Origin of the sequence: Aquimarina megaterium XH134 (assembly GCF_000520975.1) — a bacterium.
Taxonomy (GTDB): Bacteria; Bacteroidota; Bacteroidia; order Flavobacteriales; family Flavobacteriaceae; genus Aquimarina; species Aquimarina megaterium.
Genome location: NZ_JACB01000033.1, coordinates 1 through 57,671, shown reverse-complemented (window position 1 = coordinate 57,671; position 57,671 = coordinate 1). Strand labels below are relative to the sequence as shown.

Sequence of the window (57,671 nt, the reverse complement as noted above, 5' to 3'; positions counted from 1 at the left end):
AAAACTTACAGAACTTTCTTAGCCGAGGTTGCTAGTTTATCTCTTGACTTAAGAAAACTTCCCTCTGATAACTCTATTAAACTCGCTCGAGAATTCAAAAAAATTGCCAATAATAAAAACTCTCTTTGGATCAAATTAAGCGAATACGAAAATCAAGAAGCTATAAAAAAATCAACACCTACCACAACTAAAAAAAACGGAGAAGAAATCTTAATTTTCAATTATAGAGGCGGGTTTATTCAATGTCTTAAAAACACAAGTGATAGTGATGACTTTAAAGATATTGTCTCTACTCTCGAGGAGGATGGTAATGTAAGTACATCATTAATCTCGCAAAGAATCTATTATATTCCTGATAAAGAGTTTTGTGCAATAGAAATAAAAAACTTTATAGCCTTTGATGTATACTACTCTATCTTAATGGTTATCGAAAAGGCGTTTAAGTAATTTTTACACTATTCTCAAAAAACTTAAACTTGAATCCGTTTTTTTTTAATAAAAATCGTTTTTAAAACCTTAATTTTATAGCCTTGTTAATTTATCATTTATAAAAATGAGGCTTTGAGTAATGAATAGAAAAGACGTACACCATATCCAATTACCAAAAGAAGCTATTCCTAATAGACAGCAGCAAGTTTCTACATTTACTACTTCAGAGGGAGTTGATATAAAATCTTTTTACGAAAAAGAAGACATTAAAGATCTAGATCATCTTGATTTTTCTGCCGGAATTCCTCCCTATTTACGGGGCCCATACTCAACAATGTATGTTCGTAGACCTTGGACAATACGGCAATATGCAGGGTTCTCTACAGCAGAAGAAAGTAATGCTTTTTATCGCAGAAACCTTGCTGCAGGACAAAAAGGACTATCTGTAGCTTTTGATCTGGCTACACATCGTGGATATGACAGTGATCATGAACGTGTTTTTGGTGATGTAGGTATGGCAGGTGTAGCGATCGACACAGTAGAGGACATGAAAGTTCTATTCGATCAGATTCCACTCGATAAAATGTCTGTTTCTATGACTATGAATGGAGCTGTTTTGCCTATTATGGCATTTTATATTGTAGCTGCAGAAGAACAAGGTGTAGATAAAAATTTACTCTCCGGAACCATCCAAAATGATATCTTAAAAGAGTTCATGGTACGTAATACTTATGTATACCCTCCTACTCCATCTATGCGAATTATTGGTGATATTTTTAAATATTGTTCTAAGAATATGCCAAAATTTAATCCTATAAGTATCTCTGGATACCATATGCAGGAAGCAGGCGCTACCTGTGATATCGAATTAGCTTACACATTAGCCGATGGATTGGAGTATATTAGAAAAGGAATCGAAGCTGGTATGGATGTCGATTCATTTGCACCGCGTCTTTCTTTCTTTTGGGCAATTGGCATGAATCATTTTATGGAAATTGCTAAAATGCGTGCTGCGCGTATGCTATGGGCCAAATTGATCAAGCAGTTTAATCCAAAAAACCCAAAATCTTTAATGCTCCGTACCCATTGTCAAACCAGTGGATGGAGTCTTACCGCACAAGATCCATTTAATAATGTGGCTCGTACATGCATAGAAGCAAGTGCTGCTGCTTTTGGTGGAACACAAAGTTTACATACCAATGCGCTCGATGAAGCCATTGCATTACCAACAGATTTTTCTGCAAGAATTGCCAGAAATACACAAATATATCTACAAGAAGAAACTCAAATTACCCGAACGGTTGATCCATGGGCAGGAAGTTATTATGTAGAATCTCTAACTAATGATATTGCTGAAAAAGCTTGGAAACTTATTGAAGAAGTAGAAGAACTAGGAGGAATGACCAAGGCTATTGAAGCAGGAATTCCAAAAATGAGAATAGAAGAAGCTGCCGCACGTAAACAAGCCAGAATCGATAGCGAACAAGATGTAATCATAGGAGTTAATAAATTTAAATTAGGAGAAGAAGAGGCTATTAGTACTTTAAAAGTAGATAATCAAGCGGTGCGAGCCCAGCAAATAGAAGGGCTTAACAAAGTAAAAGCTTCGAGAGACGAGCAGGCTGTACAAGATGCGTTGAAAAATTTAACTGTAGCAGCGACTAATGAACATCAAAATTTGTTAGCTTTAGCCGTAGAAGCAGCAAGACTGAGAGCTACTTTAGGAGAGATCAGTGATGCCTTAGAAAAAGAATTCGGGAGATATAAAGCAGAAATCAAATCATTTACAGGAGTGTATGCAAAAGAAATAAAAGATGATGCTTCTTTTAATAAAGCGAGAGAATTAGCAAATCAATATGCCAAATTAGAAGGAAGAAGACCAAGGATTATGATTGCCAAAATGGGACAAGATGGGCATGATCGTGGTGCAAAAGTGGTTGCAACCAGTTATGCAGATGTAGGTTTTGATGTAGATATTGGTCCGCTATTTCAAACCCCGGTTGAAGCCGCAAAACAAGCTGTAGAAAATGATGTACATATTGTAGGAGTATCTTCACTTGCAGGAGGACACAAAACTCTGGTTCCTCAAATCGTAGAAGAGCTTAAAAAATATGGAAGAGAAGATATAATGGTTATTGTTGGCGGTGTAATTCCACCAGATGATTATGATGTTCTCTTTGAAGCTGGAGCAGTTGCCATCTTTGGACCCGGAACAAAAATAAGTGATGCAGCAATTACCATCCTAGAGATTTTAATTTCTGTATTTAAGTAGCATAATTAATTGAAGTCGATATTTATCTAAATAGCGAACCAAACTTCAACAATTGCATTTTGTAATTATAACTATTAAGCTTGAATAGCTTTATATTACTTGTTTGATTTTCTCTTCCCCAATTCTTATAAACTGTTGCTTTTAAATATGTGGGAACATATTTTTTGTTCCCTAAATAAGTGATATTTATAAGCCACTCTCCCCTATTTAAATCATAAATAAAAAACTCATTCGAAGAATATCCTTTTAGTTTTCCATCTGAAATGCGATCACTATTCGTTGCCCAGGAATGTTCATAAACAAAAGAGTTTAATTGCGGATCAACAAATTCTAACAAAAATTCTGCCTCAGAGGTATTCCATTCAAAAACAACACGAATATCACTAGTTGCAGTTTCTTCTTCTCCCTCATTAATCTTAAAAGTTTCTCTAATTTTTGCTATCTCTTTTTTTTGTGTATACAAGTATTTCATTTCATTATAAACAACTTGCTCTATACCTTTTTCTTCTAATTTAAAACCTCTGCGTAAATATCTCATATACATATCCCATGCATTCTCATATTCCTCATTTTCAGAATAAGCATTCGCTAGATCACGAAATGATTGCGCATAAGATGGTCTTAAATAAATTATCTTATTATAGATACTCAAAGCTTTCGATTTCTCTCCTAGTTTCTGGTATGTGTATGCGAGGGCTTTAAGCGCTTCTGCATTTTTATTAAACATCTTTTCCATATCCGATAGCACTAACAAGGAAAGCTTATTACTTTCTTTTTCCTGTTTAAAGTAATTAGCTATATCAAGATAAAAACTTGGCGAATCCTGATATTCTTCAGATAAGGTTTTATAGGTATCATATAGTTTTTTTTCGCTTGTAATCGAATTTGATTTTTCTATAATAACATCTATAGCATTAGATTTCTTTTCTACATAAGGAAAGGCATTATTTTGATATTGATTTTCATTCGTTCCTAATTTTGTTTTAAGTGTTTTATGTACCATAGAACTCTTTGTTATAACAACAATAACTCCTCCAGCTCCTCTCGTTCCGTATTTTGTTCTTGCTCCTACAGATCTAAGCACGGCTACATATGCAATATCATTCAAATCAACATGAGGTGCTTCTTCATAAACAAAGCCGTCAACATCCCAAATTGCTAATCCGCTTCCTTCATTAAACATAGTATATACTCTGGGTAATATTCTCACTCTTTTTTTGCCATGCCCAACCGTTACACCTTCGTTACCAACAGGATCCGAACCTTGATAGGTAACACCATAAATTGGAATACGTCCTCTTATCGCTTCTATCAAATCAATAGCTCCTGTATTAAGATCTTCTCCTTTTACAATTTTAGAAGCAAATGGTGAACTTCTTAGATCAATTTCTCCATAAGCTGTTTTTAGTTTAGATAATTTGGTGTTATTCTTTACAGAGCGTTTCTCTTGACTATTAGTTTGAACCAATACCTCATCTAGTGTATTAACACCATCAATCATCTTTATATTAAGAAATTGGGTAACATCCTCTACAATAACTTCTACTGGTTTTTTTCCAACAAAAGAAAAGTGAATGACTTCTTTTTCTGATGCCTCTATATAGTAATATCCTTTTTCATCTGTAATCGTTCTCCTACTCTTTCCTTGTATTGAAACATTTACATTCTTTAACGGAATACTATTCGAAGTAACGTATCCGTAGATTTTATTAATATTCGATTTAGACTGAGCAAAAAGAAAGGAGGAATTTCCTATAGTAGTCATCATTAAAATGATCCAAAAAAACGAGTGATTTTTTATTGACATTATAAGTAGAATTAAATGAGAAAAACTAACCCTATCAAAGGTTATTATGAATTTGATTTTAATTCATTTTATAACTCCACAAAGATTTTGCCGTACTTATTGTTAGAGAAGACAATCAGTAATTTTTATGTTTTTATTAACTATTCGAGCAATTAATAGTCTGAATTGGATAGTTTTGAGTTCAATTTTAATAGTCCCATTTTATAATTCTGTCTTTTGAGTTTAAAAAGTTTAACCTCTTTAGTTTGATTGATCTTACCCCAGTTTCTATATACCGAAGCTTTTACATAAGAAGGTGTATTCTTTTTATTTCCAAAATATGTTATATTGATAAACCAATTCCCTTCGGTTAAATCGTAAAGGTAAAACTCATTAGAAGAATATCCTCTTTGCTTTTCATCCTTAATACGGTTACCATCCTTTTCCTGAGAATGCTCAAAATTAAATGCTCTAGATTGGGGATCAACAAATTCTATGGCAAACTCTGCTTCAGAAGTGTTCCATTCAAATACCAGACGAATATCGCTTTTCGAATTCTGCAAACCTAACCCTTTAATCTCTGCATTTTCTGTAATACCTGCTGCTCCCTTTTTTAGGGTATATAAATATGCCATCTCACTATATACTACTTTTTCAATCCCTTCTTCTAGTATATAATTACCTTTTCGTAAATATTGGAGATACATATTCCAGGCTTTTTTATATTGCTTATTCTCTGTATAAGCGTTTGCCAGATCCCTATATGACTGTGCATAAGATGGTCTCAATTCTACTAGTTTGGCATACACATCAACAGCTTTTGGATACAAACCACGTTCTTGATATGCATATGCGATAGCTTTCAATGCTTCTGGATCTTTCTTAAAAATATCTTGAGCATCAGATAGTACCTGTAATGATAGTGAATCATTATTTTTTACTGTTTTAAAATATTCAGAGACATCCAGGTAAAAGCTGGGAGCTTCTGAGTAATTAGAAGAAAGTCCCTGATAAGATTTATAGATTCTCTTATTACCAGAAACAGTATCAAGTATAGCCAGATAAGGAGTCTTAGATTCTACCGCAGTATAAGGTACAGCGCCATTACCATAGCTATTTTGCTTGCCTTTTTTCTTTCTTCCTTTTTTGCTTCTCTTTTGTTTTTTAGTCTTAGCACCTATGGTTCTTACAACAATTACACCTCCTGACCCTCGCATACCATATTTTGTAGTTCCGGATACTGATTTTATTACAGTAACTTTATCAATATCACCTACTGCCAGATTGGGAGGGTATTCATATACAGTACCATCGATATCCCAAATAGCTAAACTTTCTTCAGGGCTTGAAATAGACAAATTTGGTACGATTCTCACTCTGCCTTTTTCAATACTTAGATATTTTACAATACCACTTAATGTCTCAATTAAACTGGTTCCCTGAACAGTAAGTTCTTTTCCTCTAATCTTTTTTATTCTTCCATAAGAGACACTTTTTTTATTGATTTTCCCATAAGAAGTGGTTATTGTAGATTCTTCTTCTTCTCCATAACGATTCTTCTTTTTATTGGTCTTAACTACTACTTCTCCAAGTTCATTTAACTCATCTACCATAGTGATATCGAGACGTTTGGTTACGTCTTCAACAATAATCTCAACTGGTTTCATACCAACAGAAGAAAACTGTATAATTTCTTTCTCGGCAGCTTTAATTTTATAATATCCTTTTTTATTTGTAGTTGTTTTTACATCGGTATTTTTTACTACGACACTTACATTTTCTAGAGGAGAATCATTATAAGTTACATATCCCGAAATTTCCTTTGGATTTGATCTGGATTGCCCAAAAGCAGAAGTATAACTCCCTAGGATGGTGGTAAGAAATAAGAGGTTAAAAATTAAATGCTTTTTAAAAATAATTTTGTTATTAAAATCAACATTATACAATGCTGTTGTACATAGTAATACTTCTTTCACTTTTATAATCATAATTTCAATAATATATCCCATTTCCCATATCATACAGGCCAAAACAGTGGTAGTATTTTTATAAAAATACACAAAAATAATTAGGCCATATTGTCTAAGTATGATAAATGATTTTGTTACCTCCCTATAGATAATCACATAATTAGATAATTATTTTTTAATCTCCTACTACTTTAAGCATCATAATTAATAGTATTTTAGCTAAACATTAAAAAGAAAACAAAAATAAACTATGCATGCATAGTTTATAGTTATAACTTGTTATCTTAGCAGAATACTGATACATATTATGAATTATAAAGATAAAATGCTTCGTGATGGAGCGCTAAAAGGAAAAAATATTGTTGTTACCGGCGGAGGTAGTGGATTAGGGAAATCTATGACGAGATATTTCCTAGAACTTGGAGCCAATGTAGCCATTACTTCACGTAATTTAGAAAAATTGCAAAACACAGCCAAAGAATTAGAATCAGAAACAGGTGGTACCTGTCTACCGGTGCAATGTGATGTTAGAGAATACGATCAAGTAGAGGCAATGAGAGATCAGGTTCTTGAAGCTTTTGGTTCGGTAGATGTGTTACTTAATAATGCTGCTGGGAATTTTATTTCTCCTACAGAACGTTTATCACATCGTGCTTTTGATATAATTATTGATATTGTATTAAAAGGGACTAAAAACTGTACACTTGCTTTCGGAAAACACTGGATTGAAAACAAGTACAAAAATACCGTTGTTCTAAATATTGTAACAACATATGCCTGGACAGGTTCTGCATATGTGGTACCTAGTGCTACGGCAAAAGCAGGAGTTTTAGCAATGACCAGATCATTAGCTGTAGAATGGGCAAAATACGGGATGCGTTTTAATGCGATCGCTCCGGGTCCTTTTCCTACAAAAGGAGCATGGGATCGCCTTTTACCAGGAGATTTAAAAGATAAAATTGATATGGCAAAACAGGTACCTTTGGCTCGTGTAGGAGATCACCAGGAACTTGCTAATCTTGCAGCTTATCTGGTGTCAGACTTTTCTGCCTATGTTAATGGTGAAGTTGTTACACTAGATGGTGGTGAATGGCTAAAAGGAGCTGGGCAATTTAATCTTCTTGAACAAATCCCTGAAGAAATGTGGGATCAACTAGAAGCAATGATTAGAGCAAAAAAAAATAAATAAGTATTTATTAACAATAATAGAAGTACGTTAGACCATCCTTAAAGGGGGATGGTCTTTTTTATTTCCTACTGTTAACATTTTTCATTTTTATAATATATAATAAATTGTATTTTTATCGCTATAAATCCAAATCTCCCCTTATGGGTAAAATAATAGCAATTGCAAATCAAAAAGGTGGTGTAGGTAAAACAACCACCTCTGTAAACTTAGCGGCTTCTCTAGGTGTTTTAGAGAAAAAAGTACTCCTTATCGATGCAGATCCACAGGCCAATGCGACTTCTGGACTAGGACTAGATGTTGAAAGTATTGAAAAAGGGACGTATCAAATTCTGGAACATACTATAAATTCTGAAGATGCTATTTTAGAAACCAATTCTCCTAATGTGCATATTATCCCAGCACATATCGACTTGGTTGCAATAGAAATAGAGCTTGTTGATAAAGATCAACGTGAGTATATGATGAAAAAAGCAATTGAAGGGTTAAAGTCAAAATATGACTATATCCTTATTGATTGTGCACCTTCTCTCGGCTTGTTAACTCTAAATGCGTTAACCGCTGCTGATTCGGTAATGATTCCTATTCAATGTGAGTATTTTGCATTAGAAGGGCTCGGAAAACTTTTAAATACAGTAAAAAGCGTACAAAAAATCCATAATAAAAATTTGGATATCGAAGGATTATTACTAACGATGTATGATTCTAGATTAAGATTATCTAATCAGGTAGTAGAAGAAGTTCAAAAACACTTTAATGAAATGGTGTTTAAAACTATCATTCAGAGGAATATCCGTTTAAGTGAGGCGCCAAGTTACGGTGAAAGCATAATTAATTATGATGCTTCTAGTAAAGGTGCCAGTAATTACTTAAGTTTGGCACACGAAATTATTAAGAAAAATAGTTAAGGATTCATGGCGAAGGCAACCAAAAAGCAGGCATTAGGAAGAGGATTATCGGCACTATTAAAAGATCCCGAAAATGACATAAAATCGGTAGAAGATAAAAATGCCGATAAAGTAGTTGGTAATATCATAGAATTAGATCTGGATAGTATAGATGTAAATCCATTTCAACCCCGTACTAGTTTTAATGATGAAACACTACGAGAACTTGCAACTTCTATAAAAGAAGTTGGCGTTATACAACCTATCACGGTTCGTAAATTAGATTTTGACAATTATCAGTTAGTAAGTGGGGAACGTCGTTTTCGAGCTTCAAAATTAGCTGGATTAAAGAAAATACCTGCATATATTCGTATTGCCAATGATCAGGAGTCATTAACAATGGCATTGGTAGAGAATATTCAACGACAGGATTTAGACCCTATTGAAATTGCCTTATCGTATCAACGTCTTATCGATGAGATTAGTTTAACACAAGAGCAATTAAGTGATAGAGTAGGAAAAAAAAGATCTACCATAGCTAATTATCTAAGATTACTAAAACTAGATCCTATTGTACAAACAGGTATGCGTGATGGTTTTATATCTATGGGGCATGGTCGTGCTTTAATAAATATAGAAGATCAGCAACAACAACTGGATATATATGAAACTATTATAGGGAAATCATTATCTGTTCGTGATACCGAAAAAATAGTTAGATCTCTTAACGACAATACAGAAGATACTCCAAATACCAAGGCTTCTTCTACTAATAATCAGTTACCAAAACACATCGCCAAAGGGGTTAAAGAATTCTCAGATTATTTTGGCGCAAAAATTGATATAAAAGTTTCTGGTAAAGGAAGTGGAAAACTTATTATACCATTTTCTTCCGAAGAAGATTTTAAACGCTTAAAGAAACTTATAAATAGTGAAGATTAAATTCTTTTATATTATTTTTTTTGTACTACTTTCTATTCAAAATGTTCTTTCTCAAGAAAATGAAGAATTAAAAGTTATTACAGAAGAAGTTCCTGTAAAAAAGAAAAAAAGGGAAAGGAAAGTACGTCCTTATGAGCCTTTGGCTCCAGCCAGGGCGGCATTTTATTCTGCAGTTCTACCAGGATTAGGGCAAGCATACACCAAAAAATATTGGAAAGTACCTATCGTATATGCAGCTTTAGGGACAGGTATTTATTTTTATATAGACAATAACAAGAAGTATAATCGTGTACGAGACATATATAAATCTAGATTAGCAGGAGTAAATCCTGAAACACTTGAATTACCAGGTGCTACAAATGATCAATTAATATCATTACAAGAACGTTTTCGCCGGGAAAAAGAATTATCACTATTAATAACGGTAGGAGTTTATCTTCTAAATATTGTAGATGCAAATGTTACGGCTCACTTACTACAATATAATGTAACCGAAGACCTCTCGTTCAAACCAAAAATAAATTTTAACGAGTTTGATACCAGACCAAATTATGGTGTATCACTCAACTATAGTTTTTAAGCAATACTAATCCTTAAGAGCTTAGTGAATTAATATCAACCAAAATATGAAAATCGCACTACTAGGATATGGAAAAATGGGTAAAACCATAGAAAAGATTGCAATAGAAAGAGGCCATACCATAGTACTTAAAGTAGATAAAGATGATACCACATATGATCTTTCTGAAGCCAATGTAGCTATAGATTTTAGTATTCCTGGTGCAGCAGTAAATAATATTACCAATTGTTTTAATGCAAATGTTCCTGTAGTCTCTGGAACAACAGGGTGGCTAGATCATTATGATAATATTCTTAAGTTATGTAACGAAAAAAAGGGGAGTTTTATTTATGCTTCGAATTATAGTTTGGGCGTAAATTTATTTTTTGAACTTAATAAAAAACTTGCCAAGATGATGAATCCTTTAGAAGGGTATACTATAGCTATGGAAGAGATTCATCATACCGAAAAACTAGACGCCCCAAGTGGTACTGCAATAACACTAGCAGAAGGAGTTATTCAAAATACAGATAAAAAAGCATGGCAACTGGATGAAGGTGATGAAAATACCATCCCAATTGTTGCAAAAAGAATTGATAAAGTTCCCGGTACTCATACTATAACATACTCTTCTCTTGTCGATGATATAGAAATTAAACATACAGCACATAATCGTAATGGTTTTGCGTTGGGTGCTGTTGTAGCAGCCGAATGGTTAAAAGACAAAACCGGAGTTTATAGTATGAAAGATGTGTTAGGCTTATAAAAAAGTGTAACGCTTTACAAAGAAAAGGTACTTATATTAAAAATATATTTAAAGATGATACTTACAGAGTGGTTTATTTTTTTTCTGATACTACAGGTTATTCATTTTCTGGGAACCTGGAAATTATATGTTAAAGCGGGTAGAAAAGCATGGGAAGCTCTTATCCCCGTATATAATGCTGTAATTTTAATGAAAATTATAAATCGCCCATGGTGGTGGGTGATATTATTATTTATCCCTGTAATTAATGTTATTATGCTACCTGTTATTTGGGTAGAAACGATAAGAAGTTTTGGCAAAAACTCTACAACAGATACTATCCTAGTGATCGTTACTCTTGGGTTTTATATCTTTTATGTAAACTACATGCTCGATGTAACCTATATTGAAGATCGAGACCTAAAACCAAGAACTGCTACAGGAGAATGGGTTAGTTCGATTCTATTTGCTATCGTTGCTGCAACTATAGTACATACTTATTTTATGCAACCCTATACCATTCCTACTGGTTCTTTAGAAAGAACATTGCTGGTAGGGGATTTCTTATTTGTAAGTAAGTTTCATTATGGCGCTCGTACTCCTATGACAGCGGTATCTTTTCCTATGGTTCATGATACAATCCCTTTGGTACGAACCAAATCATATACCAACAAACCGCAATATCCATATTTTAGACTACCTGGTTTTCAAAAAATCAAACGTAATGATATTGTAGTGTTTAGCTGGCCAATAGATACTGTAAATGCTTTTCAGCAGTATGGTGATGGCAAATATCATTATAAACCTATAGATAAAAAATCTAATTATGTAAAACGTTGTGTAGGTATCCCTGGAGATTCTTTGGCTGTCGTAGATGGTTTTGTTCATATTGATGGAAAACAAACTAAATTACCAGAACGAGCACAATTACAGTTTTCATATTCTGGAACTACAAAAGGTAGTAGTTTCAACCTTCAAAATTTATACAATCGTTACAAAATAAAGAACAACGAATTTGGGTATAACAATTCGCAATTTAGTGCTGCAGGAATGACCGAGGAAGCTGCTTCTCGATTTAAAAATCATCAAAACGTAGCAAGTATACAGCGAAATGTAACTCCAAAAGGCTTAAAAGATCCTAAAATCTTTCCTAATAATGGTAAGGTGAACTGGAATTCGGATAATTTTGGCGCAATTTATATTCCTGAAGCTGGTAAAACTGTGAAAATGGACCTCAAAAGCTTTTCTCTTTATAGAAGAATTATAGAAGTTTATGAAGGTTCTGAAATGAGAATTGATAATAAATTATCTGTAAATGGTACACAAGTACTCCTTAATGGGCAACCTATAGATAGCTATACTTTTAAACAAGATTATTACTGGATGATGGGAGACAATCGTCATAATAGTGAGGATAGCCGTGTATGGGGCTATGTTCCTGCCAATCATATTGTAGGAAAGCCTGTTTTTGTATGGTTTAGCTGGGATTCTAATGCTAAAGGACTTTTTAATAAAATACGATGGGAACGTATGTTCACTACTGTTGGAGGAAGTGGAAAACCAGTGTCCTATTTTAAATATTTCCTTATTGTTTTAGCTGGTTGGATTATCTATAACCAATACCGTAAGAGGAAAAAAGGAGCTTAACACTCAGTAGTATAAAATTGAAAACATCTCTACTCCATCCTACGTATTTTGGATCTATATTACAATATGTAGCTATAGCCCAATCTGATGCTGTTGTTTTTGAAAATGAAGATAATTATCAAAAACAAACCTATCGTAATCGTACTTATGTCTATGGAGCAAATGGTAAACTTTTATTATCTATTCCTATTAAACATAGTCAAAAGCAAGAAAGGAAATTGTATAGAGATGTTCGTATAGAGAACGATTTTCAGTGGCAAACACTACATTGGAAGTCTCTTGAAACCGCTTACAGAACTTCACCGTTTTTCGAGTATTATGAAGATGAATTTGTTCATTTATTTGAAAAACCCAGAGAATTTCTTCTGGATTTTAATTATGAGTGTATACAAGTTGTATTAGATTGCCTCCAATTAGATATTTCTTTTTCTAAAACCACAACATATGATAAAGACCCCAAAGAAACTACTGATTTGCGAGGTCTGGTGAATGCAAAAAAAGAAAAATCAGACTCTCTTCAGCCATACATCCAGGTTTTTGAAGATAAACATGGTTTTATTCCTAACCTTTCTATTTTGGATTTGATATTTAACGAAGGGACCAATGCCCTAACCTACCTGGAGCATCAATCTGTTTTTCTATGATTCGCCCAATCTTACACTATGGATTTCATTTTATAATTCCTTTATTGATCGCAATACTCTTCTTCCCCAAACAGTGGAAAAAAGTTTATATTCTATTTATAGCTGCCATGTTAATCGATATCGATCATCTTTTAGCAGATCCAATTTTTGATTCCAATCGATGTAGTATTGGATATCATCCATTGCATAGCTACTATGCTATTGCAGTATACGGCATACTATCATTTTTCTCAAAGACAAGAATTATTGGTTTAGCTTTAATTTGGCATATACTTACTGATTGTCTTGATTGTCTGATGATGTAAATTATGGTCAATACGCTCTATTTCACAAAATAATGATTACATTTATTACAAAACTGGTACTAATAAGCTACTTCTAATTCATTTTTTATCTATGAACAAGTTTCTATTTTTTATCGTAATAATCACCTTATTTTCTTGTGGAAAACAAGCAAAAGATTCTAATAACAATACAGATCAAAAAGTAACAAAAGAGGATTCTACCATCAAAGTAGAGCTTAATAGATCTGATTCTATTTCATATGATCCTCAAATTGCCCGTAAGCTTTCCAACAAGGAGATCACATCCACTTTTACCAAAAGAGTAAGAAGGCAGTTAGACATTGAATATCCTATTCATCAGGCATATTCATATAAAGATGATTCAGGAGAAAACTATCTGTTATTATCAGAACGTTTCAAAGAAACCGATGAAAAAAATGACTCCCTGTATGATCAGATAAAAGTACTCAACGTGTCTTATAAAAGTAAGAAGTTTAAAAAAAGGTCTGCATTAAAAGATGACATAGACAAAGACTGGGAATCATCGATTGGATTTTGGAATACATACTCAGAAATATCCGACATAGACAAGGATGGCCTGGCAGATCTTATATTGGTTTATGGTACTATGGGTCAAGATGGGTATACAGATGGCAGAGTAAAGATTATTATCTATCATAACAAAAGAAGAGTAACCATTAGACATCAGAATAGTGATTATGATGGAAGGTTAACTAAAATCAGTCAAAAATTCTATGGATTGCCTCAGCAAATACAACAAGCCGTAAAAGAAAAAATGAGGTTAATGATGAAAAACAAACATGCCATTTTCTATAAAGATTGGGAAGCAAAAATGGAGAATTACTCAACCAGTATTGATGGTTTGTAGTATCAGATACTTAGATTTCTCTATGCTAAAACTTTATTTTTGATAGAATTGGATAATGATCTGAAAGTTCTAGATCAAAACTTTGAAACCCTAGTACTTCGAATTCTTCGGGCACTAAAATAAAATCAATTCTGGCCGGAAACAATTCGAACTTAAAAGTTTTACCAAATCCTTTTCCTGCTTTCTTAAAAGTATCCTGAAGATTTTCTGATCTAATTTTATCATACACATATGAATATGCCGTGTTATTAAAATCACCCATCACAATATTTCTATACGGAGAAGATTTCATATGCTCGATGAGCTGTTCTGTCTGAGTTTGTTGCCTTTTAAAAGATACTCCGATACGTTTTAATAATTTTTGAGAATCTGCTTTAGCCAGATCGTCTGTTTTAGAACTAATTCTATGGGATTGTAAATGAATATTATATATCCTAATCGTATCCTTAGGAAATGCCACATCTGCAAAAATCACATTGTTGGCCGTATTCTCAAAATTTAAAGATCCTTTATTAATAAATGGATATTTTGAAAAGATCACCAATGCCAACTCTCTACTATTGTGATTAAAATACTCATACTTATTTGGATATTGAGTAAAGTCGATATCTGGATTATTATAATATTCCTGAGCGCAAAACACATCTGGTTTTTGATCTTTCACCAATTTTGAAATATCCTGAGGGATGGTCTCCGAAGTTATCCAAAAAAAACGATTAAAGCTATGCACATTATAACTCATTAATGAAATACCATCCTCGATCTCATCAGCCGATTTTCCTCTTAATTTATATAATGAAGACACATGAGAAATACCAAGAATTAGCGCAACAAGAGAAAGTATTCCTTTTTTATTGAGTTGTACTGCCCAAAAAAACAGAAACAATACATTGATCACAATTAGTATGGGTACTGCCAAACTTAGAACCGATAATAGCGGAAACATTTTTGGAGAAACATAAGGTAATAAATAAGATAGCAATAAGGCAAAAGCTGCCATAGCGTTCATCAAAAAGACGATCTTGCTAACTATTTTCCTCATAACTACTCCTTCCCTGCTTTAAACAAAAAATCTTTCTCTTCTTTGGTTAAACTATCATAGCCGCTTTTACTAATTTTATCCAAAATAGCATCGATTTGTTTCTGATTAGGCGTTTTGGTTGCAGAAGTCACTGTTTTTTTAGGAGCTCTTTTATGAGTTTTTGATTTATGAACTGTCTTTAACGGACTTTTCTTTTTAGGAATAAACATAGCACTTAATCCATCCATCAGTTTTTCGAACCAGGAACCGATATCATTTCCTTTTTTAAGCTGAACTGCATATATATAACCAAAAAGTGCACCTCCCAAATGAGCGATCAATCCGCCTGCGTTACCAGAGGTCGGGATTTGAATTAGATCAGAAAGCACTACAAACACTCCTATCTGCCATAACTTAACATTAAAAACAAAGATTCGTACTTCAGAATTTGGTGTATACGCCGCAATAAAAATCATAATGGCACGAACGGCTGCCGAAGCACCAATTAAATAAGCTAATGTGTTATTTAAAACGGGAAACAGATTATATGCCAGCACAAATAATAATCCTCCGCAGATAGCACCCAATAAGTAAATCGTGAGAAATCTTTTTTCGGTAAATAAGTTTAAAACATATTGCCCAAACCAGTATAGCACCAGCATATTCCAGAAAATATGCCAAAAATCAAAATGCAGAAAACTATACGTGAGCATGCTCCAGGGCTGTAGTATTAGCGATCCTGGATCAACAGGTAAAACAAACCACTCCATCAAAGCGCCTGGACTTGTTTTAAAAATCCAGGATCCTAGTGTAGCGAATAAAAATAAGGCTACATTAATCACAATAAGCTTAATGATTACATTAGCTGTTTTAAATTGATATGATAGATTATTAGTTGTCATCGATTAATACCACCGTTTATCATTGAACGAATTCTTTTTCCAATACCACATGGTAACAAACCCAATTACAGCACCACCTATATGTGCCCAATGCGCTACATTAGAAGGGCCTAAAATTGCTTGCCCTGTTATTCCTCCATAAAGATCTAATAAAAAATAACCTCCTATCAAATATTTTGCTTTAATAGGAATGGGAATAAAAATTATGTATAATGGTAAATTAGGATATAGTACTGCAAATGCTGCTAATATTCCAAAAATAGCACCCGAAGCTCCCACCATAGGTGTTACATAAGCTCCGATCATCCTCTCAGTAACTTCTTGTGGTATATTAGGGTACACTTTATATTGACCAGAAGCAACAGTATCTTGTATAAATTTACCAACTTCAGCAGGAGAAAAACCTGCATCTAAATATGCCTGATATCCTGGGGTAAACTGAAAATATGAAAATAGAATTTGAAAACCTACCGCACCAAGACCTGAAAAAAAGTAGATAAAAAGAAATTTTTTCTGACCAATAGAGCTTTCAAGATGACTTCCGAACATGTATAAAGCAAACATATTAAAAAAGATATGTCCTGCATCTGCATGCATAAACATATGGGAAACAATTTGCCATACTTGAAAATTATCATTTTTAGGAAACCAGAGTGCAAACCATTCAAAAGCATTATTTCCCAGAGATAAAGATCCTACAAAAAAAATGACATTAATAATTAATAACCCTTTTACTGTATCTGTAATTCTCCCCATTTATATATTAAAATTTCTTATCGATTTCATCTACTGTTAACGTGATGAAAGTCGGCTTATTATTTGGTGTTATTGTAGGCTCGGTACATGCAAATAGGCTATTTACCATATACTGCTGTTGTTCTGAAGCCAATTCTACTCCTGCTCGTACTGCAATACTTTTTGAAATGGATCTTGCAAGCAGATCGGTTTGAGAAAAACCACTATCTGGCACCTCTTCTTCGAGATCACTGATAAGTTGCTCTAAAAGTTGAGCAACCTCTTTTTCTGAAGTAACCGATGGTATTCCTGTAATTTCAACTTCTCCGGGGGATAACTCTCCAAAAACAAACCCTGTATTTTCGAGCTGTTCTTTTACAGTAGTAAGAAGTTCGATCTCTTTTTTGGTAAAAGAAAGTGTAAGCGGAAATAAAAGTTGTTGACTTACTGCACTTGCCATAGTAATATTGCGTAGTAATTCTTCATACAATATTCTTTGGTGTGCGCGGTGTTGATTTACAATCACCATTCCACTCTTAATAGTAGTAACGATATATTTTTTTCTAAGCTGATAGGTTGTATGATGCCCAACCTTTTTTTCATCAGACTCAAACAATGACCCTGTAACTTCTGTGCTTTCGAATTCTACAGAGGAAAAATCATTTTCTGTGGGCTTGGTAGTTGTCATTTCAGATTCTAAACCCACATATAGGTTTTCCCAGTCTCCGGCAGACTCTTTTTTAAACGATGCATGGCTTTTGCCTGAAAATGAACCCCCACCAGAACCAGATACTTTTTCTTCTTTAAACGGATTAAAATTACGATCTACCTCTATTGTAGGTGTCTGAGCAGTTTTACTTTTATACTCGTACGGTGTATCCATCGAAGCGTCTCTGTTAAAATCTAACACGGGTGCTACGTTAAATTGCCCCAGACTATGTTTTATCGAAGCTCTTAGCATAGCATACAACGCATGCTCATCTTCGAATTTAATTTCGGTCTTAGTAGGGTGGATATTAATATCTATTGATTTGGGATCTACTGTAAGATATACAAAATAGCTAGGGTGTGCTTTATCTTTTAGCAACCCTTCGAATGCGGCATTAACAGCATGGTTTAAATAACCACTCTTAATAAATCTATTATTAACAAAGAAAAACTGCTCACCACGGGTACGTTTGGCATATTCTGGTTTTCCTATAAATCCACTAATAGTCACCAAGTCTGTTTCTTCTTTGACAGGGACAAGTTTTTCATTGGTTTTTCCTCCAAAAATATTTACAATACGCTGGCGACAATTTGAAATAGGTAAATTAAAAATTTCACTACCATTATGATACATATCAAATTTAATAGAATGATGCGCCATGGTTACCCGATGGAATTCATCAATAATATGACGTAGTTCTACTGCATTTGATTTTAAAAAATTTCGCCGTGCGGGAATATTATAAAATAAATTTTTGACACTTATAGAGGTTCCTTTGGGTGTTACGCATACTTCTTGAGAAATTACTTCGCTACCTTCGATGTTAATCTCGGTACCTACCTCATCTTCTTCTTGTTTCGTTTTTAACTCTACATGAGCAATAGCAGCAATAGAAGCCAGGGCTTCTCCTCTAAAACCTTTGGTGTTTAATTCGAAAAGATCTTCTGCGGCTTTTATTTTTGAAGTAGCATGGCGCTCAAAACTCAGTCTGGCATCGGTAACGCTCATTCCTGATCCATTATCAATAACCTGAATAAGAGTTTTACCAGCTTCTTTTATGATTAATTTTATATGTGTAGCCTGAGCATCAATTGCGTTCTCTAACAGCTCTTTCACTACCGAGGCTGGTCGTTGAACCACCTCTCCGGCAGCAATTTGATTAGCTACGTGATCTGGTAATAGTTGAATGATATCAGACATCTATCGTCGTGCAGTAAATATGGATAAATCAAAATCAATTATATACAAAAAGATGAAGATCAGGATCATTGCAATATAAATAACCTTTCTATTAATTTCGCGATTACCTCGATTACGGCTCGATTTACGGGCTTCTGCCCAGTGTGAACCAAAATCTATATCATTTGTAGCATCCCTGTATTTGGTAATTTTGTTCTCAAAATCATAGATATTACCCCCACTTTTACCTTCATAGTACCTTGGTGTGTAATTGAATCTACGGTTTTTTCTTCTTTTTGGGATACTTAACTTCACAATCTGCTCTATCTTTTTGATTATCCAAATATACTTAAAAAGCATTGTAATGTAAAGCTTTTAGCATTACAATAACATCAAAATATAAATAACAAAGATTATGCCGCTTAGATTTTAGCCAGAGAATTCTTATTTATAAAAGGTTGCATCTTTACGCAATTGCGCCATCTTGATAGCCGCAATTGCTGCTTCTGTTCCTTTATTACCATGTTTACCTCCAGAACGATCAATAGATTGTTGTAGTGTGTTATCTGTAAGTACACAAAAGATTACAGGGATATCACTAGCGATATTTAAATCCTTGATTCCTTGTGTAACACCGTCACAAACAAAGTCAAAATGTTTGGTTTCTCCTTGTATAACAGATCCTATAGCAACAACTGCATCGAGCATATCAAAGGATTCCTGCATTTTCTTACATCCGTATATCAATTCGAAACTCCCAGGTACATTCCACCGTACTATATTTTCTTTTACTGCTCCACAATCTATAAATGCATCAAATGCACCTTGAAACAGTCCTTCGGTAATTTCTTCATTCCATTCTGAAACAACAATCCCAAACCGAAAATTTTTCGCATTTGGGATAGTTGTTTTATCGTATTGTGATAAGTTTTTATTTTCTGTAGCCATATTGATTTTGCGTCTCGGGTTTCAGGTTTCAGTAAAAAAACTAAAAACCGGAACCACAAAACTATTACTTCATTGCCTGTGCTTTACCTAAATGAACGTCTGCCTGGTTAGCTTCTACACTCTTAGGAAACTCTTCTTTAATTCGTTCTAAATATGGAATTGCAACTTCTGGTTTATTAAGAGATATTGCAGTAATTGCTGCTTTTAATAAAAACTTTGGAGTGGTAAAGTCATTAGTCTTTGCTTTAACAGCTTTTTCATAATACCCTAATGCTTCTTCTGTTTGATCAAGTTGAGAAAATGCATCTCCTATACCACCAAGGGCCAAAGGACCTAATATATCGTCATCGCTCTTAAAACTATCAAGGTAATTGATAGCTTCCTGATATTTATTCATATTTAGGTAAGAAAATCCAGCGTAGTAGTTAGATAGATTAGCTGCATCAGTACTACCATAGTTTTCTATAATTCCTAAAAAACCATATTTCCCTTCTCCTCCATTAAGCGCTAAAGTGTATAATGAATCACTAAGTTTAGAGTTACCATTAACTGCATTATCAAAATACTGTTGTGCTGTAAACATCTCATTAGCTGCTTCTTCCTCTTTTGGTTCCTGGATAAATTTCTGAAATCCAAGATATCCTAATATTACAACGGCTATCATTCCAACAGCACCTAGTATGTATTTTTGATTAGCTGCAACCCATTCTTCAGTTTTAGAAGCTCCTTCATCTAAGGTATTAAATACCTCAGCAGTTGTTGAATTATCTTCTATTTGCTCAACTTCTTCAGCTTTGTTTTTTGGTTTGTGTCCACGTTTCTTGTAAGTTGCCATAAATTTGCTTTAATGAACGGCAAAAATAAAATATTTATTCACAATTAAAAGCACAACTATTTATTATTTTTCAATAATTTGCGTCGATTAACTAAGAATTCTATTAAAGTCGATACTCCTTGATGATCACTATTTTATGATTTTAAAATCTCTTTCTTTACTTAATTATAAAAATTTTGAGTCCATCAATTTTGAATTTGATGATAAGATAAACTGTCTTGTCGGAAATAATGGAGTCGGAAAAACAAATATTCTGGATGCTATTTATCATTTGTCATTTGGTAAAAGCTATTTTAATCCAATTACCAGTCAAAACATTAAACATAATGCCGATTTTTTTGTCATCGATGGTCTTTACACAAAAGAAGATCGTGATGAAAAAGTTATTGTAAGTGCAAAAAGAGGGCAAAAAAAAGTAATCAAACGCAACGCAAAAATATACGATACTTTTAGCGAGCATATTGGTTTTTTGCCTTTGGTAATTATTTCTCCGGCAGATAGAGATCTGATTACAGAAGGGAGTGACACTCGCCGTAAATTCATAGATGGTGTAATTTCTCAGAGTGATCAATCTTATCTAAAAACATTATTAAAATATTCTAAAATTGTATCACAGCGTAATTCTCTACTAAAGTACTTTATCGCTAACAACACTTTTGATCCTACCACATTAGAGGTGTACAACCAGCAAATGCATGAATACGGTAGTATTATCTATGAAAAAAGAGCAGCATTTTTAGAGATTTTTATTCCTATTTTCGAAAACAGATATCAAGCAATTAGCTCTGGTAAGGAAAGCGTTACTCTTTCTTACCAAAGTAAGTTATCTGAAACTAATTTACTAACTCTTTTAGAACAGAATCTTTCTAAAGACAGAATGCTACAATATACTAGTGTGGGAGTTCACAAAGATGATTTGTCTTTTGAAATTGAAGGATATCCTATTAAAAAATTTGGAAGCCAGGGACAACAAAAATCGTTTCTTATTGCTTTAAAACTGGCTCAATTCGATTTTATAAAAAAACAAAGTAAAGTAAATCCTATACTTTTACTCGACGATATTTTTGACAAACTCGACGAAAAACGTGTAGAACATATTATAAAATTGGTAGATGATCAAAATTTTGGACAATTATTTATTAGTGATACCCATGCAGATCGAACAGAAAATGTGGTAAAAAAAATATCCCAATCATACAAAATCATTAAGCTAAAAAACAACGAATCAGAGAACTAAAATCAACACTTATATCTTCTGATTAATAAAACAGATAAAAACACTCAGATAAAATATGCGACGAGTTTTACTTTATACACTACTTTTATATATTACTTCTTGTACAACCACAGATCCAAAAGAATATATTCAATATCTGAATGGGTATTGGGAAATTAAAAAGGTAGTGTTATCTGATGGAAACGAAAAAGAATATATGTTCAATCAGGATATTGACTTTTTTGAAGTTAAAGACTCGATAGGAATACGTAAAAAAGTACGTCCTAAACTAGATGGAAGTTTTATAGTTACCGATAATCAGGAAATTTTTTCTATAACTATTGAAAATGATAGTGTAAGACTACAGTATAAAAACTCGTTAGCAACATGGAAAGAAACCATTATTTCTGCAAAAGAAAACGAGATAATTTTCAAGAATGAAACAGGAAATGTTTACTTTTATCAACGATATCAAAAGCTACAATTATAATGGCAAAACGTCATCAAGAACATCAAAGTATGGAAGAAGTTTTAAAAAACTTTGTTTCTGACAACAATTTACAAAAAGGGTTGGACAAGGTTGCTGTACGCGATGTTTGGGAAAAAATAATGGGCCCTGCAATAACAAAGTATACTCGAAATATTAAACTTGAAAGAGAAACTGTGTATGTTGAACTTACATCATCTGTATTAAGAGAAGAACTTAGTTATGGCAGACAAAAAATAATAGATAACCTCAATGATGAGTTAGGCAAAGTATTAGTCAAAAAACTAGTTCTGAGGTAGCTCTTTTTTTTCGTATATCACCTTAGTTTTACCATGGGGTGCGGGTTTTCCTTGAACATCAAGATTAACCACCGTTATATTTTCTACCTTAATAATTGTTTTGCGTGTTAATTTATTCCTTACTTCACACTTAAGAATCAAAGAAGTATTTCCAAATTTCACGACATCCATTCCTATTTCGATAATATCACCTTGTACCGCAGAGCTTACAAAATTGATTTCAGACATAAACTTGGTCACTACCCTTCTATTTTGTAATTGTATAATTGCATACAATGCGGCTTCTTCATCTATCCACTCTAATAATCTACCTCCAAATAACGTCTCATTAGAATTTAAATCGCCTGGTTTTACAATTTTTCTGGTGTGATATTTCATGACTTCATTTTGTTTATCGCAAAATTATCAAAAATATCGTGTTCTATACTTGATAAAAGAAAAGGATTTTAAAGCTAAGACGTATTACTATTTAACGCTCTGTCATTAACGCTATAAAGAGAGTTAAGGAACAACTACCTCATCACAAAACTGTTGTCCATTGGGGCAATTTGGAGTTATCACTTTTGCACATACATTATTTGTACCTTGATCCAAATCTAATTCTACCACACCGGCACTTAACAATGAATTTTCGATAAAAACTTCATTTACATACCAACCTATAGTAACATCATTACTCACTCCTGTAACAGATGGGTTAAATTTATATGTATTTGTACCTGTAACCCGTTCATTAGTAAATGCAACAACAGGACAAATAGGCTCTACTACAATTTCTTTACAAGCAATGGTGCCTTTAAAACAGTTAGTCGTAATTACTTTTATGCACGTTTCATATGTTCCTGGAGTGAATTGTCTTGTAAATGGGTTTCCATCAATAACCTGATCGGTAATCACTTCTCCATTGATTTTAAAAAACAATTGATATCCTTCCATAATCTCAATATCTGGAATAAACCTATACTCATTATCCTGTAAAGGTTGGATTTCAAATCGTATTGCAGGACACCCAACGCAATTATTTATAATTTCATAAAATTCATAATATGTTGATATCCGTGTTGATTTAAGATCAGGAGCAACTAATATTGATATTGGAAACTTAAAATCCGGTTGATAATTAGCACCTTGATCTACAAGAAAACGACTAAAACTTTCCTCACTATCAATATCGACTTCTTTATTGTCTTTATCATTTAAAATAATAGGATATTCAAACTTATAGCATTGTCTATATAAATGATTAAAAACGTCTCTGAAAGTTTTTATCTCACATTCTCTAAGCACATTAATCAAAGCATCTTCATTCTCTATAAGAACCGTACTATTGGCTCCCTTAAACATGATCTGAATAGGAAATTGTAGCCCGGTTATATTAAAATTTGCACTTTGTCCAGAAATTACTCCAAGTAATCCTTGATAGTCATCAACTCGAATGGTCGAATCTGTATTATAACCAAATATTAATGGGTATTTAAAAGTAAAACACAGATCTTCTTCGTTTACTATCGAATTTCTGGTCTTTATATCATTAAGGATAGATACTATTGTCGTTGTAGATGTAATCTTAGCATCTATACTATCAGGAAAAAAAGAGTCATCATTTACACAAGAGTATGTAAACATTACCAATGCAAGTATAAAACCTTTACAATATGTACTTAATTTATTCAATACTAAACTGTTCTAGATATATTTATAACGTTTACAAACTTATTTACCCTACCCCATTCTTCTATTTAATATGGATGAATGTATATAAAATAAAATTAGAATCAAAAGACTATCTAACTACATCTAACATAATTAAAAAATACCGAAACAACTGGATGAATTTTAATCTACCTGTATTACTATAAAAAAACATTGAGTCCTAAATCACAATATTCGATATTCATCGTTCTAAAAGTTATAAAGTTTAAAACGATCTAAAATTTCTTCATAAATAAAAAAAATTATAGTTAGTCGTTTTTTTAAATTATCCTTACAGTTTCCCCGTTAATTTTCTGTTAAAAAAACATTATCCTTATTATCCTCTAATTTTTCTTAATAACCTTGCTTACTAACAAAAATTAACATGCAATAATGAAATTATTAACTAAAAACATGCTAATACTTCTAACGGTATTAGTGACGCAATTTTCTGTTGCGCAAGAAACCCCTATTACAGGTAAGGTCACAGACGATGGCGGCATGCCATTACCTGGTGTAAACATTATAGTAAAGGGTAGCAACAGTGGAACTCAAACAGATTTTGACGGAATGTATTCGTTACAAGCTTCTGAAGGTAGTACTCTTCTTTTCAGTTATCTTGGTTTTGCAGATCAAGAGGTAATTGTAGGTGCCCAAAAAACTATTAATGTACAATTAGAAGTCACCGCTTCTCAATTAGAAGAAATAGTAGTTACGGCTCTTGGTATTTCTAGAGATAAAAAATCTTTAGGATATTCTACACAAGAAGTTGATGGAGACGATTTAAACAAAGTTAAAACTGTAAACTTTGTAAACTCTCTTTCTGGTAAAGCTTCTGGTCTTCAAATTAAAAGAAATAATAACTTAGGAGGGTCTACCAATGTGGTTATTAGAGGTAATGCTTCTTTAACTGGAAGTAACCAGGCTTTATTCGTTATTGATGGTATTCCTATCAATAACACTAATACCAACTCTGCTGGTCAGGGACAAGCTCAAGGAGGATATTATGATTATGGTAATGCTGCATCAGATATTAATCCAGATGATATAGAATCTATAAATGTTCTAAAAGGTGCTGCTGCATCTGCTCTTTATGGATCCAGAGCTGCAAATGGTGTGATTATGATTACTACCAAAAAAGGAGGTAAATCCAAAGGTATGGGAATTACTATTAGTTCTGGATTAACATTCGGATCTATCGACAAAAGTACATTTGCCAAATATCAAGATCAATATGGTGGTGGTTACGGACCTTATTATGGACCAGGAGAAGACAGCTATTTAGATTTAGTAGATATTGACGGTGATGGTAATTTAGATTTTGTAACTCCTTTAACAGAAGATGCATCTTATGGAGCTGCCTTTGATTCTAACATTTTAGTGTATCAATGGGATGCTTTTGACCCTGATTCTCCGAATTACAGAACACCTACTCCATGGGTAAATGCTAAGAATGGTCCTATTACCTTTTTTGAAACTCCGGTAACTGTTACAAATTCTATATCCTTAGATAAAGGATTTGATGCTGGTACTTTTAGGTTAAACTATACGCATTTTGATCAAACTGGTTTGTTACCAAATAGCTCTATCAAAAGACATAATTTTTCTATGAGTGGAAGTTATAAGCTTAGTGAGCGATTAACAGCTACAGGATACGCTAATTATATCAAAACAAATGGTCTTGGTCGTAACTCAACAGGGTATAACGATAACATCATTGGTAATTTTAAACAATGGTGGCAAACTAATGTAGACATAAGACAACAAGAAGCTATTTATTTTTCTACAGGAAGAAATGTTACCTGGAACCCAGCCAGCAGAGATGCAGGATCTCTTCCAATCTATTGGGATAACCCATACTGGACAAGATATGAAAACTACCAAACCGATATGAGAAATCGTTTCTTAGGTAATGTTTCTTTAAATTATAAAGTAACCGATTGGTTTGATATTACGGGTAGAGTTGCTACCGATACATACTCTGAATTACAAGAAGAAAGAAGAGCAAATGGTAGTGTCGCTACTGCATTTGGTGTTATCTCTAGTGATGGGACTAGGCCAACAGTAAATTCTGGATACGGAAGAAAAGACATCAGAAATACAGAAACGAATTATGACTTAATGCTTAATTTTCATAAAGATTTAACCGAAGAATTAAATATCAAGGGAATATTAGGTACCAACATTAGAAGAAATCATTTTCAATCGGTTCACGCCTCTACAAGTGGTGGACTAAGTGTTCCTAGATTATACTCATTACAAAATAGTGCAGGACCGCTTCCATTACCTGCAGAAAGAGATGAAAAAATTGGTGTAGATGGTATCTACGTAAGTGCATCATTAGGATACAAACAAACTTATTTCCTTGACGGAACTTTACGAAGAGATCATTCTTCTTCATTACCAAAAGGAAACAGTACTTTCTATTACCCTTCTATTGCCGCTAGTTTTGTCTTTTCTAACCTTATCGATGCCGAATTCATTTCATTTGGTAAACTAAGAGCTAACTATGCAGAAGTAGGTAATAGTGCTCCTTTTGATTTCTTATACGATAGTTATAATGTAAACACTCCGATAGGAAGTGCAAGTACTTCTGTAGGAAACATAAAAAAGAATCCAAATCTAAAACCAGAAACAACAACAAGTATTGAGCTTGGACTGGAAATGAAACTTCTACAAAACAGACTTGGGTTTGATATTGCATATTATAAAAACAATTCTATCGATCAAATTTTTGGAGTTCCTGTTAGTAGAGGAACCGGATATACTTCTAAGATCTTAAATGCTGGAGAAATTGAAAATAAAGGTGTTGAATTGTCTATATACGGAACCCCTGTAGAAACACAAAATTTTACCTGGGATGTAAACGTAAACTGGTCTAAAAATGAAAATATTGTAGTTTCATTAGAAGATGGGATAGAAAACTTACAATTAGGTTCTTTTCAAGGAGGGATAACAATTAATGCAACTGTAGGACAGCCTTATGGAATAATCCAAGGGACAGATTACACCTATCTAAATGGTCAAAGAGTTGTAGATGATTCTAATGGTCAATATATAAAAACTGCTGCATCTAACAACAATATTGGTGATACTAATCCAGATTGGTTAATGGGTATTTCTAATAAGTTTAATTATAAAAACATTGCACTTAGTTTCCTAATTGACATCCAGCAAGGAGGAAGCATTTGGTCTTTGGATCAATACTATGGGCAAGCGACAGGTCTATATGAAGAAACTGCCTTTATCAATGACCTAGGAAATCCTGTAAGAAACACCTTGGCAAACGGTGGTGGTTTTATCAATCCTGGAGTTAATCCTGACGGATCTACTAATACTACAAGAATTAGAGCAGATCGATTTGGTGCCTTTGGATACAGAAGAGGATTACCTGATGCCGCTTTTGTATATGATGCAAGTTTCGTAAAATTAAGAGAAGTTGCTATAACCTATAGTTTCCCTAAAAAAATAATTCAAAAAACATTCTTAAATGATGTTTCTTTTAGTGTAATTGGTTCTAACCTTTGGATTATCGACAAAGACCTTCCACATGCCGATCCAGAAAGTGGTTTGAGTTCTGGTAACTTACAAGGGTATTCTGTAGGTTCTTTACCAACCACCAGAGACATAGGTTTCAACTTAAAATTACAATTCTAAAAAAATAAAGATGAAAAAAATATTAATTCTAATTACAGCAGTAATTATAGCATCTTGTTCAGACAACCTCGAGAGTTTGAACGAGAATATTAAAGATCCATCTTCTGTTCCTGGTGAAACTTTATTTACAGGTGCACAGAAGAATTTGGTTGATCAAATGGTTGACCTAAATGTGAACAATAATAACACAAAACTTTGGGCGCAATATTTACAAGAGACGACCTATACAGACGAAAGTAATTATGACCAGGTAACAAGAACTATTCCTGCTACACACTGGAGCGTTCTTTATAAAGATGTTTTAAAAGATTTAGACGAAGCTTCTAAAATCATAACAGATACTAAATATTCGCTTCCTGAGGACATTGAGACTAAAGCCAATAAACTTCAAGTAATAGAAATATTAACAATTTATGCGTATAGTGTATTAATAGAAACTTTTGGAAATGTTCCTTACACTGAAGCCTTGGATATCGATGACTTATTACCTGCATATGATGATGGTGAAACAGTTTACAAAGCCTTGGTTGGAAGACTCACAGTTGCTATTGATGCATTAGATACTACTAAAGGAAGTTTTGGAGCTGCCGATAATATTTATGGCGGAGATGTATCGCTATGGAAAAAGTTTGCTGCTTCCTTAAAGCTTAGAATGGGTATCCTGTTATCTGATGTAGATAATGCTTTTGCCAAAACTACTGTAGAAGCTGCAGTTACAAGTGGTGTATTTACCAGTAGAGCTGATAATGCTAATTTCACATATTTATCTGCCGCACCTAATACAAATCCTGTTCATGCAAACTTAGTACTAAGTGGAAGAGCAGATTTTGTTGCTGCAGCTACAATCATAGATATGATGAATACATTAAATGATCCAAGAAGACCACTATATTTTGAAGAGGTTCCTGGTACAGGAATGTACATTGGAGGAGATATCGGTAGTACATCAAGTTTCTCTACGCATTCTCATGTATCTGATTATGTAGAAGCTGCTGCAACTCCTGGTGTAATTTTTGATTATGCAGAAGTTGAGTTTTTATTAGCAGAAGCTGCTGCAAGAACTTTTGCAGTGGGTGGAACAGCAAAAAGCCATTACGATATTGCTGTAGTAGAATCGATAGAAAGTTGGGGAGGATCAAATGCCGATGCAATGACATATCTTGCTCAACCAACTGTAGACTATGATACTGCTTTGGCGGCAAGTACTGCTACTACTCCTTGGAAAGAAGTAATTGGTAATCAAAAATGGATAGCTTTATTTAATAGAGGTATCGAAGCCTGGACTTCGATTAGGTTGTTAGATTTCCCAACATTAGCGACACCAGCTGAACCTGTTTCTGGTTTCCCTAATAGATATACATATCCTATTATAGAACAAACCTTAAATGGTACAAACTGGCAAGCTGCCTCTACCGCAATCGGTGGTGATCTTGCAGAAACAAAACTTTTCTGGGATTTGAACTAGTCAATATTCTAGGTAATTGTTAACATAATGTATAGGGGTGAGATAAAAAATCTCACCCCTATTTTTTATATCTATATTACAATTGCCAAGTTATCTACAACGATATTCCCTCATTTTACATCCTGTGACTTTCTATTCTTCGATCAAATTAGATCTTATTAGAACATTAAATATAAATCTAAAGGAGTTTTTCTGGATAACAGAAGATGCATCAAAAACGAGTGACATCACTCAAAACAGGATCGTTTAGAAGACAATACAAAAAACTACTCTACTTAATGTGTTGTTCTTTCTAATTCTTATGTTAAGTACTGTGATCAACTGTTATTTTCAGAAACTAAGAATCATACTACACTTTAATTCTATAAATAAAGATTCCCCGAAAGCATGGCCTCGCTCCCAGGGAATCAACCTAATTAATCTAACCTAACTAACTTATCATATTTTGTATTCTATTCTTTTCATCAGAAGCGAACAGAAAATCAAATAATTATTCAAATTCTATAACCTTACAAAATGATGTTCCGCCGGGGCATTCTGGAGTTTCTATCATCAAACACACTTCATATCTCCCTGGCCCATCAAATTCATGATAAAATGGATTGTTATGAGGGAATTCTGGTGATTTACCAACATATTTTCCGTCAACAAACCACTCTAGAGTAACATCATCGATTCCTTCGAATGCACGAGGATAAAAATAGTATGCAGCTTTATCGCCATCTCGTTCTGGTTCAAAGAACAGATCCGGACAATCCCCTACTCTTATTTCTTTACAATATTTTACTCCCTCTGGGCAATCTGGTGTAATCACTTTTAGGCACACTTCATGAACCCCAGAATTAAATTGATATACAAGAGTTCTACTACCTACTTGTGGATCATTTTTTGGTGATTCAACAACCTTTCCATCAACATACCATAGTATTTGGCTTACCTCATCTGTACCTTCTATCTTGGCTCCAAAAGTATACGTCCCTACCGTTCCCGGTTCTATTTCTTTTGTAAAATAAACTTCTGGACAAACCAAATTTGATTCTTCTACTTCTATAACTTTACAATAAGAAACTCCTTCTGGGCAATTTGGTGTTTCTGTTTTGATACACACTTCATATCTTCCCGGTTCCTTAAAATCCCATATCAAATAATTATCTTCATCTGGTGCAGAATCTTCTACCAATCTATCATTAATATACCATCCATAAGACACTTCATTAATTCCTCTAAAATTTGCAAAAAACTTATAAGTAGATCGCCCTTGATAATGCTTACTTCTAAAAAACAAATCAGGGCAAGGATTATTTTCGTCTACCTCTACCTCTATATCAGTACAGGCTTCTATTGTTCTTTGTTCGGTTATAATTCTAACACAAATGGTATGTTTACCAGGCTCAAACAAGTAATCTAAGATCTGATTAATAATATTTTCTTCATCTTCTCCTTCTATATCATTTCCATCTACAGACCAAATCGTCTGCGCATCATTATCAATCCCGCTTGTCTTAGCTTCAAAACTATAAACCGCACTTCCTTCTTTGTTATCAATAACAATCTGAACCTCTGGGTCACTATTAAAATCTTCAGTTTCACAAGAGGTAAATCCTAATACAAGTGTAAGTATTAACGTATACCAAATACCAAGTTTTTTCATCGTAAATAATTTTAGGGGTTACTAAATTTTCTTCAGAAGCTTTTTAAACCTCTCTTAAAGTGAAACGGCTTAAAAAAAAATTACCCTACCCCCATACTTTCATTTTTTATTCTTTGATAGCTTGAAAAAAAAATCTAGATTTGAAAATATATTTTTATTCCCCTAAATGTCTGACAACAATAATTCTACATGTAACGAGCAAGTCTTTGACAAGTTTTTCAAGAGTAATTCTAAGCTTTTGAGGAATTATATTTATTACAAATTTGGAGATCTGGAACAGGCAGAAGATATTGTTCAGGATGCATTTATTAAACTCTGGAATAATTGTTCTAAAGTATCGATAGATAAGGCCAAAAGTTATGTTTATACTATTGCAACCAATCTTGGTATTAGCATTACACGACATCAAAAAGTAAAGTTCAAATACAGAGATTATATTACACAACGTAAAACAGATATCAACCACGAATCGCCAGAATTTATTGCTCTTGAGAAAGAGTATATGGAAAAATTAAAAAATGCAATTGCCGATTTACCAGAACGCCAAAGAGAAGTGTTCTTGTTAAGCCGAATAGATAAAAAGACATATAAAGAAATTGCAGAGCTATCGAATGTTTCTGTAAAAGCTATAGAAAAATTGATGCATAAAGCATTATTAACACTAAGAGGAAAAATAGGAAATATTTAAAGGAAACCTACTAACCTAAAAAACTTTTTAATACAAGGAGGTAGGGTAATTTAAAAATAAAACGTTCACATATTATATGCCGAAGTTATGTTAGACGATAAAAAAGATGATATATTCTTATCCAGGTGGATTAGCGGAGAGCTTTCTGAAGAGGAACTTCTTGAGTTTAAATCCCATCCTGAGTATGAGTATTATGTAAAAATAATGGCTGGCGCTGATGCTTTGAATCTAAAAGATTATGATGTAGAAAAAGAACTTTCTGCTTTAAAATCAAAATCGAGTTATACAGCAAAAGAAAAATCTAATTCGGTTATAAAATTATGGCCTTATATTGCGGCTGCCGCTTCGATTGCAATTATTCTGGGAATCTTTTTATTTAATCCCAATGAGTCGTTCAGCACTAATTTTGGAGAACAATTATCTGTAACATTACCAGATGGATCAGAAATGATCCTTAACGCTAAATCTTTAGCGAGTTTTGATAAAGAAAACTGGAAAGAAAACAGAATGGTAACCTTAGAAGGAGAAGCCTTTTTTAAAGTAAAAAAAGGAAGTAAATTCACTGTTACTACCAAAAACGGAGCAGTTTCTGTATTAGGAACCCAATTTAATGTGCAATCTCAAAATTCTTTTTTTGAAGTTACTTGTTATGAAGGTAGAGTTAGTGTTACCAATAAGGAAAACAAAAAAATTCTAACAGCAGGAAAAGGATATAGAAATCTTGAAAACACCGATCCAGAAAGCTGGATTTTTGATATTAAAGAGCCTTCTTGGCTAAGTAATACAAGCTCATTTAGAAGTATACCTATCAAATACGTATTTAAGGAGCTTGAAGAACAATATGATTTAAAAATTAAGACAACAGAGATAAATCTCGAAACTATATATACAGGAACTTTCCCTAATAACAATAAGGAAGTTGCTCTTAGAACAGTTTTTAGTACCTTAGGCATGAAGTATAGCGTATCGAAAGATAGCAAGACTGTGGTATTAGAAAAATAGTAGAATGATAAGACTTCTATGTGTATGTATTTTCTTATGTAGCATATCTGTTTCTTCTCAAGAAGAAGCAAAAGTCGTTACTATCAATAATAAACCACTCCCCGAAGTAATCCCTATAATTGAAGCATTTTATAGCCTTAAGTTTTCTTATATTGATACTTTTATAAAGGATAAAAATATTTCTATAACGCTAAATCCTCAACTCTCTCTAGAAGATTTAATAAAAAAACTACAACAACAAACGAAACTAAAGTTTAAAATCACTGGAGAAAACTTTGTTACCATTAGTGTCTTAAATAAAAGAGACACTATTTCTGTTTGTGGATATATTTTAGACGAAGAACAAAAACCACTTAAAGATATAGGAATCTTTTTTAAAGCCAATCGCACTAATGTGACTACTGATAACAAGGGTTATTTTGAAAGTAATCTGGTACCATACAACTCGGTTATTTTGATTAGTGCTCCGGGATTTCGCCAAAGGATTTTGAATTCAAAATCGTTTTTAACCGATGAGTGTATTAAAATATATCTTACCAATGCACATGAAGAAATTTTGGACGAGGTTTTTATTCAGGAATATTTAGCTAAAGGCATTACCCAAAACAAAGAAGTAATTCATGTTGATTTAAATAATGTAGAAATTCTTCCTGGGCGTACAGAACCAGATATATTACAAACCATACAACTTACACCAGGTGTTAACAACCCATTTGAGACTGCTTCTGGATTATTTGTAAGAGGAAGCGCTCCCAATCAAAATCTGGTACTGTGGAATGGTATAAAAACGTACCACCAAGGGCATTTATTTGGTATGCTATCTGCATTTAATCCATATGTTGCTAAAGAAGTTAATTTTTCTAAAAGTGGAGTCAGTGCCAAATATGGGGATCGAATTGCAGGTGTAATCGATATTAAATCCGAAAACCAAATTGCAGAACGTTTTTCTGGTGGAGCTGGTTTTAATATGATCAATGCAGATATGGTAGCCCATATTCCTATCATACGAGACAAAGTATCACTTCAAGTATCAGGAAGAAGATCATATACCGATGTTTTAGAAACATTTACCTATAAACAACTCTCTGATCGTGTTTTTCAGAATACTAAAATTGCCGAGACTGTTGCCCTTAATAATGAGAGCAATGATTTTTTCTATATAGATTATAATGCAAATTTAATTCTACAGCCTTCAGATAGTGATAAAATTGAAATTAACACAATTTATAGTAAAAATGACCTAGATTTTAGAAGAAGTGATGCTATCGAATCCTTTAATGATGATCTTACAACAGAGAATGAAGGATATAATTTTAAATGGAGTCATACCTACAGTAATACTTTTAATACCAAAGTAAGTGGGTATTACACCAAATACCTTTTAAATTATCAATTCATTACCAGAAATCTTGGAGCAATCACCGAAATCGAAAGTAAAAAAAACACTGTGGGAGATTATGGGGCAGAACTTGGATTAAATTATAAACTATCAAAATATCAAAACATTTCTGGTGGTTATCAATTATCCAACAATACGATTAGATATGCCTTTGTTACTGCAACTCCGAGTTATGAGTTAATTCTGGATGAAGATGATCGTTTTTTAAACACACATGCAGCATATGCAGAATACACATTCGATAATCCAAAAAACTTTTATGTTTCGGCTGGCTTACGTTTCAATTTTTATGCAGAGCTCGACAAAACGTATATCGAACCTCGAGTATTTGCTCAAAAATATATTACCAAAAATTGGGAAATCAATACTAGTCTAGAATACAGAAGTCAATCAACCAGCCAGATTCAAGAATCTGTTGTGAGTGACTTATCTCTTGAAAATCAAGTCTGGACATTAGCTAATGATGAGCAATTTCCTGTGATTAGTAGTTATCAATTTACATTAGGAAGCAGTTTTAGAAAAAATAAATGGTACCTGGATATTGATGGTTACTATAAACAAATCGAAGATATTACTACATTAACCTCTGGTTTTATTAACCCTATAGACAATATCCATCATGTAGGAGAAAGTAGAATTTTTGGTATCGATCTTTTTCTAAAAAAAAGATTTAAAAATTATAAAACCTGGGTTAGTTATTCTTATATCAATACCCGTAATACATTTGAAAGTATTAATAACAACGAATCGTTTCCTGGTAATTGGAATATTGAACATACCGTAAAATGGTCTCAATTTTATAAGCTTAATAATTTTCAATTTTCTCTGAGCTGGATTTGGCATACGGGTAAAGCCTATACTAATGTATCTGGAGTAGATGAAAGTGGTGAAATCGTAATCTTAGAATTTGATGAGATTAACAGTAATAATCTTCCAGAATATCACAGGCTAGATTTCTCTGCTATTTATGATTTTAAAATAGGTTACAATCCTAATATAAAATATCGTATTGGGCTCTCTGTTCTAAATATATACAACAAAAAGAATTTACTAAACCGAGAGTTTAGAACAACAAATTCTCTTAATAACCAATTTATCAATTCAGACATACTATCCTTGGGGATTACTCCTAATATTAGCTTTAGAATTTTTTGGTAAAGAACTACTTCATTTTTTTAGTTGAGTTTTCCTTTTTTATCTATTTTCTTGTACCTTCATCGCCTACAAATCATATAACTAAAATGAAAAAACTCTTTTTTATTAATTGCATGTTTCTATTTTTATCTATAGGATATGCGCAAGAAACACATCCCGATTATAGTATCACAGATCAAATATCTCTTCAATGTAACCCTGTTATTAGTCAAGGAAAAACGGGTACATGCTGGAGTTTTTCTACCACCTCTTATATCGAGTCAGAGATTGCTCGGCTAGGACACGGAGTTCACGATTTATCAGAATTATTTCAGGTTAGAAATACATACACCGATAAAGCCAGAAATTATATACTAAGACAAGGTAAAGCCCAATTTAGTGAAGGAGCACTTGCACATGATGTTATAAAATCTATTCAAAAACACGGAATTATTCCTAATCAAATGTATACAGGTTTTGCAGGAGGTAGTGCGGGTCGTCATGATCATAGCGAATTAATAAAATTATTAACCAATATGGTTGATAATGCTGTAAAACACAAAATTCTTTCGAAAAACTGGTGGAAAAGTTATGAAGCAATGTTAGATATTTATCTTGGGAAAAGACCGAATACTTTTACATATAATAACAAAACCTATACTCCTATTGAGTTCGCTAAGGAACTTGGGATTGATGCAAATAACTACATCACACTAACCTCTTTTACCCATCATCCCATGAATAGTGATTTTATTCTGGAAATCCCAGATAATTTCTCTAATGGAATATATCATAATATCTCGCTTGATGAGTTACAACAAGTCGTTGATCATGCTTTAAAAGAAGGATATACGGTAGCGTGGGACGGAGACGTAAGTGAAGTAGGGTTTTCTCAAAAAAGTGGCTTAGCAATTCTAACTCATAAGAAAGAACGTGAAGATGCATTTAAAGAATATATTGAAGAAGAAAAAGTAACTCCCGAATCTCGACAAAAAGAATTCGAAAATTACAACACCACAGATGATCACTTAATGCATTTAGTTGGTAAAGGCGTTGATAAAAAAGGAAAAACGTATTATAAAATCAAAAACTCCTGGGGTATTAAAGGAGCTCAACATGGATATCTTTATATGTCTGAAGCATATTTTAGAATGAAAACCGTAGGAATTTTACTTCATAAAGATGGTATTCCTAAAAAAATAAAAGAAAAAGTATAATCTATAAAACACAAAAAAAGCTGTCTGTATATACAGACAGCTTTTTTTGTAATAAGAAATATATCTTTTTAGAATTGCTCTCTTCCAGCAAAATGAAAAGCTCCTTCAATAGCAGCATTTTCATCACTATCACTACCGTGTACAGCGTTTTCACTAATAGAAGTAGCATACTTTTTACGAATAGTTCCTTCTGCAGCCTCTTCTGGATTTGTTGCACCTATTAAGGTTCTGAAATCTTCTACAGCATTTTCCTTTTCTAAAATAGCAGCTACAATCGGACCACTTGTCATATACTCTACTAATTCCCCATAAAAAGGACGCTCTTTATGAACTGCATAAAATGCTGCAGCATCATCTGTAGTAAGCTGAGTTAATTTCATTGCTACAATTCTAAATCCTGAAGCAGTAATTTGCTCAATAATTCCTCCAATGTATCCTTTTCTTACCGCATCCGGTTTAAGCATTGTAAAAGTTCTGTTTGTTGCCATTGTATGTTTTTGTTATCTAATACCTCTTATAATTAGAAGTATTTCAAATTATTACTTAGGTATATAAAAACCCTATTTTTAAAATTTTGTGCAAAAATATATATAAAAGCATCAAAAACAAGAATTATTATATGAAATGAGTATTATTAAAAATCAATTATTCGTATCCTAATAGATCTATTTTTTAGGATATTGTCGTTTAAACTCTTGTAATACGATATTATTTTCACCTCTAATCTGCATAGTTACAGTATAAGAATCAAGATCAAATTTCAGTATGCCAAAACTTGGAGTTGAGATTACTCGACCAATTCTGTACTTATTAGACTCCCCATTGTATTGTGTATATGAATGTGTTAAACCACTAGATGTAAAATCAATTAATGGGTATTTAAGCCCTTTTACCTTAGTCATCGAAAACTCAGAAATATGTCGATCTCCACTAAGTATTATTGCATTTCTTACTCCATTACGTATTAACATATCTTTTAATCGTTTTACTTCATGCGGAAAATTTCCCCAAGTTTCGAAACCATGTTCTGATGATAAAAATTGAATACTACTTACGATAAGAATAAAATCAGAATAATTAGATACCAGCTCTTTTTCGAACCATTTCCATTGCTTTTCTCCCAATACAGTCCCTTCGTTATTTTCATATGGTTCATAGCGTCTTCCTTCTTCTGTACTTTTTCTTAAAGCCGATCTAAAATATCGGGTGTCTAAAACAATTACTTTAACACTTCCTTTTTCAATTTCAAAAACCCTTGATGTATATACTCCATCCTGATCTCGTAGAGAATCTTCTTTTGAGACTTCTAAAAAATCCAGAAATAACTGTTGGCTCTCTTCTTTTTTACTCCACTCTACTCCAGCATCATTTTTACCATAATCATGATCATCCCACGTAGCCATTACAGGGGCTACTTTTTTTAATTTTTGATAATCAGGATTACTGTTTTGCAGTGCATAATCACTTTTTATTTTCGACATATCGTCAGAATCCGCATAGATATTGTCTCCTCCCCAGATAAATAAATCAGGTGTATTCTTTAAAATTTCATTCCAAAATGGCTGAGGACTATTCTGTTTATTACAGCTTCCGAAAGCTATAACAAAATCTGAAGATGATGATGTCTTATCTTGTGCAAATGATAATTGAAGTACACAAAAAAACATAATTAGAAAACTGGCGATATATCTCATGGCTATCAAATTTAGTGACTCAACAAAATTAATTGTTCTAATATTACTAAAATATTATTTATTGTATCTTCGCTGACCTATGAATACTATTGAAATAAACAAGGTAAGAGGGCTTCTCTCTTCTTCAAAAAACATTGTAATTGTAACCCATAAAAATCCAGATGGCGATGCCATAGGTTCTAGTTTGGCATTATATCACTATCTTATTTCTTTGGGGCATAATGTTACGGTTATTACACCAAATGATTACCCTCTTTTTTTAAAGTGGATGCCTGGTGAAAATACGATTCTTAAGTATGATAATGATACCAAAATTGCTTTATCAAAAATTGAAAATGCAGATCTTATTTTCACTTTAGATTTTAATCACTTTTCTAGAAGTGGTGATATGGAAAACGTTTTGGCAAAAACCGAAACCAGTTTCATTATGATTGATCATCATCAACAACCTGCCAATTACGCAAAATTTACTTATAGTGACCCTGGTATGAGTTCTACCTGCCAGATGATATATCATTTTATAGAAAAACTAGATGACTTGGATAAAATCACCTCAGAGGTTGCTACCTGTATTTATGTTGGAATAATGACAGATACTGGATCTTTTAGATATAGATCTACAACGAGTACTACTCATAAAGTAATAGCAGATTTAATTGATCGAGGGGCAGATAATACACGAATACACGAAAATATCTATGACACCAATACACTGTCCAAAATTCAATTAAAAGGTGTTGCTCTAAATAATCTAAGAGTGCTCCCAGAATATAAAACAGCATATATTACTTTATCTCAAAAAGAACTGGATCAACATAATTTCAAAAAAGGAGACACCGAAGGTTTTGTTAATTTCGGACTTTCTATAAAAGGAATTAAATTTGCCGCTATTTTTATAGAGAATAAAGGAGAAGAAATTATTAAAATCTCCCTACGTTCTAAGGGTGATTTCTCGGTAAACGAATTCTCAAGAAATCATTTTGAAGGAGGGGGGCATAATAATGCAGCCGGTGGAAGAAGTAATCTCTCATTATCTAATACTGTTGAAAAATTTATTAGTATCTTACCAACTTATAAAAAAGTCCTAAATCAATGAGATTAGCCCTTCACACGCTTTGTCTTCTTTTTTTATTTTCTTCTTGTAAAACACCTGAAGCCCGAAGACCAGTAAGTATTAAATCTGGTTCTTTTATAAATGAATCTATTAATCGCAATAAGGAACTTGCAGCAAGAGAAGAAGCTAGAATTCAAAAAATTATTAATGAAGATTCTACTCATACTTATATAACCTCAGAAACAGGATTCTGGTATTTCTATACTAAAAAGGACACTGTATCTACTATCACGCCAAAATTTGGAGATGTGGTAACCTTCGATTATAATGTAAAAGATTTAGGAGGTACAGTAATTTATTCACAGCAAGAATTAAATACAATTACATATCGCATTGATAAAGAAGAACTTTTTTTAGGTCTAAGAGAAGGATTAAAGCTTATGAAGCAAGGTGAAATGGTCACATTTCTGTTTCCTTCTTATCAAGCATATGGATATTATGGGGATGATAATAAGATTGGCACAAATATTCCGTTAATAGCAGAAGTAACACTTAACACAATTACAAAAGAATCAACAACAGAAAATTAATTACCAACAAAAATGAAAAAATTAAATTTATTATTCTTAGCTATTATTGCATTAGCGTTTAACAGTTGTAATGAAAAATATCCAGATCTACAAGAAGGTATTTATGCCGAAATCATTACAAACAAAGGTACAGCAGTAGCAAAATTACACTATGATCTTACGCCTATGACGGTTGCCAACTTTGTTTCGCTGGCAGAAGGCACCAATACCATGGTCGATAGTACTTACAAAGGAAAAAAATATTATAACGGAATTATATTCCACAGAGTAATCAAAGACTTTATGATCCAAACTGGGGATCCATTAGGAACCGGTACAGGAGATCCAGGGTATAAATTTCCGGATGAGATTGTAGATTCACTTACTCATAAATCAAAAGGAATCTTATCTATGGCTAATTCTGGCCCAAATACCAATGGTAGTCAGTTTTTTATTACACTAAAAGAAACTCCATGGTTAAATGGAAAACATACTGTTTTTGGAGAAATTGTTTTAGGACAAGACATTATTGATAGTATTGGTGTTGCAAAAACAGGTCCTGGAGATAAGCCAGAAGCAGAAGTAAAAATGATGGAAGTAAACATCATTCGTAAAGGTTCGGATGCCAAAGCTTTTAATACCGAAACTGCATTTACAGGTAAGTTAAAAGTTCTTGAAGAAGAAAAAGCTGAGAAAGAACGATTAGAAAAGGAACGTAATGAAGCTATTGCTGCAAAGTTTAATGAATTAAAAAGTACAGCAACAAAATTAGAAAGCGGTCTTGAAATTATACATACAAATCAAGGAGATGGACAACAACCTAAGCCAGGAGAAACTGTAGGTGTAAATTATGCAGGATATTTCTCGGATGGAAGAGTCTTTGATACTAATATTGCAGAAAAGGCAAAAGAACTTGGGATTTTTAATGAGCGTAGAGCTGCAGATCCAAGAGGATATGCACCTGCACAAATGCCATATTCTGCAGAAGCAAAAATGATTGCTGGTTTTAGAGAAGGTATATTACAACTAAAAAATGTTGGTTCCAAAGCTATACTTTTTATTCCTTCTCATCTTGCTTATGGTGAAAGAGGTAATCGAGGGATTCCGCCAAATACCGATCTTATTTTCGAGGTAGAATTAGCTAGTATACCAAGTCGTCAGGCAGAAGAAAAAAAATAGTTCTATAGTACAGCGATAGTTAAAACAAAAAACATCCCGATTAATTCGGGATGTTTTTTGTTTTGTATACTCTATAATCGGTTCGCTAGCATTTCTTCTCCACTCTCTATGAGAGTTAAACTTTCTACTTTACCATCATCATTTTTATTAAATCTAATATTAGCATTTATTTTTTCCAGAAAGAATTTCTCATTCGATTCTGCAAACATTGATATCTCATCTCGACCGGTTGGTTGAACAATTAACTTACCATTTTTATACATTACTGTTAGTACAAATCCTGGTTTAAGCTCATATTTCCCGATATAACTTTTTAAGATCGAATGATCAACAACAGCTTCTTTTTTCACCTTCGCTTCAACCTTAATACCAAGCTCTGCTAATGAATTAATTGATGCAGCAAGTGAAGGGTCTAGTTCATATGCTTTTTGATATGCCTTAATTGCTTCTTCTTTATCTCCTTTTTTCTTGTATCCATCACCAAGAGAGTCCCAAAGATTACCATTATCCGAAAATAGCTGAACATTTAATCTAAATAACTCTATTGCCCAATCAGGATTCTTCTCTTGTCTTAATATCATATATCCCATATCATTAAGAGCATCTCCATTTCTTAGATCAGAGCTATACTCTTTTTTAATCATTGTTGTTAAAACATTCAACTGGTTTATTTTATTTTTCTTAATGAAGTCAAGTATAAAAAAACTAAGGTTCTTTTTAATTGGTTTTGGCTGGTAATCTGCATTAAAAATCATTTTTTCTATAGGCCATGCTAGTTCTACTTCTCTACTGGTAGCATTTGTAAAAAATATTATTACCACATCTTCTTTTGGAAGCCATATAAAATCATGGAAAAATATATGATTTCCCCCGTTATGGCTTACAATTTTTGTATTTCTATCTGAGTTGAAAATTGCCCATCCATAAGCATAATGACTTGATCTGCTTTCCTGCTCTGGAGTATACGGTGTAGTTAATATTTTTGTTAGTGATTTTGATAAAATCGTATTCGATTTTAGAGCCAAATACCATTTATACATATCTTCGGGAGTAGAGTGTATTCCTCCATTTCCTTTTAGAGTCCATGATACTTTATTACCTGCTTTATGAAACCGTTCAATCATCGTTCCTACAGGTATAACATTTTTCATATAACCGCTTGCAATCATCTTTTTGTCCCAATCAGGAATAAAATACCCTGTTTGTTTCATCTCTGCGGGTTTAAACAAATACTCATTTAAAAAATGCTCATACTCCTGTCCGGAAACCAATTCGATAATTCGCGCCAGTATACTATAACCAGCATTAGAATATCTGTATTTTAAACCGGGTTTCTGAATTAATTCTGTTTCAAATAATGTCTTGAAAAACTGTTCTCTCGGGATATAATCAAAATCTCCCTTACCAATTACATCAATTAGCCCCGAAGTATGTGTTAATAGTTGATGAATAGTGATGTTTTTTTTATCATTTGGCAGGTCAGTAAAAAACATACTTAGAGGATCGGTTACCTTTATTTTATTAAACTCTACTAATTTTAATATAGCAGTTGCTGTAAATTGTTTTGTTGTAGACCCAATCGTAGCAACTGTATTAGATGAATACAAAATATCATCTTCTCTATTCGCTAAGCCATATCCTTTATTAAGAATAACTTTTCCTTGTTTTGCTACCAAAACTGCTCCCGAAAACCCATTTGAAATATTTTCATTTAAGTAATTATCTATTTTTTTAATGATAAATTCATCTTTCTCTGTTTTTTGTGCACATGAAGTTGTTCCTCCAGATAATATAATGAGACTGATTAAGGTTAAAAATGCTTTTTTCATAATTGTATTAATTTTTTCTATGGTTAATATTAGGACGTATTTATCCAAGCCCCCTTTTTGAGGGCTGCATATAAACTTGTCGTTTTTTGATTTTAGTTTTTAAAAAGTATTACTTATCAAATCGCTTTAAATACCAGAAGTAGAGTAAAAAGCTAATCGAAATGCTGATCGCCATGATAGCAAAAGAATGTATTCCTAAAGGCAGTGTATAATTAACAATGAATAGTCCAATTCCTACACTCATTAAAATGGCAAACCATTTAATATTGATATGATGATTATCTGATTTTCTTTGTAGAATTGAAGAGACAATATTTTCAGATATTCCTTTATCTATGATTTTATTTTTTAGTTTATGTTCTAGTATTTTTCTAATAATTAACAACACAAAGAGCATAACCAAAACAATGATAAAAATAAAGACACCCATTTTAATAAAATCTGGATCTATATATTGTGTTGGAGTAATAAATATTGAGTTCATAATCTGTATCTTTTTTATGTTTATATGGGATTAGACAACGACCTTTCCTAAATGTTGCAATCCTTTTGTTAATACTTCAACATATTTATTTTTTTATAGTAAGATCTGTACATATCAAAGCCAAGAAACAATGAAATAAGGATCGTTATACTAACGATAAAATAGTTTAAGATCGTAATATTGGCACTAAATATATTACTGAATACATCTCTAAAAATATAAATGGTGAAAAAAGTAATTCCTATACTCATTATGATTATAAAAGAGAGCAAATAATTATAGATTGGCTCTTTTTTAGGTAAAGTTAACCGGTCTAAGACTAATTTTGTTAAATTAAAATCTAACACGGGTTCTGGTTGAGATTTAAGTTCTCCCGACAATAACAAATAACTTTCTGAAACCTTTTTACATACTTCACATGAGTTAATATGTTCAATAATATCACTACTGCAATTTGATGTATCAAAAATATATTCCTGAATATCTTTATCACACAGGTGTTGTATTTTCATAGCTCTTCTTTTTTATAATTAAGTGATAGGTTTTCTTTTAGTTTTTTTCTAGCTCTATACAAATAATTCTTTACGGTTCCTTCTGGTAAACCTGTAATATCTGTAATTTCTGAATAACTTAATTCTTTATTATGATAAAGCGTAATCAGGGTTTTGTATAAAGGAGGTAGTTTCTCTATTGCTAAGGTCAATATTTGAGAACGTTCTTTTTTAAAAATGTATGCTTCTGTTTGATTATCAGAATAACAGAACGTATTAATGCTTATCTTTTCCCAAAGTTCTTTTTCCTCATTTTTGTCTATATCCAGAATTGGTATTTTTTTCTTTTTCAGATAATTTAAGCAAGTATTATATGTTATGGTTGCAATCCAGGTAGATAACTTAGAATTAAATTTAAACCCGTCTAACTTATCATAAACTTTTAAATATACTTCTTGTGCCAGATCTTTTCTGTCCTCATGGTTCCTAACCATTTTATAAATGATCTGGATAACCAATCCTTTGGTATTGGAAATAATAGCTTCAAAAGCACTAGAATTACCATCTAACACCTTTTTAATCAAGTCTCTATCTATTGCCCCTTTTTGTTTCATATAGTCCAATATCAAGATTAGACAGTCTATGTAAAAAAAGGTTGCACATTATCATGTGTTTTTTTTATGGTGCTTCAAATATTATAAGAAATTACAATCTTTATTACTTCATTAATGACTTGCCAAAATGTTCTTTTATGTCTATATCGGTCATGGGCTGTAAAACTCCATATACTATTTCTTTATAAATTTTATTAGTTAAAGAATTGGGGGATAAAAATTTTGACCCCATTATATATCGTGCTTCATTAACAATTTCTTCAGAAAAATGTGTCGAGAAATACTTTGCTGCTACAGATGTTTCAAATATTTTTTCTAATGATGTCCTATTTCCTTTTTCAAAATTTGCTATTGTTGTTCCTGCATTCTCACATAGCATATATCCTGTTTTATATTTTATCATTAACTCTCCAAGATTATCAATAAAATTATCTGACTCGCATAATTTTTTATCATTCTTGATTTTTTTTTGACTAAAAGCTTTTAAGTGCAAAATCACACAAAATGCAGCTCCAAGATAAGAACCTGGTACCAATGCCTGAAACCACGATCTCTGATAAACTAAAAGTTCACACCTCTCTTCATCTGTGTTATCTAGTTTAATAACATTGGCACCACTCACTATTAAATTTTTGAAAACAACTGATTTTGTAAACGATCCTTTCATAGTATCTCCAAATGCAGCATCCTCGAATTCGATTTTATTATCATTTGCTGGTAGAAAAAATACTGCTTTAGTGTTTTTGGTTAATGTTGCTGTGAATACTAAATAATCTGCCACACCAGATAATGACATGTATGGCGCCTGACCATTTATTATATAAAAGTCCCTTTCTTTTTGTGCCACTATACCTTTGTTACCAGAAGCCTCTTTAAAAGTGCGTACCGACCCAGTATTGGCAATCAATATTTGTTCTTTTTCTATCTTTTTAAGCAGAACTTCTCTTTTCCAGTATTGTATACTTTTCTTTGAAAAAGGGAAAGACGATAATGATGCCAGAATGTAATAATGCATAGATAACGCTACAGACACAGGAATTGATATTTCGCCAATTTTATGCAAAATTCTGAAACATTCTTGATAAACTGTTTCTGTATTTTTCTCATAACAAGGAATAAAAGGTAATCTTGTTGTTTTTATAAAAGCATAGAACTCTTTATAGTTTTTAGTCTTCTCAACTTCATAGAGTTTATCACATACTTTTTCCAGTTCGGTTTTTTTGTTGACTTCTTGATTATCTATTATCATGTTCTGATTCTTCATTTCTAAATATTGATTAGTGATTACAGGTGTACTTTAAATTCGAGGAAGCCACATCCCCATGGTGGCAGCAAAAATTCCAATACCAGTCATAATAGTTAGAAAAAAAAGAAGAGTTGTCATCGCTATTTTACCCGAAGTACCACTTCGATCCTGCACCCTCAGGTAGAGTTCAAGAATAGCTAACGGCACTAGAAATTGACCAAAACCCAGAAATACAAGAAATGGTCCCCGAAATGTCTCTGGATCAAAACCAACTGGGCCACCATTAACAAAAAGCCAAAACATTAATCCAATACGAAAAAACCAAACGCCATTAGACGCCAAAAACAATCTAAGTGCCCATCGCCTGTGTTTATCAAAATCACGAGCAACTGCTGTTCGCCAGGACATAATAGCAAAAAACATAATCAAAAAAGCATTAATACTAACACTTACCTGACCAACAAGCCCGCCTATATTACCACGAGTCCAAATCATATAAAGCCCATCAACACCAATCAATAGTGCAGTGAAGATATATATACGTCCATTCCATCGATGAAAAGTGCGGGCATGGATACGAATCTGAGGAATAAATTGAAGTGGGCCACCTACTATAATAATGATCGCTAATACAATATGCAAGGCAACGGCTAAATTCCCCATGGTTTCACCAGGAATATATCCATGAGGAAGAACTTCATTCCATTTTTCAAAATCTCCTTTTACTGCAGCACTACCATAAAAGAAAGTTACATAATACACAAATATCCATTGACCAATAACAGCTATTAGGAACCAAAATGCCACTGTGGCACTTAAAGCTTTATCTGCTCTCACGGCTTTAGGTTGTGCAATATTTGCACTACTATTTTCTGATTTCATTGTATTCGTTTTTTGATTGATGATGGTTGATGATAAGCATCAAGCTTCTAACTTCTAATAAAAAGAAGTTAGAAACTAACACATGTAGAGGTATATTAAAAAAAGTGTATAGGCTATCTAAATTTGAAAAGTTCCTTTATGTAGTTTTTAAACACATATCCCCAGGGAATAACAATAAGGTCAATAGGAATTGCCATAAGAAACGGTCTGAGAAATCCTTCTGAAGTCGAATCTAATTGGCCAGAAGACCATAAAGGATATGCAATACCTACCGCCCATACCGACTTATAAAATAATTGTAGTAATAGTAAAGGCAACATTTTTAAAGGATATCGTATTCCTAAACCCATCAAAGTAGCATATGCAGCCCAAAAACTATAGGTTACTCCATCATAAGGCCCCCAAACTTCACTGGGGTTTATAATTTCTGACCACGTATTATATCCTAAACTTAAAAAGGTAAGGAGGTAAATAGCGCGCATCGCATACAAATAGAACTTTGGTACCTTTTTAGTGCTCACAGAATCGTTTTCTAACGTGTCTGTGATATCATGTTTTGATTTCATAATTGTCCGTTTTTTGATTAATGATGATGATTGATGATACTATAAGCAACTGTCTTTACAATTGCCCGATATTGTCTTCGATTTATATATCCTGATTATACAGATTTAGAAAACGTTGTAGATGAATTAAATCCTTTGATCGTTAACCAGCATGAAAAAAATAGCAGATGTATACCATTTTGACCATAAAAAATAAAATTCACACTATAGTCAAAAATCTGTAACCATGATACTACAAAAACTATTGAAACTGCCAGAAAACTCCAAACAGATAAGAATCGAGGAATTAGTCTTGTTTTAAACAGAGTATAGTAAAACAATAACGCTCCTGAACTAAAAATAATTAGAATCAAAAAATGAGCCCAATAATATTCTTCTACCTTTAAAATCCCTAAAGTCTCAAAATAGCCTACATCTGGCGCTCCTACTTTTATAAATTCCTGACTTAATGATACTAGAGATAAATGAGAAATATTACTTACAATTGTAAGTATAAATCCAGTAATCCATAAGCCAAAATACCAATACCCAATACTTTTATTGTATTGTTTTAGAATCGGAAACAATACAATTGCTATCCCAACTCCTATTGCATTTGCAACCAAATCTAAAAGCATAGCTATTTTCATTTGTATTGAATTTTCAAAAACCTCGTTTAAGAAATTTTGAGACTCTATAAGAGAAGTTGATAATCCTCTTAGGTGGTTACCTATAGCGCCAGTTACAAATAGTACTAAAAATAATATTCCAATGATTTGACCAGTTTTTTTGATTGAATTCATAATGTTCGTTTTTTGATTGATGATGATGATTTTTTTAACTTAAAATGCTTAGGTTTTAAACATTTTGTCCAGATATATGTATTCTAACTATTAGTTATGTATGTTGATTTTTTTTTTGCGCCCATGATTAATAGCCACAGACAAGAACCTATTTCTCCTATATTGGCAGGAATCATCACGAAAGAAGGAATTTTGTAATGAGGAAAAAGTAGTCCTGCACATACAGTTATCAAATAGCTAAAACAACCAATCATTAACAAAATACCCAACGCTTTAGGAAGAAAGCCTGATTTAAAAACCAGATATCCAAAAGGAAAAAGCCAAAGTCCCCAAAATACCTCAACAATAAGAATTCCATTATGGTAAGACTCCAAAAGCAACATTACCTGTGCTTGTAACTGTTCTGCGGTATACACTTTAAGATATTCTGCATTACCAATTAATGAAAGAACATCGACTTTGTTTTGTATATTGAGATAAGAAATAGGAACACTAATAATAGCAAATACTACCATTAATATTGCATAGTTTTTATGTACCAGTTTAAGTAATTTGTATAAAACTATTGGTAACATTATATAACATACATAGCTAATCAATCCGCTTAAAATCCCCATTCGAAATAACATTTCTGATGTAGCTATATTGTTAAATGTAATCGAGGCATCATCCCATACTATAAGTTTTGAGGGGACATACACTAGATTAAAGATTCCAGTTAGTACAACACATAAATAAATTAGTCCTGCTATTCTTGCGGTCCTATTTTGTACCTGGTAATCTTCGTTTTTGATTAAATTCATAATTGTTCGTTTTTTGATTGATGGTAATTTAATTTTCTTCTCTATTGATTAGTTAGAGAAATCGATTTGATTTGTATTTCCTTTTAATTTCACATTAGACCCAGGTGTGGCAGAGCATTTAACCGACTCATATGACAATTCGAGATTCCCATTACTGTCATCTGTAAATTTTAGCACTAAATCTTTTCCAGAAACTGTGCCTTTTGTTTCAAAGTATGATTCTGAGGCTACTTGTAGTGAATCCAACTGGTGATTAGAAACAAATATTCTCACGGTATCCCCTTTTTCTTCCCTCTTTGTTTTTTCGATGATTAATTTATTATGCTTCACTTCGGTTTTGATATAGGTCATCAAATTTTCTGAGGCCTCTACTTTTACTTCTGCTACGCTATCTTGTTTAAAAAAGACTTCAATACCATGAGTAACTGATATCTTGTTAAATGCAGAAACATTTCTTGTTTCGGATATCATATTCCCTGTATATTGAATTGCATTTTCTCGTAACTCTCCTTCCCTAACTTTATCATGCATAGAAAACTGAAAAGCCAGAAAAAAAAGAATAACAGCTCCTAACGCACCTATTACAATCCAATTACTTGTTTTCATGATCTATATTATTTAGATATTGGTTAAATGAGTCTTTTACTTCTTCAAATTTTATATCCAGTAATCTCATTTTTTTAAATATATCAGGAAGAAGATCTTCCATAAATTCTTTTCTTTTAATATCGAGGACCTTGTTATACCCATTTTCTGAAACAAAATACCCTATCCCTCTTTTATTATAGATTACTTCTTGTTCTTGCAAATAGGTAAAAGCTCTTATCGCGGTGTTAGGGTTTACCTCTACCATGACAGCAATCTCTCTTACAGAAGGTATTCTTTCGCCCTCCTGCCATTTTTTTACAAGTATATTCTCGTAGAAAACATCTACGATTTGTAAATAAATAGGTTTGCTGTTATCAAAATCCATTCTTAAACTTCCTTTTCTACTATCTTAAAATAACTTGCCAATAGCATTAATGGGGCAAAAATGCCCATAAAAAATCCTTTTCCTATTCCAGAGAAATCTTGCCCGGTTTTATCAAATGCGTCTGAAGCCAGTCTTTCTCCAGAAAACACATCATAATCGTAATTGAGCATCCCGAAAAGCATCATATTCAGTAATATCAACCCAATAACAAATAACACAACAACAAGCAATGTTTTCCCCACTCTATTTTTATTAAATGCAATAGCGCCATAGAGAAATACCGGCTGTATAACAAAATACACCTTAACCAACTGCCAGTAGCTTTCTGAAAATATTGGCAACAAATGGAAATTTGTCTCAGAAAACATACTACCTAGTATAATTGTTATTTGTCCTACTAAAAAACCAAGAATTGAAAACACAAGAGTATATATCACAAAAGTACTAAGCCAGGCCGCTGCAATTCTTTCATAAGATGAAACCGGTAATGAAAAATACAAATGATTCGATTTTTGGTTATGTGCTTCTTTAAAAACCGAGAAAATAAATAGTACTCCTAACGCTACGTAAAACTTACCGAATATGCTCATAAACTCACCACTCGTAATCTGATGATCCCCTCGTAAACTAAACAAAAAGACAATAAAAAAAATAGCACTTACAACAGATAAAGTAGTAATTATTGCTCCCTTAAGAAGTATGACATCTCTATATATAAAACTGCCTATTCTCTTAACATTAAATTGTTCCATCATGAAATGTATTTAAGGCATTATTAATTTTATTAGATTCGCTTAAAACAGCATTAAATAATAATTCGAGATCTACTTCTGTCTCATCTCTATCTTGTCTAAAAAGCATAGCTTTTCCTCCAAAAGAGGTTTCAGAATAAATAATAGACTCCTTTTCATCCCGCATAGGTTTTCCAAACCATAAATATTCAGAAATATTAGAAAGCGGCTGATTAAATGCTACTTTGGATTGATCCAGTATCACTACATGATTTATCAAACTATGCAAATCCCTAACCTGATGAGTAGAAATAATAATACATTTTCCTTCATCGACTGCCAGAGCCATAATCTTTCTAAACTGACTTTTTGATGGAATATCTAACCCATTTGTAGGTTCATCCATAAGTAAGAGTTTCGTATTTGTTGCTATTCCAAAGGCAATAAGTACTTTCTTTTTATTACCAAAAGAAAGAGTTGATATATTTTCATCGGCAGAAAGCTTAAACTCTTCTATTAGTTTATAAAATTGATCTCGGGAAAACTTGGGATAAAAAGGAGAATTTACTTGTTCATAGGTAGAAATCTTAAGCCTCGGTAACTCAAAATCTTCTGGTACCATAAAAATCTCCTGAAGACATTTTACATTTCTTCCTGAAATATCTTTACCCAAAACCCTATAATAACCTGCTTTTGGAAATAACAATCCGGTCATTATCTTCATTAATGTACTCTTTCCTTCACCATTCTTACCAAAAAGTCCATAAATGTTTCCCGGAGCAAAATCTAAAGTGATATTATCAAGGATTATTTTGCTTTTTGGATAATAGAACCGTAAGTCTTTAATTTGAATCATGGTTAGTGTATTAGTTATCTAGTACACTGCAAATATATCTAACAGAAATCAATTAACCAAAGGTTTTTTACTATATTGATTGTCTGATAGTTACAAAAATAAAATCAAAATAACGCCCAGACTAGATATAGTAAAGGTTTACAGAATATTACATTTTTAGAATTGTGATCCTTAAAATTGATGTATTTTTAGTTCAATACCTTGATCATGATAAAATTTTTAAAGTAAAAAAAGGTCACTTTACTGTGTTATCGCGTTTTCTTTTTTCTATAAGCATTACTTCTTTTTCCATTTTCATAAATATCTTTTTCATAAAATATCGATGAAACGGTTTTACTAAAAAGAAATATATTTTCCCTAAGGTATTATGAATTTTTACTGTGGTAGCTAGTTCCATTATCTTGTCATCCCCTTCTTCATAACTAATAAAAGATAGTTTAAAATCTAGATGTTTATCTGTCTGTCCTGTTAATAATTCTATATCATTCTTGTCTAGCACATCAAATAATGCGATACTATCCCCAATATTACCCTCAAATTCGTTCAAATATGCTTCTCTTTCTACTTGAGTACGTTTAGTGGCTGTTTTTAGTCCCAAATTTTTGGCTATTTTTTCTCTCGAGAGCAATAGTTTTATAAAAAACGGTGAGAAGGCTTTAAAGAATGCTACCATACAATCTTTTGGTTTGGGCACTTCTTTTAGCGATGTTGTTCTTAATTGAAAAACATCAGAGTAACTTATATCCTTACTTTGTTTAGTAATGAGGTATTCTTTATTGAGTTCAATCTCTGTTATTTTCATTTTTCAAAATTTAAAATCACCTTTTTTATCTATTGAGTATTGCAATAATTTCTACTACACCTTTTTATTTAAGATATAATATCTATGTTCATTCCAAATTTTACCATTCTTAATAATTGCCTTTTGGAATATTCCTTCTTTTTTAAATCCACTTTTTTTGAGGACACTCATCGAAGCTGTGTTATATTCAATAACTCCTGCGTATATTCTGATCAGGTTTAATTTTTCAAATCCATACTTGGTTATCTGGTCTACTGCCTTTGTAGTAATCCCCTTGCCCCAATAGGGTTCTCCCAACCAATACCCAATTTCTGCCGATTTTCTATACATATCATCTTGTAGTATCAGCGATATAACTCCACAAAATTCTCCTCTAAATTCTATTCCAAAGCTTACTGTAGGATCTTGTTGTATTGTCATCATAATAAAGGATTTAGCATCCTCTTCATCATAAGGATTGGGAAAATAATCTCTTAAGTTATTTGATATATTATTATTGTTGGCAAGTTTTGCCAATTGTGACTTATCTGATTCTACAAGCTGCCTTATTTTAATTTCTTTGCTATCCATAATTCATTAAGGAATTGATAAACCTAAGTAGTGACTTGGCATCTCTGGGCATTGGGTTTCATTATACATCTATCTTTTCGACAACAAGTATTCTTTTAAACTACTTTTGATAAAGTATTCCCAACCTCCTACACAACTCTCTCTTGTAAATTCTGGAACTTTTGATGGAAAACTGTGTATTATTTCGGTGGTCAACCTAAGTTTAGCATGACTCTTGTTTTCAAACAATTCGAATGTTACAAATGAATCTCCTTTATATTCCTTATATCTCCAACTATATTTTATCTTTTGATTTGGTATTACTTCTGTTATCTTCCAGAGGTGGGTGAATTTTCGATTTTCGACTTCGACAACAAATTGTGTTTCAAATCCTTCTTTTGCTTCGAACGATTTAATTTGTTCAAAAAACCATTTTTTCATTTGGTCTAATTCTGTTATGGCTTTCCAAACATTTTCTAGGGTCGTCATATAAGTTTCTTCTACTACAATTGGTGGGTCTGTATCTTTCATATGACAAAATATTTTGATTGTGTTTTTTATTTTCTTCTCTATCTAGGAGTTTTTATTTTTCGTTTCATTTTCTAATAAAATGAACTTTTGATATTATATGTTTTAAAGTTAAAAATAAGAGCCTTTATTAAAAGATTTTAATTACATCTAGATTCTTTAACTGTAGTTCCATTACATACCCATTGATCCTTGTAAATGGATTCGTAGCATATTTTCATTTCAAAATTACTTTCGTTCACTTTCGCATAAAGAAGTTCTGCCCATTTTGGGTCAACAACTTTTATCATGTTGATTGATTCTCCTGCGGGTAAGACTCGATTTTGAACTTCTGATGTTAGATGCGGAAATTGAGTTGTTCCAAGAAGTTTAGAAAATAAGGAATCTAACACTGGAACAGATTTATTATCCAGTTTTATAGCTGCTTTGTTAATTATTGCAGGACCAACACCATTGTTACGAACTTTTAACACTACTCCATCATTCTGGTTATAAATAATTCTCCATTCCAAATAAGGCCATACTGAAGCATGTTGCTGTTTTTGCATTAGATTTGTTTGGTAGATATAGACCGCAACAGTAATAATATTAATAGTAATAGCTATAAGTCCCACTTTTACGCCACTACTTATTTTTTTATTTTTTTTCATAATATCTTTTCGTCTAGTGCATTATGATTTTCTTGTCTTTAGAGATACCTATAACAGGTTGTTATCATTTTTATATACTCTATTTTTCTAGTAATGCTGGAAAATTATCAAGATCTATATCTGATAGTTTACCATTACAATTCTTTATTATTTTCCCAAGTAAATAAGGACCTGTTTCTTTTTCATATCCAAGTCGAATATACGTATAACAATCACTTTCTCTCAGATCAGAAAATTCTGTTACAAAATAACTAACTCCGGTTTTCTCGCTTTCATCAGATTCGTCACCTAAATAGAAACCTGAAGCTATATCGGCTTTTCCTTTTTGGGTATGATTTGATTTACCGAATTCTGTTATCTCAATTTTATAATCTATTGTAGTATAATTAAATCGTTTAACTGTAACCGCAATAGCAAGATTATCTTTTTTACCTGTTAATGTTATTCGACGATTTATTTTTGGAGTTTCGGGAAAATAAATAGTATCTCTATCATTTAAAATCAACAGATTATCTGAAAGTGTAATTTTCTCCTCTCCTAATTTTTTGAGTCCTTCAATAAATTTTTCTGAATAATCCGACTTATTTTTAATACTAATTTCGGTTTCTTTTTTTTCAATCTCATAATTACTATCATAAGAGTATTCTTTCCTATTACCATTCACATCGTCAACAACTGCCATTTTTGTTGTACCTGAGTTAATTATAGTTATTTTTTTATCTCCTGACGAGCTATCACAACCTGACAAAACTAGTATGAACAAAATCGCAAATATGTTTTTTGCCTTCATTATTACAAGATGATTTATCATAATTATATAATTTATTAAACATAAAAAGGAATGATAATCAATCTATTTTTATCCTTTCTTCTTCTATATTATAATAAGCTATAATTTCTTCTATTTGACCTTCTTTATAAAAATACCATTCACTTACACTTAATACCGAATCTTCATGAGTTGCTGTATATCGAACACAAGCCCGATTATTATGATAAATCTCATCATGAATTTCAAAATGATGACCTAAAAACTTGTCTTTGTTCGCTTCAATTAAGCGTAGGTATTCTTTTTTTCCTTGTATTGTTCCATAAGGGCTCGTATGCTTAAAATTCTCTGAGATAGGTAAATTCAGAAAATCTCCTTTCTCCCATATCTCAAACCATTCTTTTACCAGTTTTTTTAATTCCATTTTTATATTCATATGATTATACTCCAAAAATAAGGATAGAAGTATTACTTATCAATATTTCAACAAGGTAAAAGTCTGATAGTGTTTATATCTCACTACAGCAAGTATCATATATATCTGCAATGTTTGAGTATAAACTGATACCTTATTCTTATTTTTCAGGTACTTCTTTTAAGATTTCTTTTACGAATTTCCAATATTTCTGTACCGATGATATGCTTGTTCTTTCATCTGGTGAATGTGCTCCTAATATTGTTGGGCCAAATGATATCATATCCATATCTGGATAATTCTGTCCCAGGATACCACATTCTAATCCTGCATGACAGGCAGCTACATGTGCTTTTTCCCCATTCAGGTTTTGATACAATTCGTCCATTACTTTTAAAATTGGAGAATTCATATTAGGGGCCCAACCGGGATAATCACCACTAGTAATTACTTCACATCCTATTAACTCAAAAGTAGCTCTTAACTTGTTTGCAAGATCTAGTTTAGAAGATTCTACACTACTACGGGTTAAACATTCGATAGTGATGTCTCCTTCTCCTATTGTTATTTTAGCAATATTATTAGAAGTTTCTACCAAATCAGGGATTGAGGCGCTCATAGCATACACTCCATTATGTGCAGCATATAATGCCTTTATTACCCCTTCCTGAACACCTAACTCCATTACCTGCGCTGGTAAATCTGTAGTATTAATTTCTATGGTAAGATCAGGATCAGCGATAGAAAGTTCATTCTGAATTGTTTTTGACAACTCACCTATTTCGAATTCAAAAGCTTTTGCCTGTACCGTATCTACTACAACTATTGCAAAGCTCTCTCTTGGGATTGCGTTGCGTAGGCTTCCTCCCTTTACTTCGCTGATTTGTAAACCAAAATTCTCAAAACCATCAAACAATAGTCTATTCATTATTTTATTAGCATTCCCTAATCCTTTATGAATATCCATCCCAGAATGGCCGCCCTTAAGTCCAGTAATAGCAATTGTATATCCTACTTTACCCTCTGCAACTGGTTCTTCTTTGTAATTTCTTTTTGCTGTAACATCAATTCCGCCGGCACAACCAACTCCTATTTCATCATCTTCCTCAGTATCCAGGTTTAATAATATATCTCCTTGTAACCATCCTCCTTCTAATCCCATAGCACCTGTCATCCCTGTTTCTTCATCAATGGTAAATAATGCTTCGATAGCAGGATGTGCTATATCTGTAGATTCTAGAACTGCCATAATAGTAGCTACTCCTAATCCATTATCAGCACCAAGAGTTGTTCCTTTGGCTCTAACCCAATCTTCATCAATATACATTTCTATGCCTTGAGTATCAAAATCAAAGTCGGTATCTGCATTTTTTTGATGTACCATATCCAGATGCGACTGCATCACCACCACTTTGCGATCTTCCATTCCCGAAGTAGCTGGTTTTCTGATTAGAACATTACCAACCTTGTCTATCTCGGTAGTTAGCCCTAAGGATTCTCCAAAATTTTTCATAAACGCAATAACGCGTTCTTCTTTTTTTGAAGGTCTGGGAACTGCATTAAGATCTGCAAATTTATTCCATATCACTTTAGGCTCAAGGCTTCTTATTTCTGAATTCATAATTGATGTTTAAATATTGACAGCTTTATATTATAGATATGTAGCAAAATTCTAAAATTTAAATCTAGTATCAAAGCGTAGCGCTATCAAAGTCTCAAAGTTTCTAGAGTCTAACGAATAGATACTAAAAAACTCTTAATTCTTCATTCTAAATTGAGAATTGTAAATATCTTTATCCCATGCAATCTAAGACAAAACTTTATCTCACCATATTACTTCCCGTTCAAATCATTCTGATTCAAATTCTTTCTTTTTTCCCCGAAGTTATAGAACGATTTTATAGTAACGGCTTGTTTGTATATATCTCTAAAGCTTTGCGATATGTATTTGGATGGATTCCATTTTCTTTCGGTGATATTTTATATTGTGTTTTGATTATTATGCTAATACGCTTTTTATTTAAAAAAGTATTTAAGAAGCGTTTGTTGTGGAAAGAAGTAGTATTAGATATTGGTGCTACTTTATCTATTGTGTATGCTTGTTTTCATATTCTTTGGGGAATGAATTATTATAGATTACCCTTACATGAGATATTAGAATTAGATGACGAATATACTGAAGAAGAACTAATTACCGTTTCAGAAAAATTAATAATTCAAGCCAATTCTTTGCACCTGCAACTAGAATCTAACGATTCTCTACCAATACACATCCCCTATTCTAAAGAAGAAATATTTCAAAAAACTATTCCTGCATACGATCAGTTACATCAAATATTTCCTGTATTACAATATCACCCTAAAAGCATTAAAACGTCTATATTAAGTCTTCCTCTCACCTATATGGGGTTTAGCGGGTATTTAAACCCTATTACCAATGAAGCGCAAGTAAATGGACTAATACTCAATTACAAGGCACCAACTACTAGTTGTCATGAAGAAGCGCATCAATTAGGGTTTGCCAAAGAAAATGAAGCCAATTTTATAGCAGCATTGACTACAATGAATTATGATGATATATATTTTAATTATAGTGGAGCTACCTTTGCATTAAAATTTTGCCTAAACGATCTTTATATTCGTAATGAAGAAAAAGCAATCTGTCTTATCGAAAAGCTAAGGCCTGGTATTAGAAGAAATTATATCGAAGTAAATGAGTTCTGGGAATC

General features: G+C 32.6%; 58 protein-coding genes (1 of these 58 running past the window's edge). 24 read left to right on the top strand and 34 right to left on the bottom strand.

Features of this window, described 5'->3' with window-relative positions; all coding sequences use genetic code 11:
- Together Z053_RS0117595 and scpA are read left to right on the top strand one after the other, a co-directional pair.
- A protein-coding gene (locus Z053_RS0117595; RefSeq protein ID WP_035096365.1) for a hypothetical protein crosses the window boundary here: on the top strand, nucleotides 1–447 show its 3' portion. The gene continues 180 nt to the left of window position 1, outside the view; only the last 447 of its 627 coding nucleotides appear in the window; the start codon falls outside the window, past its left edge; its stop codon occupies nucleotides 445–447.
- Between the two features lie 121 nt (nucleotides 448–568).
- Nucleotides 569–2,701: a methylmalonyl-CoA mutase gene (scpA, locus tag Z053_RS0117590; RefSeq protein WP_025666305.1), complete on the top strand. Its 2,133-nt coding sequence runs from the start codon at nucleotides 569–571 to the stop codon at nucleotides 2,699–2,701.
- 22 nt (nucleotides 2,702–2,723) lie between these two features.
- Here the strand turns inward: scpA and Z053_RS0117585 are convergent, their stop codons facing one another.
- Nucleotides 2,724–4,508, bottom strand: a complete 1,785-nt coding sequence (locus Z053_RS0117585) for a carboxypeptidase-like regulatory domain-containing protein (protein WP_081748290.1) — start codon at nucleotides 4,506–4,508, stop codon at nucleotides 2,724–2,726.
- A gap of 152 nt (nucleotides 4,509–4,660) precedes the next feature.
- Entirely contained in the window at nucleotides 4,661–6,613 is a 1,953-nt protein-coding gene (locus tag Z053_RS0117580) for a carboxypeptidase-like regulatory domain-containing protein (RefSeq protein ID WP_160170118.1), read from the bottom strand.
- A gap of 151 nt (nucleotides 6,614–6,764) precedes the next feature.
- Here Z053_RS0117580 and Z053_RS0117575 point away from each other — a divergent pair, with 151 nt between their 5' ends.
- From Z053_RS0117575 to Z053_RS0117535, 9 genes are all read left to right on the top strand, one after another.
- On the top strand, nucleotides 6,765–7,646 hold the full coding sequence (locus tag Z053_RS0117575) for an SDR family oxidoreductase (RefSeq protein ID WP_025666302.1): 882 nt from the start codon (nucleotides 6,765–6,767) through the stop codon (nucleotides 7,644–7,646).
- 140 nt (nucleotides 7,647–7,786) lie between these two features.
- The gene (locus Z053_RS0117570; protein ID WP_025666301.1) at nucleotides 7,787–8,551 is read left to right on the top strand and encodes a ParA family protein; all 765 of its coding nucleotides are present in this window, start codon (nucleotides 7,787–7,789) and stop codon (nucleotides 8,549–8,551) included.
- A gap of 6 nt (nucleotides 8,552–8,557) precedes the next feature.
- Nucleotides 8,558–9,472 carry a ParB/RepB/Spo0J family partition protein gene (locus Z053_RS0117565; protein ID WP_025666300.1) on the top strand — a complete coding sequence of 305 codons (915 nt, stop codon included), beginning with the start codon at nucleotides 8,558–8,560 and terminating at the stop codon, nucleotides 9,470–9,472.
- Nucleotides 9,462–10,052 carry a DUF5683 domain-containing protein gene (locus Z053_RS0117560; protein WP_025666299.1) on the top strand — a complete coding sequence of 197 codons (591 nt, stop codon included), beginning with the start codon at nucleotides 9,462–9,464 and terminating at the stop codon, nucleotides 10,050–10,052. The genes Z053_RS0117565 and Z053_RS0117560 overlap by 11 nt, the downstream gene beginning before the upstream one ends.
- Before the next feature lie 46 nt (nucleotides 10,053–10,098).
- Entirely contained in the window at nucleotides 10,099–10,797 is a 699-nt protein-coding gene (gene dapB / locus Z053_RS0117555; protein ID WP_025666298.1) for a 4-hydroxy-tetrahydrodipicolinate reductase, read from the top strand.
- A gap of 54 nt (nucleotides 10,798–10,851) precedes the next feature.
- Complete coding sequence (lepB, locus tag Z053_RS0117550; protein WP_025666297.1) at nucleotides 10,852–12,423, top strand: signal peptidase I; 1,572 nt, start codon at nucleotides 10,852–10,854, stop codon at nucleotides 12,421–12,423.
- A 17-nt stretch (nucleotides 12,424–12,440) separates the two neighbouring features.
- The gene (locus tag Z053_RS0117545) at nucleotides 12,441–13,067 is read left to right on the top strand and encodes a WbqC family protein (RefSeq protein ID WP_025666296.1); all 627 of its coding nucleotides are present in this window, start codon (nucleotides 12,441–12,443) and stop codon (nucleotides 13,065–13,067) included.
- On the top strand, nucleotides 13,064–13,372 hold the full coding sequence (locus Z053_RS0117540; RefSeq protein WP_025666295.1) for a DUF6122 family protein: 309 nt from the start codon (nucleotides 13,064–13,066) through the stop codon (nucleotides 13,370–13,372). Before Z053_RS0117545 ends, Z053_RS0117540 begins: the two co-directional genes overlap by 4 nt.
- 91 nt (nucleotides 13,373–13,463) lie before the next feature.
- A complete protein-coding gene (locus Z053_RS0117535; protein WP_025666294.1) occupies nucleotides 13,464–14,240 on the top strand; it encodes a M949_RS01915 family surface polysaccharide biosynthesis protein in 777 nt (258 codons plus the stop codon).
- Nucleotides 14,241–14,265: 25 nt separating this feature from the next.
- Here Z053_RS0117535 and Z053_RS0117530 read toward each other — a convergent pair whose 3' ends face one another.
- The 7 genes from Z053_RS0117530 to Z053_RS0117500 all read right to left on the bottom strand — a co-directional run bounded on the left by Z053_RS0117530 (nucleotide 14,266) and on the right by Z053_RS0117500 (nucleotide 20,569).
- Nucleotides 14,266–15,282, bottom strand: a complete 1,017-nt coding sequence (locus tag Z053_RS0117530) for an endonuclease/exonuclease/phosphatase family protein (protein WP_025666293.1) — start codon at nucleotides 15,280–15,282, stop codon at nucleotides 14,266–14,268.
- A 2-nt stretch (nucleotides 15,283–15,284) separates the two neighbouring features.
- Complete coding sequence (locus Z053_RS0117525; RefSeq protein ID WP_025666292.1) at nucleotides 15,285–16,163, bottom strand: rhomboid family protein; 879 nt, start codon at nucleotides 16,161–16,163, stop codon at nucleotides 15,285–15,287.
- A 3-nt stretch (nucleotides 16,164–16,166) separates the two neighbouring features.
- The gene (locus tag Z053_RS0117520) at nucleotides 16,167–16,919 is read right to left on the bottom strand and encodes a rhomboid family intramembrane serine protease (protein WP_025666291.1); all 753 of its coding nucleotides are present in this window, start codon (nucleotides 16,917–16,919) and stop codon (nucleotides 16,167–16,169) included.
- A 7-nt stretch (nucleotides 16,920–16,926) separates the two neighbouring features.
- Complete coding sequence (mutL, locus tag Z053_RS0117515) at nucleotides 16,927–18,807, bottom strand: DNA mismatch repair endonuclease MutL (RefSeq protein WP_025666290.1); 1,881 nt, start codon at nucleotides 18,805–18,807, stop codon at nucleotides 16,927–16,929.
- Nucleotides 18,808–19,104, bottom strand: a complete 297-nt coding sequence (locus tag Z053_RS0117510; RefSeq protein ID WP_035096386.1) for a hypothetical protein — start codon at nucleotides 19,102–19,104, stop codon at nucleotides 18,808–18,810.
- A 126-nt stretch (nucleotides 19,105–19,230) separates the two neighbouring features.
- Nucleotides 19,231–19,734, bottom strand: coding sequence for a 6,7-dimethyl-8-ribityllumazine synthase (gene ribH, locus Z053_RS0117505; RefSeq protein ID WP_025666288.1), 504 nt, complete (start codon nucleotides 19,732–19,734; stop codon nucleotides 19,231–19,233).
- Nucleotides 19,735–19,798: 64 nt separating this feature from the next.
- Nucleotides 19,799–20,569, bottom strand: coding sequence for a tetratricopeptide repeat protein (locus Z053_RS0117500; RefSeq protein ID WP_025666287.1), 771 nt, complete (start codon nucleotides 20,567–20,569; stop codon nucleotides 19,799–19,801).
- Nucleotides 20,570–20,705: 136 nt separating this feature from the next.
- Between Z053_RS0117500 and recF the strand changes: the two genes are divergently transcribed.
- The 3 genes from recF to Z053_RS0117485 are packed head-to-tail and all read left to right on the top strand — an operon-like array spanning nucleotide 20,706 to nucleotide 22,571.
- Nucleotides 20,706–21,806 (top strand): DNA replication/repair protein RecF, encoded by a 1,101-nt coding sequence (recF, locus tag Z053_RS0117495; RefSeq protein ID WP_025666286.1) that lies wholly within the window; start codon nucleotides 20,706–20,708, stop codon nucleotides 21,804–21,806.
- A gap of 55 nt (nucleotides 21,807–21,861) precedes the next feature.
- On the top strand, nucleotides 21,862–22,275 hold the full coding sequence (locus tag Z053_RS0117490; RefSeq protein WP_025666285.1) for a hypothetical protein: 414 nt from the start codon (nucleotides 21,862–21,864) through the stop codon (nucleotides 22,273–22,275).
- Nucleotides 22,275–22,571: a DUF721 domain-containing protein gene (locus Z053_RS0117485; protein ID WP_025666284.1), complete on the top strand. Its 297-nt coding sequence runs from the start codon at nucleotides 22,275–22,277 to the stop codon at nucleotides 22,569–22,571. The genes Z053_RS0117490 and Z053_RS0117485 overlap by 1 nt, the downstream gene beginning before the upstream one ends.
- Here the strand turns inward: Z053_RS0117485 and Z053_RS0117480 are convergent.
- Together Z053_RS0117480 and Z053_RS0117475 are read right to left on the bottom strand one after the other, a co-directional pair.
- Nucleotides 22,557–22,949, bottom strand: coding sequence for an acyl-CoA thioesterase (locus tag Z053_RS0117480; RefSeq protein WP_025666283.1), 393 nt, complete (start codon nucleotides 22,947–22,949; stop codon nucleotides 22,557–22,559). The genes Z053_RS0117485 and Z053_RS0117480 overlap by 15 nt on opposite strands.
- 123 nt (nucleotides 22,950–23,072) lie before the next feature.
- A complete protein-coding gene (locus Z053_RS0117475; RefSeq protein WP_025666282.1) occupies nucleotides 23,073–24,245 on the bottom strand; it encodes a hypothetical protein in 1,173 nt (390 codons plus the stop codon).
- Nucleotides 24,246–24,656: 411 nt separating this feature from the next.
- Between Z053_RS0117475 and Z053_RS0117470 the strand changes: the two genes are divergently transcribed.
- Together Z053_RS0117470 and Z053_RS0117465 are read left to right on the top strand one after the other, a co-directional pair.
- Nucleotides 24,657–27,920: a SusC/RagA family TonB-linked outer membrane protein gene (locus Z053_RS0117470; RefSeq protein ID WP_025666281.1), complete on the top strand. Its 3,264-nt coding sequence runs from the start codon at nucleotides 24,657–24,659 to the stop codon at nucleotides 27,918–27,920.
- Between the two features lie 10 nt (nucleotides 27,921–27,930).
- On the top strand, nucleotides 27,931–29,385 hold the full coding sequence (locus Z053_RS0117465; RefSeq protein WP_025666280.1) for a SusD/RagB family nutrient-binding outer membrane lipoprotein: 1,455 nt from the start codon (nucleotides 27,931–27,933) through the stop codon (nucleotides 29,383–29,385).
- Nucleotides 29,386–29,875: 490 nt separating this feature from the next.
- Here Z053_RS0117465 and Z053_RS0117460 read toward each other — a convergent pair whose 3' ends face one another.
- Nucleotides 29,876–31,036, bottom strand: coding sequence for a hypothetical protein (locus Z053_RS0117460; protein WP_025666279.1), 1,161 nt, complete (start codon nucleotides 31,034–31,036; stop codon nucleotides 29,876–29,878).
- Nucleotides 31,037–31,274: 238 nt separating this feature from the next.
- Here Z053_RS0117460 and Z053_RS0117455 point away from each other — a divergent pair, with 238 nt between their 5' ends.
- The 4 genes from Z053_RS0117455 (at nucleotide 31,275) to Z053_RS0117440 (ending at nucleotide 36,476) form a co-directional block, all read left to right on the top strand.
- The gene (locus Z053_RS0117455) at nucleotides 31,275–31,724 is read left to right on the top strand and encodes an RNA polymerase sigma factor (protein ID WP_370540752.1); all 450 of its coding nucleotides are present in this window, start codon (nucleotides 31,275–31,277) and stop codon (nucleotides 31,722–31,724) included.
- 87 nt (nucleotides 31,725–31,811) lie between these two features.
- The gene (locus tag Z053_RS0117450) at nucleotides 31,812–32,726 is read left to right on the top strand and encodes a FecR family protein (protein ID WP_025666277.1); all 915 of its coding nucleotides are present in this window, start codon (nucleotides 31,812–31,814) and stop codon (nucleotides 32,724–32,726) included.
- A gap of 4 nt (nucleotides 32,727–32,730) precedes the next feature.
- Nucleotides 32,731–35,283 carry a TonB-dependent receptor domain-containing protein gene (locus tag Z053_RS0117445; RefSeq protein ID WP_025666276.1) on the top strand — a complete coding sequence of 851 codons (2,553 nt, stop codon included), beginning with the start codon at nucleotides 32,731–32,733 and terminating at the stop codon, nucleotides 35,281–35,283.
- 83 nt (nucleotides 35,284–35,366) lie between these two features.
- On the top strand, nucleotides 35,367–36,476 hold the full coding sequence (locus tag Z053_RS0117440; protein WP_025666275.1) for a C1 family peptidase: 1,110 nt from the start codon (nucleotides 35,367–35,369) through the stop codon (nucleotides 36,474–36,476).
- A 68-nt stretch (nucleotides 36,477–36,544) separates the two neighbouring features.
- On the opposite strand, the gene Z053_RS0117435 is transcribed toward Z053_RS0117440, so the two are convergent.
- Nucleotides 36,545–36,964 (bottom strand): nucleoside-diphosphate kinase, encoded by a 420-nt coding sequence (locus tag Z053_RS0117435; RefSeq protein ID WP_025666274.1) that lies wholly within the window; start codon nucleotides 36,962–36,964, stop codon nucleotides 36,545–36,547.
- A 177-nt stretch (nucleotides 36,965–37,141) separates the two neighbouring features.
- Nucleotides 37,142–38,170 carry an alkaline phosphatase D family protein gene (locus tag Z053_RS0117430; protein ID WP_025666273.1) on the bottom strand — a complete coding sequence of 343 codons (1,029 nt, stop codon included), beginning with the start codon at nucleotides 38,168–38,170 and terminating at the stop codon, nucleotides 37,142–37,144.
- 79 nt (nucleotides 38,171–38,249) lie between these two features.
- On the opposite strand from Z053_RS0117430, the gene Z053_RS0117425 reads away from it, so the two are divergent.
- Genes Z053_RS0117425 through Z053_RS0117415 form a run of 3 tightly spaced genes read left to right on the top strand, consistent with a single transcriptional unit; the run spans nucleotide 38,250 to nucleotide 40,972 of the window.
- Entirely contained in the window at nucleotides 38,250–39,266 is a 1,017-nt protein-coding gene (locus tag Z053_RS0117425) for a DHH family phosphoesterase (protein WP_025666272.1), read from the top strand.
- Nucleotides 39,263–39,814 (top strand): gliding motility-associated peptidyl-prolyl isomerase GldI, encoded by a 552-nt coding sequence (gene gldI, locus Z053_RS0117420; RefSeq protein ID WP_025666271.1) that lies wholly within the window; start codon nucleotides 39,263–39,265, stop codon nucleotides 39,812–39,814. Before Z053_RS0117425 ends, gldI begins: the two co-directional genes overlap by 4 nt.
- A gap of 12 nt (nucleotides 39,815–39,826) precedes the next feature.
- Entirely contained in the window at nucleotides 39,827–40,972 is a 1,146-nt protein-coding gene (locus Z053_RS0117415) for a peptidylprolyl isomerase (protein WP_025666270.1), read from the top strand.
- A gap of 71 nt (nucleotides 40,973–41,043) precedes the next feature.
- On the opposite strand, the gene Z053_RS28835 is transcribed toward Z053_RS0117415, so the two are convergent.
- From Z053_RS28835 to Z053_RS0117315, 20 genes are all read right to left on the bottom strand, one after another.
- Complete coding sequence (locus Z053_RS28835) at nucleotides 41,044–42,801, bottom strand: serine hydrolase (protein ID WP_025666269.1); 1,758 nt, start codon at nucleotides 42,799–42,801, stop codon at nucleotides 41,044–41,046.
- A 109-nt stretch (nucleotides 42,802–42,910) separates the two neighbouring features.
- Nucleotides 42,911–43,285, bottom strand: a complete 375-nt coding sequence (locus Z053_RS0117405; RefSeq protein WP_025666268.1) for a hypothetical protein — start codon at nucleotides 43,283–43,285, stop codon at nucleotides 42,911–42,913.
- 68 nt (nucleotides 43,286–43,353) lie between these two features.
- Nucleotides 43,354–43,797: a hypothetical protein gene (locus tag Z053_RS0117400; RefSeq protein WP_025666267.1), complete on the bottom strand. Its 444-nt coding sequence runs from the start codon at nucleotides 43,795–43,797 to the stop codon at nucleotides 43,354–43,356.
- Nucleotides 43,794–44,390 (bottom strand): RNA polymerase sigma factor, encoded by a 597-nt coding sequence (locus Z053_RS0117395; RefSeq protein WP_035096364.1) that lies wholly within the window; start codon nucleotides 44,388–44,390, stop codon nucleotides 43,794–43,796. The genes Z053_RS0117400 and Z053_RS0117395 overlap by 4 nt, the downstream gene beginning before the upstream one ends.
- 103 nt (nucleotides 44,391–44,493) lie before the next feature.
- Nucleotides 44,494–45,654 carry an acyl-CoA dehydrogenase family protein gene (locus Z053_RS0117390; protein ID WP_152538332.1) on the bottom strand — a complete coding sequence of 387 codons (1,161 nt, stop codon included), beginning with the start codon at nucleotides 45,652–45,654 and terminating at the stop codon, nucleotides 44,494–44,496.
- 33 nt (nucleotides 45,655–45,687) lie between these two features.
- A complete protein-coding gene (locus tag Z053_RS0117385; RefSeq protein WP_025666264.1) occupies nucleotides 45,688–46,518 on the bottom strand; it encodes a DUF2306 domain-containing protein in 831 nt (276 codons plus the stop codon).
- A gap of 113 nt (nucleotides 46,519–46,631) precedes the next feature.
- Nucleotides 46,632–47,084, bottom strand: coding sequence for a hypothetical protein (locus Z053_RS0117380; protein WP_025666263.1), 453 nt, complete (start codon nucleotides 47,082–47,084; stop codon nucleotides 46,632–46,634).
- A gap of 95 nt (nucleotides 47,085–47,179) precedes the next feature.
- Nucleotides 47,180–47,866, bottom strand: a complete 687-nt coding sequence (locus tag Z053_RS0117375) for a DUF4386 domain-containing protein (protein ID WP_025666262.1) — start codon at nucleotides 47,864–47,866, stop codon at nucleotides 47,180–47,182.
- Between the two features lie 83 nt (nucleotides 47,867–47,949).
- Nucleotides 47,950–48,669, bottom strand: coding sequence for a DUF4386 domain-containing protein (locus tag Z053_RS0117370; protein ID WP_025666261.1), 720 nt, complete (start codon nucleotides 48,667–48,669; stop codon nucleotides 47,950–47,952).
- A gap of 48 nt (nucleotides 48,670–48,717) precedes the next feature.
- A complete protein-coding gene (locus tag Z053_RS0117365; protein WP_025666260.1) occupies nucleotides 48,718–49,275 on the bottom strand; it encodes a GIN domain-containing protein in 558 nt (185 codons plus the stop codon).
- Nucleotides 49,262–49,642 carry a GntR family transcriptional regulator gene (locus tag Z053_RS0117360; protein ID WP_025666259.1) on the bottom strand — a complete coding sequence of 127 codons (381 nt, stop codon included), beginning with the start codon at nucleotides 49,640–49,642 and terminating at the stop codon, nucleotides 49,262–49,264. The genes Z053_RS0117365 and Z053_RS0117360 overlap by 14 nt, the downstream gene beginning before the upstream one ends.
- A gap of 2 nt (nucleotides 49,643–49,644) precedes the next feature.
- Nucleotides 49,645–50,397 (bottom strand): hypothetical protein, encoded by a 753-nt coding sequence (locus Z053_RS0117355; protein WP_152538331.1) that lies wholly within the window; start codon nucleotides 50,395–50,397, stop codon nucleotides 49,645–49,647.
- Nucleotides 50,381–51,229 carry an ABC transporter ATP-binding protein gene (locus Z053_RS0117350; protein ID WP_025666257.1) on the bottom strand — a complete coding sequence of 283 codons (849 nt, stop codon included), beginning with the start codon at nucleotides 51,227–51,229 and terminating at the stop codon, nucleotides 50,381–50,383. Before Z053_RS0117350 ends, Z053_RS0117355 begins: the two co-directional genes overlap by 17 nt.
- Before the next feature lie 235 nt (nucleotides 51,230–51,464).
- Entirely contained in the window at nucleotides 51,465–52,031 is a 567-nt protein-coding gene (locus Z053_RS28830; RefSeq protein ID WP_025666256.1) for a DUF2867 domain-containing protein, read from the bottom strand.
- A 54-nt stretch (nucleotides 52,032–52,085) separates the two neighbouring features.
- Nucleotides 52,086–52,601, bottom strand: coding sequence for a GNAT family N-acetyltransferase (locus Z053_RS0117340; RefSeq protein WP_025666255.1), 516 nt, complete (start codon nucleotides 52,599–52,601; stop codon nucleotides 52,086–52,088).
- A 69-nt stretch (nucleotides 52,602–52,670) separates the two neighbouring features.
- Nucleotides 52,671–53,111, bottom strand: a complete 441-nt coding sequence (locus Z053_RS0117335) for an SRPBCC family protein (RefSeq protein ID WP_025666254.1) — start codon at nucleotides 53,109–53,111, stop codon at nucleotides 52,671–52,673.
- Nucleotides 53,112–53,248: 137 nt separating this feature from the next.
- The gene (locus Z053_RS0117330; RefSeq protein ID WP_152538330.1) at nucleotides 53,249–53,656 is read right to left on the bottom strand and encodes a hypothetical protein; all 408 of its coding nucleotides are present in this window, start codon (nucleotides 53,654–53,656) and stop codon (nucleotides 53,249–53,251) included.
- A gap of 181 nt (nucleotides 53,657–53,837) precedes the next feature.
- Nucleotides 53,838–54,440, bottom strand: coding sequence for a hypothetical protein (locus Z053_RS0117325; protein ID WP_160170117.1), 603 nt, complete (start codon nucleotides 54,438–54,440; stop codon nucleotides 53,838–53,840).
- A gap of 166 nt (nucleotides 54,441–54,606) precedes the next feature.
- Entirely contained in the window at nucleotides 54,607–54,951 is a 345-nt protein-coding gene (locus Z053_RS0117320) for a nuclear transport factor 2 family protein (protein WP_025666251.1), read from the bottom strand.
- Between the two features lie 151 nt (nucleotides 54,952–55,102).
- Nucleotides 55,103–56,563, bottom strand: a complete 1,461-nt coding sequence (locus Z053_RS0117315) for an aminoacyl-histidine dipeptidase (RefSeq protein ID WP_025666250.1) — start codon at nucleotides 56,561–56,563, stop codon at nucleotides 55,103–55,105.
- A 179-nt stretch (nucleotides 56,564–56,742) separates the two neighbouring features.
- Here Z053_RS0117315 and Z053_RS0117310 point away from each other — a divergent pair.
- On the top strand, nucleotides 56,743–57,671 hold a 929-nt coding region (locus Z053_RS0117310), incomplete at its 3' end, for a DUF3810 domain-containing protein (protein WP_025666249.1).

Coding starts and splice junctions, on each gene's coding strand:
- scpA (WP_025666305.1), top strand. CDS start 569: ATGAATAGAAAAGACGTACACCATATCCAATTACCAAAAGAAGCTATT.
- Z053_RS0117585 (WP_081748290.1), bottom strand. CDS start 4,508: ATGTCAATAAAAAATCACTCGTTTTTTTGGATCATTTTAATGATGACT.
- Z053_RS0117575 (WP_025666302.1), top strand. CDS start 6,765: ATGAATTATAAAGATAAAATGCTTCGTGATGGAGCGCTAAAAGGAAAA.
- Z053_RS0117570 (WP_025666301.1), top strand. CDS start 7,787: ATGGGTAAAATAATAGCAATTGCAAATCAAAAAGGTGGTGTAGGTAAA.
- Z053_RS0117565 (WP_025666300.1), top strand. CDS start 8,558: ATGGCGAAGGCAACCAAAAAGCAGGCATTAGGAAGAGGATTATCGGCA.
- dapB (WP_025666298.1), top strand. CDS start 10,099: ATGAAAATCGCACTACTAGGATATGGAAAAATGGGTAAAACCATAGAA.
- lepB (WP_025666297.1), top strand. CDS start 10,852: ATGATACTTACAGAGTGGTTTATTTTTTTTCTGATACTACAGGTTATT.
- Z053_RS0117540 (WP_025666295.1), top strand. CDS start 13,064: ATGATTCGCCCAATCTTACACTATGGATTTCATTTTATAATTCCTTTA.
- Z053_RS0117535 (WP_025666294.1), top strand. CDS start 13,464: ATGAACAAGTTTCTATTTTTTATCGTAATAATCACCTTATTTTCTTGT.
- Z053_RS0117530 (WP_025666293.1), bottom strand. CDS start 15,282: ATGAGGAAAATAGTTAGCAAGATCGTCTTTTTGATGAACGCTATGGCA.
- Z053_RS0117525 (WP_025666292.1), bottom strand. CDS start 16,163: ATGACAACTAATAATCTATCATATCAATTTAAAACAGCTAATGTAATC.
- Z053_RS0117520 (WP_025666291.1), bottom strand. CDS start 16,919: ATGGGGAGAATTACAGATACAGTAAAAGGGTTATTAATTATTAATGTC.
- mutL (WP_025666290.1), bottom strand. CDS start 18,807: ATGTCTGATATCATTCAACTATTACCAGATCACGTAGCTAATCAAATT.
- ribH (WP_025666288.1), bottom strand. CDS start 19,734: ATGGCTACAGAAAATAAAAACTTATCACAATACGATAAAACAACTATC.
- Z053_RS0117500 (WP_025666287.1), bottom strand. CDS start 20,569: ATGGCAACTTACAAGAAACGTGGACACAAACCAAAAAACAAAGCTGAA.
- recF (WP_025666286.1), top strand. CDS start 20,706: ATGATTTTAAAATCTCTTTCTTTACTTAATTATAAAAATTTTGAGTCC.
- Z053_RS0117490 (WP_025666285.1), top strand. CDS start 21,862: ATGCGACGAGTTTTACTTTATACACTACTTTTATATATTACTTCTTGT.
- Z053_RS0117485 (WP_025666284.1), top strand. CDS start 22,275: ATGGCAAAACGTCATCAAGAACATCAAAGTATGGAAGAAGTTTTAAAA.
- Z053_RS0117480 (WP_025666283.1), bottom strand. CDS start 22,949: ATGAAATATCACACCAGAAAAATTGTAAAACCAGGCGATTTAAATTCT.
- Z053_RS0117470 (WP_025666281.1), top strand. CDS start 24,657: ATGAAATTATTAACTAAAAACATGCTAATACTTCTAACGGTATTAGTG.
- Z053_RS0117465 (WP_025666280.1), top strand. CDS start 27,931: ATGAAAAAAATATTAATTCTAATTACAGCAGTAATTATAGCATCTTGT.
- Z053_RS0117460 (WP_025666279.1), bottom strand. CDS start 31,036: ATGAAAAAACTTGGTATTTGGTATACGTTAATACTTACACTTGTATTA.
- Z053_RS0117450 (WP_025666277.1), top strand. CDS start 31,812: ATGTTAGACGATAAAAAAGATGATATATTCTTATCCAGGTGGATTAGC.
- Z053_RS0117445 (WP_025666276.1), top strand. CDS start 32,731: ATGATAAGACTTCTATGTGTATGTATTTTCTTATGTAGCATATCTGTT.
- Z053_RS0117440 (WP_025666275.1), top strand. CDS start 35,367: ATGAAAAAACTCTTTTTTATTAATTGCATGTTTCTATTTTTATCTATA.
- Z053_RS0117435 (WP_025666274.1), bottom strand. CDS start 36,964: ATGGCAACAAACAGAACTTTTACAATGCTTAAACCGGATGCGGTAAGA.
- Z053_RS0117430 (WP_025666273.1), bottom strand. CDS start 38,170: ATGAGATATATCGCCAGTTTTCTAATTATGTTTTTTTGTGTACTTCAA.
- Z053_RS0117425 (WP_025666272.1), top strand. CDS start 38,250: ATGAATACTATTGAAATAAACAAGGTAAGAGGGCTTCTCTCTTCTTCA.
- gldI (WP_025666271.1), top strand. CDS start 39,263: ATGAGATTAGCCCTTCACACGCTTTGTCTTCTTTTTTTATTTTCTTCT.
- Z053_RS0117415 (WP_025666270.1), top strand. CDS start 39,827: ATGAAAAAATTAAATTTATTATTCTTAGCTATTATTGCATTAGCGTTT.
- Z053_RS28835 (WP_025666269.1), bottom strand. CDS start 42,801: ATGAAAAAAGCATTTTTAACCTTAATCAGTCTCATTATATTATCTGGA.
- Z053_RS0117405 (WP_025666268.1), bottom strand. CDS start 43,285: ATGAACTCAATATTTATTACTCCAACACAATATATAGATCCAGATTTT.
- Z053_RS0117400 (WP_025666267.1), bottom strand. CDS start 43,797: ATGAAAATACAACACCTGTGTGATAAAGATATTCAGGAATATATTTTT.
- Z053_RS0117395 (WP_035096364.1), bottom strand. CDS start 44,390: ATGAAACAAAAAGGGGCAATAGATAGAGACTTGATTAAAAAGGTGTTA.
- Z053_RS0117390 (WP_152538332.1), bottom strand. CDS start 45,654: ATGAAGAATCAGAACATGATAATAGATAATCAAGAAGTCAACAAAAAA.
- Z053_RS0117385 (WP_025666264.1), bottom strand. CDS start 46,518: ATGAAATCAGAAAATAGTAGTGCAAATATTGCACAACCTAAAGCCGTG.
- Z053_RS0117380 (WP_025666263.1), bottom strand. CDS start 47,084: ATGAAATCAAAACATGATATCACAGACACGTTAGAAAACGATTCTGTG.
- Z053_RS0117375 (WP_025666262.1), bottom strand. CDS start 47,866: ATGAATTCAATCAAAAAAACTGGTCAAATCATTGGAATATTATTTTTA.
- Z053_RS0117370 (WP_025666261.1), bottom strand. CDS start 48,669: ATGAATTTAATCAAAAACGAAGATTACCAGGTACAAAATAGGACCGCA.
- Z053_RS0117365 (WP_025666260.1), bottom strand. CDS start 49,275: ATGAAAACAAGTAATTGGATTGTAATAGGTGCGTTAGGAGCTGTTATT.
- Z053_RS0117360 (WP_025666259.1), bottom strand. CDS start 49,642: ATGGATTTTGATAACAGCAAACCTATTTATTTACAAATCGTAGATGTT.
- Z053_RS0117355 (WP_152538331.1), bottom strand. CDS start 50,397: ATGATGGAACAATTTAATGTTAAGAGAATAGGCAGTTTTATATATAGA.
- Z053_RS0117350 (WP_025666257.1), bottom strand. CDS start 51,229: ATGATTCAAATTAAAGACTTACGGTTCTATTATCCAAAAAGCAAAATA.
- Z053_RS28830 (WP_025666256.1), bottom strand. CDS start 52,031: ATGAAAATAACAGAGATTGAACTCAATAAAGAATACCTCATTACTAAA.
- Z053_RS0117340 (WP_025666255.1), bottom strand. CDS start 52,601: ATGGATAGCAAAGAAATTAAAATAAGGCAGCTTGTAGAATCAGATAAG.
- Z053_RS0117335 (WP_025666254.1), bottom strand. CDS start 53,111: ATGAAAGATACAGACCCACCAATTGTAGTAGAAGAAACTTATATGACG.
- Z053_RS0117330 (WP_152538330.1), bottom strand. CDS start 53,656: ATGCAAAAACAGCAACATGCTTCAGTATGGCCTTATTTGGAATGGAGA.
- Z053_RS0117325 (WP_160170117.1), bottom strand. CDS start 54,440: ATGGCAGTTGTTGACGATGTGAATGGTAATAGGAAAGAATACTCTTAT.
- Z053_RS0117320 (WP_025666251.1), bottom strand. CDS start 54,951: ATGGAATTAAAAAAACTGGTAAAAGAATGGTTTGAGATATGGGAGAAA.
- Z053_RS0117315 (WP_025666250.1), bottom strand. CDS start 56,563: ATGAATTCAGAAATAAGAAGCCTTGAGCCTAAAGTGATATGGAATAAA.